This is a genomic window from Burkholderia perseverans (assembly GCF_022870505.1).
Classification (GTDB): Bacteria; Pseudomonadota; Gammaproteobacteria; order Burkholderiales; family Burkholderiaceae; genus Burkholderia; species Burkholderia plantarii.
The window spans coordinates 4151089-4194401 of the sequence record NZ_CP045094.1 but is presented as its reverse complement, the minus strand read 5'-3'; the positions used below and the strand labels follow the sequence as shown (position 1 = coordinate 4194401).

At 65.3% G+C, this 43313-nt stretch carries 39 protein-coding genes, 1 tRNA gene and 1 pseudogene (1 of these 41 running past the window's edge); 30 read left to right on the top strand and 11 right to left on the bottom strand.

The window, feature by feature from the left end:
* Positions 1–318 precede the first annotated feature (318 nt).
* The 4 genes from rpmH to yidC all read left to right on the top strand — a co-directional run bounded on the left by rpmH (position 319) and on the right by yidC (position 2948).
* Positions 319–453, top strand: coding sequence for a 50S ribosomal protein L34 (rpmH, locus tag BpN12_RS33270; protein ID WP_004198824.1), 135 nt, complete (start codon positions 319–321; stop codon positions 451–453).
* 16 nt (positions 454–469) lie between these two features.
* A complete protein-coding gene (rnpA, locus tag BpN12_RS33265) occupies positions 470–943 on the top strand; it encodes a ribonuclease P protein component (RefSeq protein WP_425306340.1) in 474 nt (157 codons plus the stop codon).
* Positions 944–1011: 68 nt separating this feature from the next.
* The gene (yidD, locus tag BpN12_RS33260; RefSeq protein WP_246796305.1) at positions 1012–1278 is read left to right on the top strand and encodes a membrane protein insertion efficiency factor YidD; all 267 of its coding nucleotides are present in this window, start codon (positions 1012–1014) and stop codon (positions 1276–1278) included.
* Between the two features lie 8 nt (positions 1279–1286).
* Complete coding sequence (yidC, locus tag BpN12_RS33255) at positions 1287–2948, top strand: membrane protein insertase YidC (protein ID WP_246796304.1); 1662 nt, start codon at positions 1287–1289, stop codon at positions 2946–2948.
* Between the two features lie 151 nt (positions 2949–3099).
* Here yidC and BpN12_RS33250 read toward each other — a convergent pair whose 3' ends face one another.
* Together BpN12_RS33250 and BpN12_RS33245 are read right to left on the bottom strand one after the other, a co-directional pair.
* The gene (locus tag BpN12_RS33250) at positions 3100–3519 is read right to left on the bottom strand and encodes a transcriptional regulator (protein ID WP_198250717.1); all 420 of its coding nucleotides are present in this window, start codon (positions 3517–3519) and stop codon (positions 3100–3102) included.
* Between the two features lie 414 nt (positions 3520–3933).
* A complete protein-coding gene (locus BpN12_RS33245; protein ID WP_246798068.1) occupies positions 3934–4350 on the bottom strand; it encodes a transcriptional regulator in 417 nt (138 codons plus the stop codon).
* Positions 4351–4689: 339 nt separating this feature from the next.
* Between BpN12_RS33245 and mnmE the strand changes: the two genes are divergently transcribed.
* Positions 4690–6108 (top strand): tRNA uridine-5-carboxymethylaminomethyl(34) synthesis GTPase MnmE, encoded by a 1419-nt coding sequence (gene mnmE / locus BpN12_RS33240; RefSeq protein WP_246796303.1) that lies wholly within the window; start codon positions 4690–4692, stop codon positions 6106–6108.
* Positions 6109–6162: 54 nt separating this feature from the next.
* Here the strand turns inward: mnmE and BpN12_RS33235 are convergent, their stop codons facing one another.
* A complete protein-coding gene (locus BpN12_RS33235; protein WP_246796302.1) occupies positions 6163–6519 on the bottom strand; it encodes a YybH family protein in 357 nt (118 codons plus the stop codon).
* A 212-nt stretch (positions 6520–6731) separates the two neighbouring features.
* On the opposite strand from BpN12_RS33235, the gene BpN12_RS33230 reads away from it, so the two are divergent.
* The 7 genes from BpN12_RS33230 (at position 6732) to BpN12_RS33200 (ending at position 14345) form a co-directional block, all read left to right on the top strand.
* On the top strand, positions 6732–8090 hold the full coding sequence (locus tag BpN12_RS33230) for a TrpB-like pyridoxal phosphate-dependent enzyme (RefSeq protein ID WP_246796301.1): 1359 nt from the start codon (positions 6732–6734) through the stop codon (positions 8088–8090).
* Complete coding sequence (locus BpN12_RS33225) at positions 8087–8386, top strand: acyl carrier protein (protein ID WP_246796300.1); 300 nt, start codon at positions 8087–8089, stop codon at positions 8384–8386. Before BpN12_RS33230 ends, BpN12_RS33225 begins: the two co-directional genes overlap by 4 nt.
* On the top strand, positions 8376–9032 hold the full coding sequence (locus tag BpN12_RS33220; protein ID WP_246796299.1) for an alpha/beta hydrolase: 657 nt from the start codon (positions 8376–8378) through the stop codon (positions 9030–9032). The genes BpN12_RS33225 and BpN12_RS33220 overlap by 11 nt, the downstream gene beginning before the upstream one ends.
* Positions 9033–9053: 21 nt before the next feature.
* The gene (locus BpN12_RS33215) at positions 9054–11774 is read left to right on the top strand and encodes an amino acid adenylation domain-containing protein (protein WP_246796298.1); all 2721 of its coding nucleotides are present in this window, start codon (positions 9054–9056) and stop codon (positions 11772–11774) included.
* A gap of 108 nt (positions 11775–11882) precedes the next feature.
* Positions 11883–12788 (top strand): DMT family transporter, encoded by a 906-nt coding sequence (locus tag BpN12_RS33210; RefSeq protein ID WP_246796297.1) that lies wholly within the window; start codon positions 11883–11885, stop codon positions 12786–12788.
* A complete protein-coding gene (gene dctP / locus BpN12_RS33205) occupies positions 12781–13782 on the top strand; it encodes a TRAP transporter substrate-binding protein DctP (protein ID WP_246796296.1) in 1002 nt (333 codons plus the stop codon). The genes BpN12_RS33210 and dctP overlap by 8 nt, the downstream gene beginning before the upstream one ends.
* 281 nt (positions 13783–14063) lie before the next feature.
* Entirely contained in the window at positions 14064–14345 is a 282-nt protein-coding gene (locus tag BpN12_RS33200; protein ID WP_246796295.1) for a hypothetical protein, read from the top strand.
* On the opposite strand, the gene BpN12_RS33195 is transcribed toward BpN12_RS33200, so the two are convergent.
* Entirely contained in the window at positions 14346–15329 is a 984-nt protein-coding gene (locus BpN12_RS33195) for a LysR family transcriptional regulator (protein ID WP_246796294.1), read from the bottom strand. It abuts the gene before it with no gap.
* A gap of 214 nt (positions 15330–15543) precedes the next feature.
* Here BpN12_RS33195 and BpN12_RS33190 point away from each other — a divergent pair, with 214 nt between their 5' ends.
* Positions 15544–16491 (top strand): cupin domain-containing protein, encoded by a 948-nt coding sequence (locus tag BpN12_RS33190; protein WP_246796293.1) that lies wholly within the window; start codon positions 15544–15546, stop codon positions 16489–16491.
* A gap of 134 nt (positions 16492–16625) precedes the next feature.
* Here BpN12_RS33190 and BpN12_RS33185 read toward each other — a convergent pair whose 3' ends face one another.
* Positions 16626–16796 carry a hypothetical protein gene (locus BpN12_RS33185; protein WP_246796292.1) on the bottom strand — a complete coding sequence of 57 codons (171 nt, stop codon included), beginning with the start codon at positions 16794–16796 and terminating at the stop codon, positions 16626–16628.
* A 418-nt stretch (positions 16797–17214) separates the two neighbouring features.
* Between BpN12_RS33185 and sap1 the strand changes: the two genes are divergently transcribed.
* On the top strand, positions 17215–17565 hold the full coding sequence (gene sap1 / locus BpN12_RS33180; protein ID WP_246796291.1) for a surface attachment protein Sap1: 351 nt from the start codon (positions 17215–17217) through the stop codon (positions 17563–17565).
* A 227-nt stretch (positions 17566–17792) separates the two neighbouring features.
* Entirely contained in the window at positions 17793–18347 is a 555-nt protein-coding gene (locus BpN12_RS33175) for a YaeQ family protein (protein ID WP_246796290.1), read from the top strand.
* A 95-nt stretch (positions 18348–18442) separates the two neighbouring features.
* On the opposite strand, the gene BpN12_RS33170 is transcribed toward BpN12_RS33175, so the two are convergent.
* Positions 18443–18859 carry a VOC family protein gene (locus tag BpN12_RS33170; protein WP_246796289.1) on the bottom strand — a complete coding sequence of 139 codons (417 nt, stop codon included), beginning with the start codon at positions 18857–18859 and terminating at the stop codon, positions 18443–18445.
* Positions 18860–19341: 482 nt separating this feature from the next.
* Between BpN12_RS33170 and ada the strand changes: the two genes are divergently transcribed.
* The 13 genes and pseudogenes from ada to BpN12_RS33105 all read left to right on the top strand — a co-directional run bounded on the left by ada (position 19342) and on the right by BpN12_RS33105 (position 36829).
* On the top strand, positions 19342–20430 hold the full coding sequence (gene ada, locus BpN12_RS33165; RefSeq protein ID WP_246796288.1) for a bifunctional DNA-binding transcriptional regulator/O6-methylguanine-DNA methyltransferase Ada: 1089 nt from the start codon (positions 19342–19344) through the stop codon (positions 20428–20430).
* Entirely contained in the window at positions 20427–21410 is a 984-nt protein-coding gene (locus BpN12_RS33160; RefSeq protein ID WP_246796287.1) for a DNA-3-methyladenine glycosylase family protein, read from the top strand. The genes ada and BpN12_RS33160 overlap by 4 nt, the downstream gene beginning before the upstream one ends.
* A 150-nt stretch (positions 21411–21560) precedes the next feature.
* Positions 21561–23174: a glutamate--cysteine ligase gene (gene gshA / locus BpN12_RS33155; protein WP_246796286.1), complete on the top strand. Its 1614-nt coding sequence runs from the start codon at positions 21561–21563 to the stop codon at positions 23172–23174.
* Positions 23175–23920: 746 nt separating this feature from the next.
* Positions 23921–25315, top strand: a complete 1395-nt coding sequence (locus BpN12_RS33150; protein ID WP_246796285.1) for a KamA family radical SAM protein — start codon at positions 23921–23923, stop codon at positions 25313–25315.
* Entirely contained in the window at positions 25312–26196 is an 885-nt protein-coding gene (locus BpN12_RS33145) for an N-acyl homoserine lactonase family protein (protein WP_246796284.1), read from the top strand. The genes BpN12_RS33150 and BpN12_RS33145 overlap by 4 nt, the downstream gene beginning before the upstream one ends.
* Before the next feature lie 17 nt (positions 26197–26213).
* Positions 26214–28133 (top strand): FAD/NAD(P)-binding protein, encoded by a 1920-nt coding sequence (locus tag BpN12_RS33140; RefSeq protein WP_246796283.1) that lies wholly within the window; start codon positions 26214–26216, stop codon positions 28131–28133.
* Between the two features lie 22 nt (positions 28134–28155).
* Complete coding sequence (gene maiA, locus BpN12_RS33135) at positions 28156–28821, top strand: maleylacetoacetate isomerase (protein ID WP_246796282.1); 666 nt, start codon at positions 28156–28158, stop codon at positions 28819–28821.
* Positions 28822–28919: 98 nt separating this feature from the next.
* Positions 28920–29321, top strand: a complete 402-nt coding sequence (locus tag BpN12_RS33130; RefSeq protein ID WP_042626316.1) for a cupin domain-containing protein — start codon at positions 28920–28922, stop codon at positions 29319–29321.
* Positions 29322–29422: 101 nt separating this feature from the next.
* Positions 29423–29827: a GFA family protein gene (locus BpN12_RS33125; RefSeq protein WP_246796281.1), complete on the top strand. Its 405-nt coding sequence runs from the start codon at positions 29423–29425 to the stop codon at positions 29825–29827.
* Between the two features lie 310 nt (positions 29828–30137).
* Positions 30138–31217 (top strand): MFS transporter, encoded by a 1080-nt coding sequence (locus BpN12_RS33120; protein WP_246796280.1) that lies wholly within the window; start codon positions 30138–30140, stop codon positions 31215–31217.
* A gap of 1337 nt (positions 31218–32554) precedes the next feature.
* Positions 32555–34240, top strand: coding sequence for a helix-turn-helix domain-containing protein (locus BpN12_RS33115; RefSeq protein ID WP_246796279.1), 1686 nt, complete (start codon positions 32555–32557; stop codon positions 34238–34240).
* Between the two features lie 132 nt (positions 34241–34372).
* Positions 34373–34704 (top strand): annotated as a pseudogene (locus BpN12_RS33110) (IS3 family transposase); the annotation flags it as partial.
* Positions 34705–35356: 652 nt separating this feature from the next.
* Positions 35357–36829: a phospholipase D family protein gene (locus BpN12_RS33105; RefSeq protein WP_246796278.1), complete on the top strand. Its 1473-nt coding sequence runs from the start codon at positions 35357–35359 to the stop codon at positions 36827–36829.
* Positions 36830–36842: 13 nt separating this feature from the next.
* Here the strand turns inward: BpN12_RS33105 and BpN12_RS33100 are convergent, their stop codons facing one another.
* The 4 genes from BpN12_RS33100 to BpN12_RS33085 form a co-directional block, all read right to left on the bottom strand.
* Positions 36843–38342, bottom strand: coding sequence for a TRM11 family SAM-dependent methyltransferase (locus tag BpN12_RS33100; protein ID WP_246796277.1), 1500 nt, complete (start codon positions 38340–38342; stop codon positions 36843–36845).
* On the bottom strand, positions 38339–39592 hold the full coding sequence (locus BpN12_RS33095; protein ID WP_246796276.1) for a DNA methyltransferase: 1254 nt from the start codon (positions 39590–39592) through the stop codon (positions 38339–38341). The genes BpN12_RS33100 and BpN12_RS33095 overlap by 4 nt, the downstream gene beginning before the upstream one ends.
* Before the next feature lie 427 nt (positions 39593–40019).
* Entirely contained in the window at positions 40020–40133 is a 114-nt protein-coding gene (locus BpN12_RS33090) for a hypothetical protein (RefSeq protein ID WP_246796275.1), read from the bottom strand.
* A gap of 859 nt (positions 40134–40992) precedes the next feature.
* Positions 40993–41068 (bottom strand) — tRNA-Lys (locus BpN12_RS33085).
* Positions 41069–41257: 189 nt separating this feature from the next.
* Between BpN12_RS33085 and BpN12_RS33080 the strand changes: the two genes are divergently transcribed.
* Both BpN12_RS33080 and BpN12_RS33075 read left to right on the top strand, forming a co-directional pair.
* Positions 41258–41662, top strand: coding sequence for a PaaI family thioesterase (locus BpN12_RS33080; RefSeq protein ID WP_055139572.1), 405 nt, complete (start codon positions 41258–41260; stop codon positions 41660–41662).
* A 10-nt stretch (positions 41663–41672) separates the two neighbouring features.
* The gene (locus BpN12_RS33075; RefSeq protein ID WP_246796274.1) at positions 41673–42554 is read left to right on the top strand and encodes a patatin-like phospholipase family protein; all 882 of its coding nucleotides are present in this window, start codon (positions 41673–41675) and stop codon (positions 42552–42554) included.
* A gap of 166 nt (positions 42555–42720) precedes the next feature.
* Here BpN12_RS33075 and BpN12_RS33070 read toward each other — a convergent pair whose 3' ends face one another.
* Positions 42721–43313, bottom strand: the 3' portion of a protein-coding gene (locus tag BpN12_RS33070) for a D-2-hydroxyacid dehydrogenase family protein (protein ID WP_246796273.1). 424 nt of this gene lie beyond the right edge of the window; the window shows 593 of its 1017 coding nt (coding positions 425–1017); its start codon lies off the right edge, out of view; the stop codon is at positions 42721–42723.

The following is a 43313-nucleotide window of genomic DNA, read 5'->3' as shown; positions in this document are numbered from 1 at the left end:
GTGCCGCAAGGGGTTTGGGCACAGGTCGAGCCGGAGCGGCGTGCGGGATTCTTGGAGATAAGGCGAGATTCTAACGCCAAAAGCCGGCGGCGCGGGAGTTATCCACAGGGGTGCGTCGTTGGGGTGGGTGGGGCCGGCGATTGCCGGGCAGGGCGCGCGAATGAGGCTAAAGTATTGACCGTCCACAGAAAAACGGTTTAAATAGCGGGTTCCGCGAAAACCAATCCTAGATTTTCGGCGATTGCGTTCGCCCGGTGGCCTGAAGGATCGGGCACGCGGTCCCCTGATTCCGTACATTCTCGAACAAGTGAGAGCAACATGAAACGTACCTACCAACCTTCCGTGACGCGCCGTAAGCGCACCCATGGCTTCCGCGTTCGCATGAAGACGGCGGGTGGCCGCAAGGTCATCAACGCGCGCCGTGCGAAGGGCCGCAAGCGCCTCGCCATCTAAGGCCGGGCGAAGCGCCGTGTCCGCCGTCCGCGGCGATGCGGGCGACGCAGTCGCAAGCCCGCGCATCGATCCGTTGCCGGCGGGCGCGACCTTCCCGAAAGCTGCGCGACTTCTGAAAACGGATGAGTTCTCATCCGTTTTTCGTTTGCGCCCCTGGCGGCGCTCCGTACACTTCGTGGTGTACGGCAAGCCAACGGGCGGCGCCGCGCGTCTGGGCCTCGTGGTCGGCAAGAAACAGGCGCCGCGCGCGGTCACGCGCAATCTGGTGAAGCGGCTCGCCCGCGAGGCGTTCCGCCTGCGGCGCGCCGAGTTCGCCGGCTGGGACATCTTGTTGCGCCTGCACGCGAAGCTCGATCGCAAGGCGATGCCGAGCGCGGCATCCGCGCCGCTCGCGGCGCTCTGCGAAGGCGAGATCCGCGAGTTGCTCGACAAGGCCGCGCGCGAGGTCGCCCGGCGCGGTCCCGGCAATGCCGGGCCGGCGTCCGGCTGAGGTTCCCGAGGTTCGGCTGGCGGGCTGGTCCGGCCGGCCACATGGCGGCGCGCGAAGCGTCGACAGTTATGCAAACGGTATTGATCGCGTTGCTGCGTTTCTACAAGGCTGCCGTGAGCCCGCTGCTCGGCAGCCGCTGCCGTTTTTATCCTTCTTGTTCGGAATACGCGCGCGAGGCAATCCAGTATCATGGCGCCGCGCGCGGCACCTACCTTGCCGCCCGGCGCTTGTGCCGGTGCCATCCGTTTTCCGCGGGGGGCGTCGATCTGGTTCCGCCGCCCACCCCCGAACCCCGCGCTCCAACCGAAGCTGAAGCGCCGTCCCATCGACTCTGAGACAACGCATGGATATCAAACGCACCGTCCTATGGGTGATCTTCTTCATGTCAGCGGTCATGCTGTTCGACAACTGGCAGCGTGCCCATGGACGCCAGTCGATGTTCTTCCCGAACGTCACGCAGACCAACGTCGCGGCCTCCAAGGGCGGCGCCGACACCGGCGCTTCGGCGGCGAGCGGCGCGACGGCACCCCTGCCGGCCGCCTCGACCACGGCGCCCGCGGCCACCACGCCGATCGCGCAGGCGCAGCTGGTGCCGTTCTCGACCGACGTCTATGACGGCGAGATCGACACGCGCGGCGGCACGCTGACGAAGCTGACGCTGAAGAAGGAAGGCGACGGCAAGCAGCCAGACCTGTTCGTCACGCTGTTCGACCACACCAAGGATCACACCTACCTGGCGCGCACCGGCGTGACGGGCGGCAACTTCCCGAACCACAACGACGTGTTCACGCAGGTGAGCGGCCCGAGCTCGCTCGCCGCGGGCCAGGACACGCTGAAGCTGTCGTTCGAGTCGCAGGAGAAGGGCGGCGTGAAGGTCGTGAAGACCTACACGTTCACGCGCGGCAGCTACGTGATCGGCGTCGACACCAGGATCGACAACGTCGGCACGGCACCCGTCACGCCCACCGTCTACATGGAAATCGTGCGCGACAGCACGGCGGTGGAAACGCCGCTGTTCTCGCACACGTTCCTCGGGCCGGCCGTCTACACCGACCAGAAGCACTTCCAGAAGATCACGTTCAGCGACATCGACAAGAACAAGGCCGAGTACGTCACCTCGGCGGACAACGGCTGGGTCGCGATGGTGCAGCATTACTTCGCGTCGGCCTGGATTCCGCAGGCGGGCGTCAAGCGCGACATCTACGTCGAGAAGATCGACCCGGCGCTGTACCGCGTCGGCGTGAAGGAGCCGGTCAAGACGATCGAGCCGGGCCAGTCTGCCGACGTGTCGGCGCGCCTGTTCGCCGGCCCGGAAGAGGAACGCGTGCTCGAGGGCATCGCCCCGGGGCTCGACCTCGTGAAGGACTACGGCTGGGTCACGATCATCGCCAAGCCGCTGTTCTGGCTGCTGCAGAAGATCCACAGCTACGTCGGCAACTGGGGCTGGTCGATCGTGCTGCTGACGCTGCTGATCAAGGCCGTGTTCTTCCCGCTGTCGGCGGCCAGCTACAAGTCGATGGCGCGCATGAAGGAAATCACGCCGCGCATGCAGCAGCTGCGCGAGCGCCTCAAGGGCGATCCGCAGAAGATGAACGCGGCGCTGATGGAGCTCTACAAGACCGAGAAGGTGAACCCGTTCGGCGGCTGCCTGCCGGTGGTGATCCAGATCCCGGTGTTCATCTCGCTGTACTGGGTGCTGCTGGCCTCGGTCGAAATGCGCGGCGCGCCGTGGATTCTCTGGATCCACGACCTGTCGCAGCGCGATCCGTTCTTCATCCTGCCGGTGCTGATGGCCGGCTCGATGTTCCTGCAGACGCGCCTGAACCCGACGCCGCCGGACCCGGTCCAGGCCAAGATGATGATGTTCATGCCGATCGCGTTCTCGGTGATGTTCTTCTTCTTCCCGGCTGGCCTCGTGCTGTACTACGTCGTCAACAACGTGCTGTCGATCGCGCAGCAGTACTACATCACGCGGGCGATCGGCGGCAAGAAGAAAGCCAGCTGACGGTTGACGGCGCGGCGGCGTGTGTTGCACGCTGCTTGCCGCTCCGCATGACGAAAAACCGCCCGGTCGACGCCGGGCGGTTTTTTTATGGAATCGGGGGCAGTGAAGTGCGCGGGTTCGCATCGAGTGGAACCGGATGGCGGGGGCGAGATCAGTGTTCGGAGGCGTCGCCGTAGAACTGTTCGATCAGTTCCTGCACGAGATAGCGGTGGTGCGGCGACAGCGCCTCGATTTTCGTCGCGAGTTCGAGCGTCTCGGCCGTGGGCGGATACTTCTCGTCGCGCGGCAGCGGCTTTGGCGTATGGCGCGCCGTGGCAGGCGGCGGCCCGTAGTGCAGCCAGTGCGGATCGACGCGCAGCCAGTCGGCGAGCGTCGCGAGCTTGTCGGGCGTCGGGATGGTGCGGCCGGTCAGCCACTTGTGCGCCGTCTGCGGCGAGACGGGCTGCTCGCCGTGATGCCGGAGATTGAAATGCAACGCGAGTTCCGTCGCGCCCGACACTTTTTCCGGGCTGCGCAACAGGGCGAATTTGAGACGTTCGGAGAACGCCGCTTTTTCCTCGGGCGTAGGCATGCGGACGATTGTGCAAGCGGTGTCCGTCGCCAGTGACAACTAGTCGCGTTATATCTATCTCAAATGAGCGTAGATTCAACCAAAGCATGATGAATCGCATCCCGGCTGTTATCTCATAAATGCCTTGATAGTGAGGGATAAACGCCAAACGATGGCCTCTCATGGCGATTCCGACGCACCTGGAATTTAGCGTGTTCAGGAGAACGCAACGGCGTGGAACCTGCGCAAGAGCTAAAGAAGCTTGATGGCCGCGAGTGGGCTCGACGTCTTCGAAAGTGGGGTGCCGTGCTCGCTTGTGCAACTAACGGTCAAGTGTCGCGAACCCCGTGAAACGACGATCGCTCCGGTCGATCGGCATGCGGCATTTCGCAGCTGTAGCCGGCCGGCGAGATGCGAGCGCCTCCCGCGTCTTGCTCAGGGCACGTCGCCGTAGAACTGCTCGATCAGCTCCTGGACCAGATAGCGATGATGCGACGACAGCGCTTCGATCTTCGTCGCGAGTTCGATGGTTTCGAGCGTGGGCGGATAACGCTCGTCGCGCGGCAACGGCCGCGGCGTGCCATGCGGGCTCGTACTCGGCGGCGGCCCGTAGTGAAGCCAGTGCAGGTCGACGCGCAGCCAGCTGGCAAGTGTCGCGAGTTTGTCCGCGGTCGGAATGGTGCGGCCGGTCAGCCATTTGTGCGTGGTTTGCGGCGAAACCGGGTGTTCGCCGTGATGGCGCAAATTGAAATGCAGCGCGAGTTCCGTCGCGCCAGAGACCTTCTCCGGACTACGGAGCAGCGCGAATTTGAGGCGTTCGGAGAACGCCGCTTTTTCTTCGAATGTCGGCATGCGCAGATTGTGCAATCCGGGCGCCGGTTCGATGACAACCGGGCGCGCCATATCTATCTCATGGGGTGACGCAAGGATTGGCGGGTCGGCCGATTCATTCGCGCTTTTATCTCATAAATCGGCGGGAAACGCCGGAAATAATTGGAATAGCGTGGCGGCTCCACGCCAGATTTGCCTCGAATTTAGCCTGAACTGGCTAAAGCCTGGCGAGCGTGCCGGATGCCGCGCGGCGCGCCGGCCGTGGCCGGTCGCATCAGGGCCGGCACGCTACAATGCGGGCGTTCCGCCTGCGTCGTCGCGACGCCGGCTCGTTTCGTCTTCCTCCCCGCGATTTTCCCGATGCTGACTACCGATTCCGACCCGATCGTTGCCATTGCCACCGCGTCCGGGCGCGGCGGGATCGGGGTGGTGCGAATCTCCTTCGGCCGTGCCGGCGCGAGCGCGGCCGAGGCGCTGATGCAGGCCGTGTGCGGCCAGCTGCTTGCCGCACGCCACGCGAGCTACGTGCCGTTTCTCGACGGCGCGGGCGAGGCGCTCGATCGCGGCATCGCGCTCAATTTCCCGGCGCCGAACTCGTACACCGGCGAACACGTGCTCGAACTGCAGGGCCACGGTGGCCCCATCGTGCTGCAGCTCGTGCTGCAGCGCTGCCTTGACGCGGGCCGCGCCCACGGCGTGCGCCTCGCCGAGCCCGGCGAGTTCACGCGCCGCGCGTTCCTGAACGACAAGCTCGATCTCGCGCAGGCCGAGGCCGTCGCGGACCTGATCGAGGCCAGCACGGAAGCGGCGGTGCGCTCGGCCGGGCGTTCGCTCGACGGTGCGTTCTCGCGCGATATCCACGCCCTCGTCGACGACGTGATCGGGCTGCGCATGCTGGTCGAGGCGACGCTCGATTTCCCCGAGGAAGAGATCGATTTCCTCGAGGCCGCCGATGCGCGCGGCAAGCTCGCGCGGATCCGCGAGCAGCTCGCTCGCGTGCTCGGCGACGCGCGCCAGGGCGCGCTGCTGCGCGAGGGGCTGTCGGTGGTGCTGGCCGGGCAGCCGAACGTCGGGAAATCGTCGCTGCTGAACGCGCTGGCCGGCGCGGAACTCGCGATCGTCACGCCGATCGCCGGGACCACGCGCGACAAGGTTGCGCAAACGATCCAGGTCGAAGGGATTCCGCTGCATATCATCGATACGGCCGGGTTGCGCGAAACCGATGACGAGGTCGAGAAGATCGGCATCGCGCGGACCTGGGACGAGATCGAGCGCGCCGACGTCGTGCTGCATCTGCTCGACGCGCGCGAAGGGCTCGGTGCGGACGATCGCGCGATTGCCGGGCGCTTTCCGGCCGGCGTGCCGGTCGTGCGCGTGTTCAACAAGACCGATCTGATCGACGCGGCACCGTCGGTCGCGCATGTCGGCGGCGAAGCGGGCGAGGGCACCGGCGGCGCGCTCGATCTCAGCGAGGTCCGGCTGTCCGCGAAACGCGGCGACGGGATCGACCTGCTGCGCGCCGAGCTGCTGCGAATCGCCGGCTGGCAGGCCGGCGCCGAGAGCGTCTATCTCGCGCGCGAACGGCATCTGATCGCGCTGCGCGCCGCGCAGGAGCATCTGGCGCAGGCGGCGAGCCACGCGGACCAGAACGCTCAGGCGCTCGACCTGTTCGCGGAAGAGTTGCGACTGGCGCAGGAGCAGCTCAATTCGATTACCGGGGAATTCACGTCCGATGATTTGCTGGGGGTGATTTTCAGCCGGTTTTGCATTGGCAAATAAGCAGCTTCCCGCCAACGCCAAAGATCTCTGGCAAAACCCCGTGTAGAAAGGGTTTTAGCCGCCATGGCAGGCGACCACCCGCAGCGCCAGCCCTTGGGCATCGATCTCGAACAGGTCGCTGACGAGCGTGCCCGTCTCGCGCCGATACAGCACGCAGAAAGACTGCTGCCCGAACAACACCGTCTCGAGCGAGAAATGCATGCCCTGGGTACGCAGGCCGATCGTGAAATTCTCGCGCAGCCTCGCCTTCCCGCGTATCCATCCGTCCGCCACCCCGAAGCGCTGCGCCACCAGCGGCGAATTCAGCGCCGCATCTTCTGCGTAGTGCGAAAGAATCGCCTCGATGTCGCGTCGATTCCATGCGTCACACCAGCTTTCGGCAAATCCGATGGCCCGTTCGCGATCCAGCATCGTCGTCTCCTCGTGATCGTGGGCGGCGGCGCCCGTCACCCTCCCGTCGCGATTCTAGAAGCGCCTCGCCGCGCCGATGAACTACGAGTATTGGCAGCTTACCGACGGAGGGGCCTGATCGTAGAGTCAGGGTGCCGCAACTTCATCCGATACGAATAAATCGGCGGCGTCGACACAACCACCCGTCACGAAGGAGGAGCCCCGTGCCCGCAATGAGCCAGCCTTCCCACCTGCCGACCCATTGGTACAACATCCTCGGCGATCTGCCGTTCGAACTGCCGGCCGACCTGCCGGCCCCCGGCACCGATTCCGCGCGTGCCGCCATGCGCCTGCAGATTCCCCTGTCGCTGGTACGCCAGACCCTGTCGAAAGAGCGTGAGATCGCGATCCCGGATCCGGTGCTCGACCTGTATCGCTCGTGGCGTCCCACGCCGCTGATTCGCGCGCGCCGCCTCGAAGCTCATCTGGGCACCAGCGCGAAGCTCTATTTCAAGTACGAGGGCGGCAATGCGAGCGGCAGCCACAAGCTGAGCACGGCGCTCGCCCAGGCCTATTACTACCAGGCGGCTGGCGTGCGGCGCCTGGCCACCGGCACCGGAGCCGGCCAGTGGGGCACGGCGCTGGCGATCGGCTGCCAGGCATTCGGCATGGAATGCATGGTCTACATGGTGGGCAGCAGCTACCGTCAGAAGCCCTATCGCCGCACCATCATGCAGCTCAACGGTGCCGAGGTGGTGGCCAGCCCGAGCGATCGCACCCAGGCCGGTACGCGGCTGGTCGCGGAAGGCCGGCTCGATACCGGCAATATCGCGTTCGCCGTGACGGAGGCGCTCGAGGATGCCGCCTCGCGCAGCGACACCCAGCTCAGCGTCGGCAGCGGCGAAACCTATTCGATCCTGCATTCCACCGTGATCGGCATCGAGGCGCGCGAGCAGCTCGCCGCGCTCGACGCCGAGGCCGACGTGGTGATCGCCTCGCTCGGCGCCGGCAGCAACTTCGGCGGCACGGCCATGCCGTTCATCGGCGAGCGTTTGCGCGGCGGCCGCGAGGTGCGCTGCGTGAGCGTCGAGCCGGCCGCCTGTCCGAAGCTCACGCGCGGCCAGTACCGCTACGACTACACCGACGGTTCGGGCGTCACGCCGCTGCAGAAGATGTACACGCTCGGCAGCCAGTTCCGTCCGGCCGGCATGCATGCGGGCGGCCTACGCTATCACGCCTGCTCGAAGCTGCTCAGCGCGCTTTATCACCATGGCGCCTTCGAGGCGGTCGCTTATCCGCAGACGCCGGTGTTCGAGAGCGCGGTGCTGTTCTCGCGCCTCGAAGGCCTCCTGCCGGCACCGGAGTCGGCCCACGCGGTTCACGGCGCGATCGTCGAGGCGCTGCGCGCGCGCGAGACCGGCACCTCGCCCACCATCCTGTTCTGCGTCAGCGGACACGGCATGTTCGATCTCGGCGCCTATGCGGAATATCTCGAGGGACGCATGGAGGACGTCGCCGTCAGCGACGAGGAAATCGAACGCTCGCTGTCCTGTCTGCCCGATCTCACCCAAGCCGCCCCGGAGCTGTCATGAACGACCACGATATCCGCAGCCTCGCGATCGAGGCACTGGCCGCCCAGGCTCAACCGCCGTTCCCTCCCGCCGAGGTGACGGACCACACGCCGATCACGGCGGGCGGGCTCGGCCTGACCTCGGTCGGCTTCCTGCATGCCTTCGTCACGCTCGAGGAGCGCCTCGGCCTGCATTTCGACGACACCGCGGTGTTCAACGCGAAATTCGTCACGGTCGGCGATTTCATCGCCTTCCTGCACCAGGCCTCGCCGGCACGATCCACGCACGCCGAGGAACGGGCCGCCGATGAAAACTGACCTGCCCCTGTCCTATCTCGAACGCGAGCCGGCCGGTGGCGACGGCGGCGAGGCACCGCTGGTCGTGCTGATGCACGGCTTCGCCTCCTACGAGGGCCATCTGTATCAGCATGCGGACCTGTTCGGCCCGCACTGGCGCGTGGTCGCGCCGCGTGCGCCGCTGCGCATCGGCCCCGGCGCCTACCGCTGGTTCTTCTTCGAGCGCACGGCGGACGGCCCGATCATCCGCAGCGAGGAGGAGCACGCGAGCCTCGCCACCCTGCTCGCGTTCCTGGAGGCGCTCAAGCGCTCGCGGCGCCCCTCCCGCCTGCATCTGCTCGGCCACAGCCAGGGCGGCACCATGGCGCTCGCGGCCACGCTGTCGCGACGCGGGCTGGTCGACGGCCTGGTCAACGTCAATGGCCGCATCTCGCCGAACGTGATGGCGCACGGCGCCCAGCCGCGGCTCGACGGCCTGCCGGTGCTGAGCCGGCACGGCATCGATAACCCGATCGTGCCGCTGCCGATGGCCCATGCCTCGCGCGACCTGCTCACGCGCTGCGGCGCGCGCGTCGAGCATCGCGACCACCCCGGCATCGGCCATGGCTTCACGCCGGAGATCCTCGCCGAGGCGGCCAGCTGGCTCGATCAACTACCGCGCCGCTGAGACGGCCTGGAGAAACGCCGCATGGACGCCTGCCCGTCTCCGCTTCACCGCATCGTGCGCAACGCGCGCGGCGATCTGTCGACCTGGCCCGCCGATCGCGCCTTGCCGCCCGGCTGGACCGGCATCGGCGGCGGGGCCACGCGCGATGCCTGCCGCGACGCCATCGACGCGCTGCCCGCCGATCGGCACGCTGCCCTCCTCGAAGCCGCGCGGGCCGACACCTTGCACCAGGCCTTCTTGCGCATGGCCGGCGCGCAGCCGGAGGCCATCGCGATCAGCGGCGCGGCGGGCTCGATGCGATACGGCGAGCTTGCGGCGCGCGTGCATGGCATCTCGATCGCGATCCGCGAGGCGCTGGCGCCGGGCGCCGTGCCGATCGTCGCGGTCCTGCTGGAACGCTCGCCGGACGCGATCGCCGCCACGCTCGCGATCCTGTCGGCGGGCGCGGCCTTTCTGCCGCTCGATCCCGGTTATCCCGCCGAGCGCCTGCAGGCGATGCTCGACGATGCGGGCGCCGCGGCGCTCGTCTCGAACGCGGCCCTGATCGCGCGGGTCGGCATTTCGCACGCGACGGTGATCGACCCGCGCACGATCCGTGAAACGGCTTCGGCGCCGCCCGATCCGGCGCCGGCCGCGATCGAGACGGCCTACCTGATCTATACCTCGGGCTCGACCGGGCGCCCGAAAGGCGTGATGGGCACGCACGCGGGGGTGATGAACCGTCTCGGCTGGATGCGCGACACCTTCTCGGTCGGCCCCGGCGACCGCGTGCTGCAGAAAACGCCGAGCAGCTTCGACGTCTCGATCTGGGAGACCTTCCTGCCGCTGATCTGCGGCGCCGAAGCGGTGCTCGCCGGGCCGGACGGCCATCTCGATCCCGAGCACCTGGCCGGGCTGATCGAGGCGCGGCGCGTGACGATCGCGCACTTCCTGCCCTCGATGCTGCAGCGCTTTCTCGACACCGGCCTGATCGACCGGTGCGCATCGCTGCGCCACGTGTTCTGCGGCGGCGAGACGCTGCATCGGCGTACCATCGCGCAGCTGGCCGAGCGTCATGGCGCGCCGCTGCACAACGTCTACGGGCCGACCGAGGCATCGATCGGCGTGACCTGCTGGCATGCCTCGCCGCGCGACGACGGGGCGGTGCCGATCGGCAAGCCGCTGCCCGGGGTCTCGATCCATCTGGTCGACCCGCGCATGCAGCCGGTCGCCGACGGCGAAACCGGCGAGATCCTGATCGGCGGCATCCAGCTCGCGCGAGGCTACTGGCAGCGGCCCGGCCTGAGCGCGGAACGCTTCGTGCCCGATCCGGCCGGCCACGGCGAGCGCCTCTATCGCACCGGCGATCTCGGCCGCTGGCTGCCCGACGGCCAGCTCGCCTTCCTGGGCCGCACCGACCATCAGCTGAAAATACGCGGCTACCGCATCGAGGCCGGCGAAGTCGAGGCGGTGCTGATGGCGCATGCCGACGTGACGCTGGCGGCGGTGGTCGCGCATGCCGGCGATGAGGGCGAACGACTGATTGCCCACGTTGCATCGGCGCGCGACCGCGCCGCGCTGAAGCGCGAGCTGTACGAACACGCGCGCCGCGTCCTGCCGCATTACATGATCCCGGCGGCCATCGTGGTTGCCGACACGCTGCCGATGGAGCCGAACGGCAAGGTCAGCAAGCGCGGCCTGCCGCCGCCCGATGCCGAATTCGACGACGACACCGGCGAGCCGGCCGACGAACTGGAACGGCGCATCGCCGCGATCTGGCGCCGCCAGCTCGGCCTGGCGCACGTGGGCCGGCACACGTCGTTCTTCGCGGCGGGCGGCAATTCGCTGAAGGCGGCGGCGCTGACCGGCGAGCTGAATCGGGACTTCCATGCGGCGCTGCCGCTACGCGTCGTGTTCGAGCGGCCCACCATCGCCGAACTCGCGGCGGTATTGCAGGCTCGCGACACCCAGCCATCCGGGCCGGCCTCGTTGGTCAGGCTGCGCGAGGGCGCGGCCGTTGCCCCGCTGTTCTGCTTTCACGCGGTCGGCGGCACCGCGTTCCGCTACGCCGCGCTCGCCGATCATCTGCCGCAGGCGCTGTCGGTGTTCGGCCTGCAGGCCTCGGGCATCGACGACGGCGAACCGTTCGACGACACCGTCGAGGCCATGGCGCAGCGTTATCTCGCGGCGATCCGCGTGCGGCAGCCGCGTGGCCCCTATCGATTGCTCGGCTGGTCGTTCGGCGGCCTGCTCGCCTACGAGACGGCATGCCGGCTGCGTGCCGAAGGCGAGCCGCTCGCGCTCGTCGCCCTGCTCGACACGCCGGTGCCGGCCGGCCGCGGCGAGGCTCCCGACGATGCGCGCGTGCTGCGCGCGCTTGCCGGCCAGCTGTTCGGGCCGGCGGTGTTCGACGCCGGCTGGCGCGCGCCCGCCGATCTGGCCGACCTGATCGCCCGAGCGCGCACGCTCGGCATCGCGGAGCTGTCCGACGCGCTCGCGCAGCGGCTGTTCGCGGTGGTGAGAAACGGCCTGGCGGCAACCGAAGCCTACTGCCCCGGCCGCTACGACGGCGAGCTGTCGATCGTGCGCGCCACGGTGCCCATGCCCGGCGCCGACCCGGCAAGAACCGGCGATCCGCGCGACTGGCAGGCCTTCGTCGAGCGGCCGCTGCGCGTCGCCGAACTCGCCTGCACCCATCTCGATCTGGGCCAACCCGAGCGTGGCCGGGCGCTCGCCTCACTGGTGGCCCGCTGGCTCGCCTGAATGACGCCCGCGGCACGCTAGAATGGCCCGTCACCCGGCCGCCGCCGCACCCTCGGCCGGGCACGACGCGACGCGATGCCGATAAAAAAATGACCGAGGGCAAACAAGATGGCTCCATCCCGTATCTTCGCGCTGCTGATCCTGGTGGCATTGTGCTGGGGGCTCAACTGGCCGGTGGGCAAGCTCCTGCTGCGCGACCTGCCGCCGCTCTGGGCGGTATGCCTGCGCTCGGCGACGGGCACCGCCGCGCTGCTGCTGCTCTGCCTCGCGCGCGGCCGGCTGGTGATTCCCAAACGGGCCGATCTGCCCGTGGTGCTGTCGGTCGGCGTGCTGCACATGGCGATTTTCTCCGCGCTGGTCAGCGTCGGCCTGCAATTCGTCACGGCCGGCCGCTCGGTGGTGCTGGCCTACACCACGCCGATCTGGGTGCTGCCGGGCGCCTACCTGCTGCTCGGCGAACGCGCCGGCTGGCCTCGCGTGGCCGGCGCGCTGCTCGGCATCGCGGGCCTGCTGGTGCTGTTTGATCCGCGGCACTTCGCCTGGCACGACCCGCGCGCGCTCGGCGGCAATGCGCTGGTGCTGGCCGCCGCGCTGTTCTGGGCCTTCAGCATCCTCTACATCCGCGCCCACAAGTGGGTCACGCCGCCGTTCGAGCTGACCTTCTGGCAGGCGCTGCTCGCGACCGTGCTGCTGGTGCCGGTCGCTTGGGCCGTGGACGGGCCGCCGCCAACCGACATCCCGGCCCGCGCGCTGGGCCTGCTGCTCTACGGCGGCGTGTTCGGCATCGCGATCGCCTACTGGGCGCTGACCACGGTCAATCGCGCGGTGCCTTCCTCGACGACCTCGATCGGCTTGCTGCTGGTGCCGGTATTCGGCCTCGCCTGCTCCTGGCTGCTGCTCGGCGAGCGGCCCGACCTCGGCCTGCTGGGCGCGGCGGCGCTGATCCTGGCCGGCGTCGCGCTCGGCACCCTGCGCCGTTCGCCCGCGCCCCTGCCGGTGCATCGCAATGGTTAGGCGCGCGCTGCGACCGGCCCTGCTCGCCGCCTGCGCGGCGCTCGCCTCGCTCGGTCATGCCGCGCCACCGCTGCGATGGCAGGCCGCCTCCGAATATCCGGCCAGCACCATGCCGGGCATCGGCTTGGCGCGCTTCGCGGCAAACCTGGACGAGCACACCGGCGGCGCGCTGACCGTGAGCGTGCGACACGACGATCCGCTCGACGCGCGCGCCGCGCTGGACGCCGCGCGCGCGGGCCGCATCGAGATCGGCGACGTGCATGCCGGCCCGCTGGGCGCCGCCGAGCCGATCTTCGGCCTCGTCACGCTGCCCTTCATCGCCACCTCGGTGGCGGATACCCGGTGTCTGCAGGCGGTGACGCGCGCCGAATATTCGCGCCGCTTCGAGGCGCTGGGCGTGCATCTGCTCTATTCGGCGCCGTGGCCCGCCACCGGCCTCTGGTCCGCCACGCCGGTGGCGACGCTCGACGACCTGCGGCACCTCAAGGTGCGTACCTACGACGCCACCTCGGCGGCCTTCCTTGCCTCGCTCGGCACCCCCGCCGCGCATCTGCCGATGGCGCGCGCCATGCCGCTGATCGCCGATGGCACCTATACGGGCGTGATGTCCTCGGGAGACGGCGGCGCGGGCCAGCGCCTGTGGCAGTACCTGCGCCATTTCGCGGCGCTCGCCTATTCGGCGCCATTGTCGTTCGCGGTCCTGAACAAGGCGGCCTATGACGGCCTGCCGGCCGAATTGCGCAGTCAGGTCGACGAGGCGGCGCGGGAAACCGAAACGCAGCTATGGACGGTCATGCAGGATCGCGAGGACCGCAACCGGCAGGCCATGCTCGAACACGAGGTGGAGACGAGCGAGGTGAGCGATCCGGCGCTGGCCGCGGCGCTGCAGGCGGCCTCCGCGCGCGCGATCGACGCGTGGCTGGTGCGCGCCGGCCCGGACGGCGCGGCGCTGCTGGCGCGGTATCGGTCGGCGCCCTGCGCGCGAGCGCGCTGAGGCACGCGGGCTGCTCGCTGCCGACGATGCTCGGCGTCGATGGCGGGGGGGCGCCGCAGCGGGTCTTGTGGCCGCCGGCGGTGAACGCCGGATTGGCCTCGACGATCACGCAGCCCTTGCCGGTGCGTGGCGCGACACCGAAGACCGTGGCAGCAGCGGTCCGCCCTGAATGGATCCGGATGAACCACCGGCTTCGCGTTTCCGCAGCCAACTTCGGCACTGGCCGGTTCCGGTTCGCCGCGAGTGCTACGGTAATTCCTCGTCCTGCTCGAGAAATGCCCATGTCTTTACGTGTATCGGCAGCAACGGGATGCCTGGCCCTCGCGTTATGGCTCGCCTCCACCCAGGCCTTCGCCCTGACCCCATTCACGAACGACGCGCCGGCCGCCGCCGGCTTTCTTCGCGTCAACGACCAGCAAGACTACGAACGCGCGCAACGCCATTATCAGGACGAGCGCCGCTACGACCGCCTGCGCTACCAGCACCAGCAGGAGCAACGGATCCACGACGAACGCGTGCGCCAGGAGCGGCAGTACCAGGAACGGCTGCAGCGCGGTTACTGATCAGAGATCCCAGTAGCCCGGGCGCGCGAATACCTCGGCCTGGAAGTCGATGAAGGCGCGCACCTTCGACGACACGGTTTTCTTCGGCGGATAGACGGCCCAGATCGCCGACGCCGCGCGCGTGGCCTGCGCGTCCCAGTCGGGCAGCAGATGCAGCAGGCTGCCGTCGCGCAGCGCGCCGCCGATCGCCCAGCCCGGCAGCAGGGCGATGCCGCATCCGGCGATCGCCAGCTGGCGCAGTGCTTCGGCGTCGTCCACGCGCAGCCGGCCGCTCAGCCGCACCGACACTTCCTTCGCCTTGCCCGGGGCATCGCCGCCACCGCCGCCGGCGTCATCGGTTTCCTGCGCCGCATGCGCGGCCCGCGCCGCGCGCGCGATGAACCACCATCGATCGTCAGGCACCAACGGAAATCGCAGCGTCGCGTGGCCGGCGAGCGCCGCCGGCGTGGCCGGCATGCCGTGCCGCTCGACATAGGCGGGGCTCGCGCAGACCACGCGCCGATGCACGGCGAGCCGCCGCGCGATCAGCTGCGAATCGGGCAGGGCGCCGATCCGGATCGCCAGATCGATGCCGGCGTCGATCAGGTTCAGCGTCGCGTCGGTCATCACCGCGTCGACGTCGATCCCCGGATGGCGTTCGGCGAATTCGGGCAGGTGCGGGATCACGTGCCGCAGCCCGAACGCGCGCGGCATCGTCACGCGCAGCAGCCCGCGCGGCGACGCGTTCAGCGACGACGTCGCCTCGCGCGCCTCGTCGAGCGTGCTGATCACGACCAGCGCATGTTCGCGGAACAGCCGGCCGCCCTCGGTCAGCACGAGCCCGCGCGTGGAGCGATTGAACAGCGCGATGCCGAGATCGCGCTCGAGTTCGGTCACGTAGCGCGAGACGGTCGAGGTCTTGACCGCGATCCTGTCCGCAGCCTTGCTGAAGCTGCCCGATTCGGCGGCGAACAGAAAGGCGCGGATGGCGGAAAAATAGTCCATGGAAATCGGCCGCGCCGGGCCGCGGGCCGCTGTTTCGTCCTGCGCAGTTTAGGGCAAGCCGGCCGGTCCGGTTATCACTTTTGTGCAAAGCTCATTTCCGTTCCGGGCGATTCCGCCGCAGGCGGGGCGGCGCCTATAGTCGGTGCCACGGTCGGTGCCGTGCCGTCGGCGGCCACCGACCCGCATCCTCCCCACATCCGAAGGAGCCGGAACCATGCTCGACAAGACCCTGCCCCCCACGCTGCAACTCGACGACGAACGCGCCATGCTCGACGCCGAGTATTTCGAATACACCTCGTCGGCGAACCCGATCGGCGCGAAGCTGATCTCGCGCGTGCCGTACCGGACGTTCGCCGCGTCGCTCTACGACAGCGGGCCGACGCGCATCGTCCCGCTCGACCTGTCCGCCGAACTCGGCTGCGCGTATCCGGCGACCGGGCCGGGCCTGATGGCGAGCTTCGTGCGCATCGTGGCGGGCGAGCAGGTGCAGGTCGATCCGAACGCGACCTCGCAGGTGTGCTACGTGCTCGACGGCGCGGGCTCGGTCGCGCAGCGCGACAGCGCGTTCCGTTTCGGCCAGGGGGACTTCTTCTCGCTGCCGGGCGGCGCGCCGGCGGTGATCCGCGCCGATTCGACCGCGCGCCTCTACTACGTCAGCGACGCGCCGCTGCTCGCCTATCTCGGCGCCGGCATCGCCCAGCCGCGCTTCGCGCCGACGCTCTATCCGGCCGCCCGCGCCAGGGCGGAACTCGAGAAGGTGGCGACGGCGCCGGGCGCCGCGCTGCGCAACCGCGTGAGCGTGCTGCTCGGCAACCGCCATTTCCCGCAAACGCGCACGGTCACGCATTCGATGTGGGCGATGTTCGGAACGATCGCGCCGAACAGCGTGCAGAAGCCGCACCGGCACCAGTCGATCGCGCTCGACTTCATTCCGGATTGCCGGCCCGGCGTGTACACGCTGGTCGGCACGGAGCTGGACGCGGCGGGCAACATCGTCGACGCCGAGCGCGTGGACTGGACGCCGGGCATGGCGTTCGTCACGCCGCCCGGTTACTGGCACGCGCATTTCAACGAATCGAACGAGGCCGCCTACGTGATCCCGCTGCAGGATGCGGGGCTGCAAACCTACCTGCGCGCGCTCGACATTCGCTTCGCGCGTTGAGGCGCGCGGCGCGCGATGGGCGGTGAGCGATGAGCCAAACACGCGAGGCGTTCGGCGAGATAATCGGCAACGCGCCGATGCGGCGCGATGGAATCGCGTGGCGAGCGCATCGGCGCCGGCCCGAACGGCGAGCTTCAGTGCCCGCGTCGCCAGTGCTTCAGCGGGTGGCGCCAGTCGATGTGCGCCGCATGCGCGTCGCGCGGATGTCGCCGGCGGTGCTCCTGCCACAGCTCGTCGGAGAACAGCGCCGCCACGATGACGAGTGGCAGCACCAGGAAGATGCCCAGGATCACTTGTTCGACCACGATTGCCTCCGCGCGGCTGACTGGCTGCGTATCGATACACAGTTCATTCTAGGTAGTGCGCGCGGCGCGCGTTCGGATTTTATCGATCGCCGGCGCGCGGAGAATGGCGTTCCTACCCTCGATGCCGGCAGGCAGGATTCCGAAGCGATGGTTTCGCGGGCCGTGGATGTGCGCCGCAGCAGGCGGCGGCGCCGGCCGCGAGGCGCGTTGCAGCGGGGCGCACCGGCCGTCGCGGCGCGTTTTCGTCTGCGGGATAGGGTGCTGCCGCCACGTGCCTGCCGCATCCGCACAACGATTGCACTTGGCGAGCGTGCATACGTTTTCTAGCATGTAGGGATGCGGGCCGGCCGATGTCTGTAACCAATTAGCTAAATGAGAGCTAAATGAGCCGGCGCACCGCGCGTCAGGAGGGGACGACATGATCAGGCGTATCGGTTTCGCGATTGCGTTGATGAGCGGTGTGGCCGCGGTCGCCCAGGCGGGCGACGACGTCGTATTGAAGCCGCGCCAGGAGGTGCATCTGGCAAAGGATGCCTGGGGCTGCCTGTCGAAGGACAACCTCGATTCGGTGCTCTCGCACGAGCGTGACGGCCACGCGCAGGCGAAACAGCAATACTTCGACGACTATCGCTGCCTGACCGTGCCGGACGGCGCGCGCTTCCGCGTGGTCAGTGTCGATCGCGACGACGTGCAGTTCGTCAGCGCCGACAACAGCGATCAGCAGGGGCTCTGGACCGACGTGCGCTTCGTTCGCCCGGTTCGTCCATGAGTCGGCGCATCGATGCGTCTGATGTGCTGATGCGTCGATAAAGCAGCCGTATTCCTTCGCTTCGAACGCCCCGGCTCGCCGCCGCCTCGTCGGCCGTGAGCCGGCTTGGCGTGCGTGCCGGCCGCCTCGCCGCGCGGCCCGATTCCCGCATTCCCCGGCGCCTGTCTCGCGCATTCGGTATCATCACGGCCCGACCGAACCCTTCGCCCGCAGCGGCACGATACCGGATGGCGCTCAAATCGACGATCTACAAGGCTGAACTGCAAATCGCAGACATGGACCGGCACTACTACGCCGACCACTCGCTCACCGTCGCACGCCATCCGTCCGAGACGGACGAGCGGATGATGGTGCGGATCGCCGCGTTCGCGCTGTTCGCGCACGAGCGCCTCGAGTTCTGCAAGGGATTGTCGGACACCGACGAGCCGGATCTCTGGCTGAAGGACCTGACCGGCGCGATCGAGGCATGGATCGACGTCGGCCAGCCCGAGGAGCGGCGCATCGCGAAGGCGAGTGGCCGCTCGACCGAGGTGGACGTGATCGCCTACGGCGGCCGGACCTCGGAAATCTGGTGGCAGGGCGTGCGCAGCAAGGTGGAGCGGCTGCGCAACGTGCGCGTGCTGTCGCTCGTGGAGGGTACCGCCGAGGCGCTCGGCGCGCTGGCCGAACGCACGATGCGGCTGCAATGCACGATCCAGGACGGCGCCGCGTGGCTGTCGAGCGCCACGCACGATCCGGTCGCGATCGAATGGACGGTGCTGAAGCCGCGCGCGGAAGGCTGATTTCCGCGTGCCGACGCGCGGCACGCGCTGTGTCGCCGGTGTTGCATTCAAGCGTTGCATTCAGCCCGGCGGCCGTCATGGCGGCGCTTCTTCAGTCAGGCGGGCGCGGCGCGCGGCGGCCCCTTCAATTCGACCATGTTGCCCTCCGGATCGAACAGGTAGAGCGACGGCCCGTAGCCGTCCGCGCCGTAACGCTCGGCGACGTCGCCGGTTTCGACCGCATGCGCGGCGAGGTGGGCGCGCAGCGCGTCGGCATCGAACGGATCGACGCGCAGGCAGAGATGATCGAGGTTGCGGCCGGCGCCGGGAACGCCGTTGTCCGCGCGGTCGATCGGCGCGTCGCGCGCGAGCAGGTCGATCAGCGAGGCCCCCGCGCGCAGTTGCACGAGCCCGAGTTCGGGCTGCGTCTTTTCGACGTGGCAGCCGAGCACGTCGCAATAGAAACGCGTCATCGCCGCCACGTCGACGGTGCGCAGCACGACGTGATCGATGCCGAGAATGCGGGGTGTCATCGGAAGGGTCTCCTGTCGCGCGAGGCGGTTCGATGCGTCGAGTCTAGTCGATCGGACTGGCCGCCGCGCTGGCGTGGCGCCGGGCGAGCCGCGCGCGATCGGTGCAGAATCGGGGATCGGGAAACGATGGACGAAAAAAAGCCCGCTCAAGGGGAGCGGGCTTAATCCATATCAGGAGGAGACATGGAGGAGACAGTTCCAACTATACACACGAGGATGGTGCGACGCAATAATCGGAACGTAAAAAAGCGTTAAAGAGTCATTCTGTCGCACCGTTTTGGCCCGATCACGCGCTGCGGCAAATTCCGATGAATTGGGTGTAGCTTTCGCTTAACGGATGACCGCGATCAGGACGGGATAGCGGCGATCGTGTCCCTCACGGCCGTGCGCGGGCGCCCCGAATCACAGAGCAAGATTCCGGCAGGCGGCGCGCGGCCTGCCGCGTAGAGTCGAGTCATTCCCACTGTTCTTGCGAGACGATCATGCATTCCTCCGAGTATTCGACCGATGCAGCGCGCTGGGCCGCTCTCGTCGCACGCGACACCGAGGCGGACGGTGCGTTTTTCTACGCGGTGAAGACCACCGGCGTGTTCTGCCGTCCGAGCTGTGCATCGCGCATGCCGCGCCGCGAGAACGTCGCGTTCTTCGATGCGCCGGCTGCGGCGCGCGAGGGCGGGTTCCGGCCCTGCAAGCGCTGCCAGCCCGAGCGCGAGCCGCGCGAGATCGAGATCGTGCGGCGCGCCTGCGCGGTACTCGACGCGAGCGATCGGGCGACGCTGGCCGAACTGAGCGCGGCGGTCCACGTGAGCCCGTTCCATCTGCAGCGGCTGTTCAAGCGCGTGGTCGGCGTGACGCCGCGCCAATATCAGGCGGCGCGGCGCGGTGCGGCGCTGCGCGATGCGCTGCAAAGCGGCGCGGCCGTTACGCGCGCGGCGGTCGATGCCGGTTATCAGTCGTCGTCGCGCGTCTACGAGGCGGTGCCGCGCGAACTCGGCATGGCGCCGTCCGATTTTCGCCGCAAGGGCGCGGGGCTGCGCATCGAGTACGCCACCGCGCCGACGCCGCTTGGCCACGTGCTGGTCGGCGCCACCGCGCGCGGCATCTGCCAGATTGCGTTTGGCGACGCGATTGTGTCGCTCGTCGACGCGTTGACGGCGGAATTCGCGAATGCCGAATGCGTGGCGGCACCCGAGCGGCTCGCGCCGTTCCTCGCGCAGATCGATGCCTATCTGCGCGGCGCGAGCGAGCAGGTGGCGCTGCCGCTCGACATCAGCGCGACGGCGTTCCAGCAGCGCGTATGGGAAGCACTGCAGAAGATTCCCTACGGCCAGACGCGCAGCTATGCGCAGATCGCCGAGGCGGTCGGCTCGCCGCGCGCGGTGCGGGCCGTGGCGAATGCCTGCGCGTCCAATCCCGTCGCACTCGCGATCCCGTGCCATCGCGTCGTGCAGAAGGGCGGCGCGCTGTCCGGCTATCGCTGGGGGCCGGCGCGCAAGGCGGCGCTGCTCGCGGCCGAGGCGCGGCATGCGGCCGGCGAGCCGGCCGCGCTGTCGCTCGACGACGCCGCATGACGCGCGCGGCACCGGCCGCCGGCCGCGACGCAAACGCACCGGAGGCGAACCCCGGCGCGGACCCGGACGCCGCCGCGCGCGTCGAGATCGCGCTGCCGTTCAAGTCGCCCTACGACTGGCCGCGCGTGCTGCGCTTTCTGGGCGGGCGGGCGTCGCCGGGCGTCGAGACCGCGGCCGACGGCGCCTATCTGCGCGCGATCGACTATCGCGGCGCGAGCGGCGTGCTGACGGTGCGCCGCCATCCGCGGCGGCGCTGTCTCGTCGCGACGATCGACGGCGAGGCCGCCCGGCATGCCGACGCCGCGCTGGTCGCACGGCTGTCGGCAATGCTCGACGTCGAAACCGATCCGCTCGCGCTCGGCGCGCATCTGTCGCGCGACGCGTGGTTCGCCCCGCTCGTCGCCGCCGCGCCGGGGCTGCGCGTGCCGGGCGCGTGGTCCGCGTTCGAGCTCGTGGTGCGCGCGATCGTGGGCCAGCAGATCAGCGTGAAGGCGGCCACCACGATCATCGGACGATTGGTGCGGGCCGTCGGCGAGCCGCTCGCGACGCCGCCGCATGCGGCCGTCGGCTGGCGCTTTCCCGAGCCGGCCGCGCTGGCCGCCGCCAATCTCGACGGCATCGGCATGCCGGGCAAGCGGATCGCCGCGTTGCAAGGTGTCGCGCGTGCCGTCGCTGCCGGCGAGGTGCCGATCGACGGCACGGCGGCCGACCTCGCGACGCGGCGCGCGGCGCTGCTCGCGCTGCCCGGCATCGGGCCGTGGACGGTCGAATACATCGCGATGCGCGCATGGCGCGACGCCGATGCATGGCCAGCCACCGACCTGGTGCTGATGCAGGCGATCGCGGCGCGCGATCCCGCGCTCACGCGGCCGGCGAGCCAGCGCCTGCGCAGCGACGCATGGCGCCCGTGGCGCGCTTACGCGGCCATGCATCTGTGGAATGAAATCGCCGATCGGCTGGGTGCCGCGCGCGGCGGTTGAGCCGGCCGGAAGCCCCGCGCAGCAAGGCTTTGGCGCAAACCGGAGGCGCCTCAAGCGAGTGTGACGGCGAGATGTTAAAGTGCCCGCTACCGTCAATCCCGGCGGGCGGCGCGTATGGCAGCGAGCCGCCATGCCTGCACCTGTGCATCCATGTCGAACAAGATGACTTCCAGCCACACCGACCTGCTGCAGCAACGTCTCGCCGTCCTGGCCAATGGGCCGACGCGCGAGCGTCTGGTTGACGGTCTGCGCGGCATCGAAAAGGAAAGCCTGCGCGTGTCGCGCGACGGGATGATCGCGATGACGCCGCATCCGCGCGCGCTCGGTTCCGCGCTCACGCATCCTTCGCTGACCACCGACTATTCGGAGTCGCTGATCGAGCTGATCACGCCGGCCGAGCGTGATGCCGCGATCACGCTCGACCGTCTCGACGACCTGCACCGCTTCGTCTATGCCTCGCTCGGCGACGAGATGCTGTGGAACGAATCGATGCCCGGCAAGCTGCCGGCCGACGACCAGATTCCGATCGCCGATTACGGCACCTCGAACATCGGGCGGCTGAAGACGGTGTACCGTCGCGGCCTCGCCTATCGCTACGGCCGCACGATGCAGTGCATCGCGGGGATTCACTACAATTATTCGCTGCACGAGGACGTCTGGCGGCGCCTGCACGAGCATGCGCAATCGGCCGCGTCGCTGGTCGATTACCAGTCCGAACGGTATCTCGCGCTGATCCGCAATTTCCGCCGCACCAGCTGGCTGCTGATGTATCTGTTCGGCGCGTCGCCGGCGCTCGACACGGCGTTCCTGCGCGGGCGCGACAGCACGCTCGAGGCGTTCGACGCCGACACGTCCTACCGGCCCTACGCGACGAGCCTGCGGATGAGCGACCTCGGCTACTCGAACACCACCGCGCAGGCGGCGCTGGTGGCCGACTACAACTCGCTCGATGCCTATCTCGACGCGCTGTCGAAGGCCGTCAGCGAGCCGTATCCGGCCTACGAGGCGATCGGCACGCATCGCGACGGCGAGTGGATCCAGCTCAACACCAACGTGCTGCAGATCGAGAACGAGTTCTACTCGACGATCCGGCCCAAGCGCGTGACGTATTCGGGCGAGCGGCCGCTGCATGCGCTGGCCTCGCGCGGCGTGCAGTACATCGAGGTGCGCTGCCTCGACATCGACCCGTTCGAGCCGACCGGGATCGCGCTCGAGACCGCGCGTTTCATGGATGCCTATCTGCTCGTCTGCGCGCTCGACGACAGCGCGAAGCTCGAATGCGATGCGTACCGCGAGGCGAACGCGAACTTCGGCCGCGTGACGATGGAAGGCCGCAAGCCCGGACTCGAGCTGACGCGCGACGGCGCGCCGGTGACGATGCGGGCCTGGGCCGAGGACGTGTTCGCGAAGATCGAAGCGGCGGCGCGCGTGCTCGACGAGATCCGCGGCGACGACGTGCATGCGCGCGCGGTGGCGGCGCAGCGCGAGAAGCTCGAGGATGCCGACAAGACGCCTTCGGCGCGCGTGCTGCGCGAGATGCGCGAGCGCGGCGAGTCGTTCCTCGGTTTCGCGCGGCGGCATAGCGAGGCGCACGCCGAGTATTTCCGGGCACGACCGCTCGACGCGGCGGCACTGGCCGAGGCGCGTGAGCAGGCCGAGCGCTCGCTCGCCGAGCAGGCCGAGATCGAAAGCAAGGACGCCGGGTCGTTCGATGCGTTCGTCGCGGCGTATCGTGCTTATACGCTGAACCGGTTCAGCGTCTGACGAAGCTTGCCGGGATCGTTGTGAGCACAACGATCCCGATGGGACATCTGGCCGAGGCGCGTCGCCAGTTGAGCGGTTTCCGGCGATCAAGTGCAAAAAAATGACAACAGATGCACGTCCGTGCCCCCGTCGCTGCCTGAACTTCATGCCGTTTCCGGGCAAATCAGGCGGGCCGTCCAGCGTCCCTCCAGGCCCTTCAGCGTTCCGTTACGGAAACCGTTCCCGATCTGACGTTGACACAACCGGTGCGCATTGCGCTGCGTCGTCGGGTTGATATCTGCCAAACCAGCCTTCCGCTTGTTACCTCGTATTGTCAATTGACGATTACATCCATGAAGGTGAGGGTCATGGGTGGCCGGTGGTTATCAATTGCAAAATCAATTGATTATACGGGCGAGTGGTAAATGGCGAAGCAAATATCAAAATAAAGCAGGTATCGACCCGCTGAATTCACGCTAATCTCGGCATTCAATTTCATTTTTTTATCGACTGAAGTGCCTGCTGCTACGCGTAGAACCCTTGCCGGCTATGAATTCTGCGTCCAGGTCATGAATCGGGACAACGAAAATATTGCAGGCAAATTATGGAGCGGACTTCTGAAAACCCTCACGTAATCTAACGACTGTTTCGAACTGAAAGCCTCAATGACAATGCGGTCCGTTGCGTTGCACTTCCACGGTAATCAGCGACGTCCGAACGAGATTGGAAACTCATTCGGTGCGGCCACATGCTTCGGAGGAATTCAGATGAACCTGGACCAATTGTCTAAATTCAAGCCGTACACGCGACATACGATTGTCGATTCGCCCCAATGGGCAAAGCTCTCGCCGGACCTGCAGGAGGCGGTCAAGGTCGTTTCCCGCGTGATGCCGTTCCGCGTCAATCCCTATGTATTGAACGAGCTGATCGACTGGGACAACATCCCCGACGATCCGATATACCGGCTGACGTTCCCGCACCGCGACATGCTGCGCGAGCACGAGTATGAGACCTTGCGCGACTTGATCTCGGCCGGTGCTCCCGACACGGAGATCGAGCGTGTCGTCCACACGATCCGGATGCGGATGAATCCGCATCCGGCGGGCCAGATGACGCACAACGTGCCCTATCTCGACGGCCGGCCGCTGTCGGGCCTGCAGCACAAATATCGCGAGACCGTGCTGTTTTTCCCGGCGGCCGGGCAGACCTGCCACGCCTATTGCACGTTCTGTTTCCGGTGGCCGCAGTTCGTGGGGATGGACGAGCTGAAGTTCGACGCGCGTGCCACCGACGACCTCGTGGCCTATTTGCGGCAGCATCCGGACGTGACCGACGTGCTGATCACCGGCGGCGATCCGCTCGTGATGAGCGCGAAGTCGCTGGCCGAATATCTCGAGCCGCTGCTGGCGCCGGACCTCGCGCATATCCAGAACATTCGCATCGGCACGAAATCGGTCGCCTACTGGCCGCTGCGCTTCGTCAGCGACAAGGACTCGGACGATCTGCTGCGCGTGTTCGAAAAGGTCGTGAAGGCCGGGCGCAACCTCGCGATCATGGGCCACTACAACCATCCGCGCGAGTTGCAGCACCCGATCGCGCAGCGTGCCGTGCGCCGCATCATCGCGACCGGCGCGACCGTGCGGATCCAGGCGCCGCTGATCCGCCACATCAACGAGGACCCGGCGGGCTGGGCCCAGCTGTGGACCACCGGCGTGCGGCTGGGTGCAATTCCGTACTACATGTTCGTCGAACGCGACACGGGACCGAGCGACTACTTCAAGCTGCCGCTGGCGCGCGCCTACGAGATCTTCCAGGCGGCCTACCAGCTCACCGGCGGGCTGGCGCGCACGGTGCGCGGGCCGTCGATGAGCACGATGCCGGGCAAGGTCATGATCGACGGGATCGTCGATATCGCTGGAGAAAAGGTGTTCGCGCTGCAATTCCTGCAGGCGCGCCGCGCGGATTGGGTACGTCGCCCGTTCTATGCGAAGTTCGACCCGCGGGCGAGCTGGCTCGACGATCTCGTGCCCGCGTTCGGCGAGGAGCGCTTCTTCTTCGAGCAGGAGCCGGTCGCGCGCTCGCACGTGATTCCCGTCATGCAGGCCGGCGCCGCGCCGCACGGCAACGGCACGCTGCCCGACGAGCTGGAGGTGATGCAATGAGCGACCGCAACGGCGAGGCGGCCGCTCCCGAATGGGAAGTGTTCGCGCTGCGTTATGCCAGGCACGAGGGGCGAACCAGCGACGAGAACTACCTGGGCGAGGATCCGCACGACGGCGTGGAAATGCCGCTCGACTTCTATACCTGGCTGCTCAGGTGCGGCGGGCGCACGATCCTGGTCGACACGGGGTTCACCGCCGAGATGGCGGTGCGCAGGAAGCGCCGCTATCTGCACTCGCCGCTCGACCTGCTGGGCACGCTCGGCGTCGAGGCGCGCAGCGTCGAGGACATCGTCATCACCCACATGCATTACGACCACGCCGGCAACATCGCGGCGTTTCCGAACGCCACGCTGCATCTGCAGGAGGCGGAGATGGCCTACTGCACCGGCCGCTGCATGTGCCATGCGGTGTTGAGAAAGCCGTTCGAGGCGAGCGACGTGGCGCAGACCATCGAGCGCCTGTACGCGGGGCGCGTGAGCTTCGTGGACGGGGACAAGGAAATCGCGCCGGGCGTCAGCGTACACCTGCTGGGCGGCCATACCGCCGGGTTGCAGGTGGTCCGGGTCCGGACCGGCCGCGGGTGGGTCGTGCTGGCGAGCGACGCGGCGCACTACTGGGACAACCTGCGCTCACGCCGGCCGTTTCCCATCGTCTACGACGTGGCCCGCATGCTCGATGCGCACCATCGCATCGAGCACCTCGCCGATGGCCCGGACCACATCATCCCCGGACACGATCCGGCGGTGCTTGCCCGCTTTCCGGCCTGGCCGGGCGAAACCGACATCGCCGAACTGCATCGGCCGCCGGTCCCGCCACGCGCGGCGCCGCGCATCGCCGACCCCGAGGTGCAGGGATCGGATTCCGTGTCCGTCGTGAACTGACGGAGAGGAGCTCAGACATGAAGCAGATTCAGATTGCCATCGTCGGCATGGGGCCGCGCGGCCTGACCCTTCTCGAACGGCTGCTGGAGCATGCCGGCCGGCTGTCGGAGCGCGTGTCGCTGCAGATCGAGGTCTTCGATTGCGGAGAGGGCGGCCAGGGCGTGCATCGCTCGGACCAGCCCGATCATCTGTTGATCAACACGGTGGCGTCGCAAGTCACCATGTTCGCGCCGACGAGCGTGGCCGGCGGCGACGACGACCTGTCGCTCGTGCAGTGGGCGCAGGCGAGCGGCTACCGGCGCGTGGCCGACCGCTTCGTGCGCAATCCGCCCGACGATGCCGGCGTGGCGATCACGCAGGCCGACCATCTGCCGCGCAGCTTGCTCGGCGAGTACCTGTCGTGGGTGTATCAGCGCGTGGTGGCCGGCCTGCCGGACAACATCCAGGTGACGCACCGGCGCGTGCAGGTCGTCGATCTGGTCGAGCGTGACGGCCGCTTCGATGTGGTCGCCGAGAGCGGCGACACGCGCAGCGTCGACTACGTGTTCCTTACCACCGGCCATGGCCGACGCAAACCCACTGCGGAAGACCAGGCGTTCAGCGTGTTCGTCGAACGCCATCTCGGACACAACCCGCGCCTCGGCTATTTTGCGTCGCCCTATCCGGTCGAGACGCTCGACGCCATCTGGCCCGCCGCCACGGTCGCGGTGCAGGGCTTCGGGCTGACCGCGCACGACGTGATCTCGTCGCTCACGCTGGGGCGCGGCGGGCGTTATGTCGAGGAAGACGGCCGGCTGCGCTACCTGCGCTCCGGGCTCGAGCCTCACATCATGCTGTTTTCCCGCAATTGCCTGCCGTTCGCCGCGCGCGGCGTGAACCAGAAAGGCATCGCCGGGCGCCATCGCGCGCGCTTCTTCACGAAGGACGCGGTCGAAGCCAAACGACGGGCGGCGCTGCTGGCGACGGGCGATTCGCGGATCGACTTCCGCCGCGAGGTCATGCCGCTGGCGATCAAGGAGATGGCCTACGCCTATCGCACGGCGCTCGAAGGCCGCGAGATCGACGTCGACGGTTTCGAGCCGACGCCGGATGAGCTGCGTGCGATCGACGCGATTCTCTGGCCGCTCAAGGGGCAGCGCTTCGACTCGTTCAGCGCGTTCCGCGAGTTCTTCGACAAGCTGCTGCGGGACGATCTGGACGAGGCGTTCAAGGGCAACCTCTCCAGCCCGGTCAAGGCGGCGACCGACGTGTTGCGCGACACGCGCGAAGCGCTGCGGGTGGCGGTGGAATACGGCGGCCTGACGCCGGATTCGCATCGATACTTCGTCGAGGACTTCAACGCGACCACCAACCGCGTCTCGTTCGGTCCGCCGAAACAGCGCAACGTGGAATTCCTGGCGTTGCAGGAGGCCGGCCTGATCGACATCGCGGGTGGTCCCGGTGCGCGCGTCGTCGCCGACGATGCGCACGCGAGCTTCCGGATCGAGGCCGCCTATGCCAATCACACCGAGCATACCTATGCCGATGCGCTGGTGATCGCGCGGCTCGACGCCTATTCACCGTTGACCGACGCGTCCCGGCTGACCGACAACCTGGTGAAGCGCGGCCTGGTGCGCCCTTATCTGAACGGCGACTACCACCCCGGCGGCATCGAGATCGATGCGGCGCTGCATCCGGTGGGCGCGTCGGGCGAGGTGCGCCGCAACCTGTGGGCGATCGGCTTTCTGGTCGAGGGGCCGCACTTCTACACGCATGCGCTGCCGCGCCCGCAAATCACGTCGCGACAGACACTCGATGCCGAGCGCTGCGTGCTCGAGCTGCTGGACGCCATCGCGGCCCTTACCCGCGACGACGATCCGCGCGGCCCGGCCGGCGAGAGCGACCGCGCGCCCTCGGCGGCGGACGGCCCGGCCACCACCTTGCCGGCGATTGCCTGAGTCTTCCAGCAGGAGAACCGCAATGTTTACGCTACATGGCTTCCAGCAATCGTCGGCGTCGTTTCGGGTGCGGATTGCGCTCAATCTGAAGGGCGTCCAGTACCAGACGCGATCGCACGATCTTTCGCGCGGAGAACATCGCGCCCGGGGTTATCTGGCGATCAATCCGCAGGGGCTGCTGCCGTCGCTCGAAATGCCCGATACGGTTTTGACCCAGTCGCTGGCAATCATCGAATACCTCGACGCCCGTTATCCGGACCCGCCGCTGCTGCCCGAGGATCGGCTCGGTCAGGCCAGGGTGCGGGCCTTATCGCAGCTGATTGCGGCGGATACGCATCCGGTGACGTCGATGCGCGTGGCGAATTATCTGAAACAGACGCTGCGGCACGACGATGCCGACATCCGGGAGTGGCGGTATCACTGGTTCCGGGAAAGCTTCGGGGCGTTTGAGGCGCTGCTGGAAAAAAGCCCGGAAACCGGCCGATTCTGTTATCGCGACCAGCCGACGCTGGCCGATATCGCGCTGGTTCCCCAGGTCTTCACGGCACGTCGGCTGGGCCTGCCGTTCGACGCGTGGCCGACCCTCACCGGAATCACCGACGCCTGCATGGATCTACCGGCTTTTTCACAAGCTTACGGCGAGGTCTATACACCGTTTTCACGCGTGAGCACATCCACGGTCGGCTGAACGTCATGCCTGAAGCATCAAACAGATTCTTGTCGCGATAGTGGCGAGTAGTTGTCGAGAGTGGGTACTTCTTTTTTGAACCAGCACGGAGAAACAGCATGGAAGAGCTTAAATCGAGAGAAGAAGAAGCTGCGCTGACCGCGGCGGTGGGGTCCTCCTATGTACAGGGGGGCATCAAGCGCACGGTGCTGCAAAAAACCAGCTTCCCGAAGGATTACACCGTCAGCGTCAACGTCATCAACCTGCCGGCCGGCACCAGCGCGTCGCCGCACATTCACCCGGGCCTCGAGATCACCTACGTTCTCGAGGGTGAATTCGATCTCGTCACCAAGGGCAAGCCGGATCAACGGTTCACGCCCGGCATGTCCTATCTGGTTACCGACCAGGACGAGCATTTCGCGCGCGTGCTGGGCGACAAGCCGATGAAGCTGCTGTGCGTATTCATTCAGCGGGACGGCGAGCCGGTCGCCAAGGTGGTGGGCAGCGCGGAAGTCCGGTAATTCGGCGCATGCGGTAACGATGGCCGAATGACCGCGCCAATCAGGAAAATAATTCGACGCCTGATTGGCGCGGTCGTCATCAATGAAGGGAAGGAGGCGTCATGCCGGATCGTCAAGGCGGATGTTTGTGTGGCGCGGTGCGTTATGTGTTGAAAAGCGAGCCGCGCGTCATTACGATTTGCCACTGTACGCATTGTCAGAAACTGAGTGGCAGTCCGTTCTCGTTCAACCTGGCCATCAGGGAAACGGATTTTGAACAAAACGGTGAAACCAAACTCTTCATGGACACCGGAAGTAGCGGAAAACCGGTACACCGCCATTTTTGCGGTAACTGCGGGTCCCCGATCTTTGCGAAAATTGCCGCGGCGCCCGGCAAGGTGATTGTGAAAGCCGGAACGCTGGACAATCCGGACGGGCTGCAGCCACGGGTCGAAATACATACCGAACATTCGCTGGAATGGCTTGCTCCGGTGGCCGGCGCGACGCGCTTTGCGCAGGAACCTTGAATGCGCTGCCGGCGTGGAAACGGCCCGCCCGGTACGTTCGGCCCGCTCGGCGGGATCGTTGACAGCCGGCCCTGTCTCGTAGGTCGAAACGCATCCCGATGCGCGTCGAACGGAGATCGCGATCAATCAGTACTCGCGGACGCCGTCCACGCACCTTGTCACTCAGACGCGGCGACGAAAAGGTAATGGAGGCTCACCAGTGAAACAGACGACAAATCGATCCACCGGCAATGCGGGTGGCGCCGCGGCGGTAGCGTTTCCCTACTGGGCATTGTGGGCAGCCTGCTTCCTGGGATATACCGCGATCGGCATGACCATCCAGGTCATTCCGACCTACGCTCGCGAGCACATGGCGGCGAACGCCATCGAGGCCGGGCTGGCGGTGACGATCGGGTCGCTCGCCAGCATGGTCATCCGGCCCGTCGCCGGCCGCCTTGCCGATCAGCGCGGCGGCAGGCCCGTGGTCATGATGGGCTCGATTCTCGGCTCGATCGGCGGGCTGGCGCATCTGGTCGCCACCAACATCCCGACGCTGGTCGTCGCGCGCGTGATCCTCGGCCTGGGCGAAGGCGCGCTGTACACGGCGGCGATCGGCTGGGTGCTCTCCAACGCGGACCCGGCGCGGCGCGGCAAGATTGCCGGCCACTTCGGCCTGTCGATGTGGACCGGTCTGGCCGGCGGCCCGATCCTCGGCGCCGCGATACTGGCCCTGCGTGGATATACGGCGGTGTGGGTGGTGGCCTGCGTGCTGCCCGTGGTGGCGTGGCTGCTCCTGCTGCGCAGCCCGCGTACCCCCGCGCCGCCGCCGAGCCAGGACGGCCGCCGCGCGATCTTCCCGCGCGCGGCGTGGGCGCCCGGGGCTTCGATGGCGTTTGCCAGCTTCGGTTACGGCGTGATCGCCGCGTTCCTGGTGCCGCGCTTTCTCGCGCTGCATCTGCCGGGCCAGGAATTCGCGCTGGCGGTGTTCGGCATCACGTTCATGCTCGCGCGCTTTCTCGGCAGTCCCGTGGTGGACCGGCTCGGCGCGCCCACCGTGCTGATCCTCGCGGTCATCGTCGAAGCGGTTGGCCTGTTCGGATTGTTCGCCGTCACCGACGTCTGGTCGGCCTTCATCTGCACCGGGCTGGCCGGCGCCGGCGCGTCGATGCTCTATCCCTGCCTCGCCAGTCTCGTGACGGAGACGGCTTCCTCGCACGAGCGAACCGCGGCGTTGGGACTGATGACGTCGGCATGGGATCTCGGGCTGGCGCTGGGCGGGCCGGTGGGCGGCGTGGTGGCCGGCGCGACCAGCGCGCCTCCGTTCGCCATCGCGGCGGTCGCCGCGCTGGTGGCGATCGTGCCGCTCGTGGCGCGTTCGAAGCGGGTTCTGGCGCCGTCGCGACGCGGCTAGCGAGGGCGGCGCAGGGGCTGGACGCGCCGGCTTGATCGCGTTGCCGGCGCCGGACGGGAGTCTGTCTCGTCTGGCCCGGATCGGGCTCCAGCTCGGCGTGTGCGTTGCCGGCACGGCGCGCCAGAGGCTTTCCTGCGCGCGGCCGTCGTTCGGCCCGTTTCAAGCGGGCGAAGCTTCGACCACCCGGCGACGAGCGAGCGCCACGAAGCGCGGCTTCGCCTCGACTCGTTTGATGACCTGCAAGTCCATGCCTTCGTCACGCGCGGCCATCGAGGATGACCGCGCCGGGCCGGCCCCGGCGCTCCTGCGCCACACGCGGCACCGAACGCAGCAAACCATTGACCATCGATCGCCTCGACGCTATCGGCGTTGAGCCGGCGTTGCGTCTGCTGCTCGGCCATTTCCCGCGACGGGAAGCATCGCGCCATCCGGCGCGACACATTAAACATTTCGCGCAAGTGATATCCGCGCGGCGGCGCGTCTTTGCCCGTCGAGATGAAATGCGAGTGGCGAAATGTCATTTTTCGTCAGAAGCGTAGGTAATCTGTGGCGTGTGATCCGCTATTGCGGCGAGTTTATGAATTTGGCGGAAAGTTCCTGAAAATAATTGAAATTACTCTTTGGAATCAGTTAGTTGAGAATAAATAAATCTGTATCTAATTCATTTTGTTTGTGCATCAAAATCGGAATAGTCGTTAGACTATATCCACAAGTCGTTCGCAATCTCTCGCAGTGGTTATCTGACGAATTCAGTAAGTGTTGAGTGAAATGAGCGATCCGACAAGCCTGAGGCCACGGCGATACGCGGAGCCGATAGCTATCCCTCGGTGATATCAAAATGAAGAAGCTGAACGACTTCGTGCCGGCCAATCACCGCCCGCGCCCGGTCGTATCCGGCTGAACGATGTGCTCGAGCGCACGGAAGGGCGACTGCCCGAGCGGCGCCCCGGAGAAGCGGATTCGCGCGTTGCGAGTGCCGGCTCACGGATAACCGACATGGTCGAGTAGGAAGGCCGGCGGTGCGGCCGAAGCCGACGCCGCGGCTGACATGCTCGCGCACGCCGCAAACCGACGACTGCACGGGCGGCCCGGCACGACGCCGGCCCGTGGCCGGGCGCGACTTGAGCCGTGGCTCCGCTGCCCATCGGGGCCGCCCGAATGACAGAAGTCCATCGTGAAATGGACGAACCACGCCGACGCGGTGCTCTTTGAAAAGACACCCACGCGTCGACCCGACGTATTTCAACAGCCCTGCCAGACCCGTCCGCAAGTTCACAGCGAAATACCCCCCGCAAGACAGGCATGCGTTGCGCCTTAAAAGCAAAAAAGAGGAGACGATGAAAGGACGACCGAAAACACGGATCGCATTGACGGAGCGTGAATCGAGCGAACTGAGAGAGCTCGCGCAAAGCCGGGTGGCGGCACCGGCCGTTGCGATCAGGGCGAAAATCGTGCTGGCGTGTGTCGAGACGGGAGACAACACACGCGTGGCGGACATGCACGGCGTCAGCGAACGGACCGTAAGAAAGTGGCTGGCGCGTTTCAACAGCGACCGCATTCCAGGCCTGTACGATGCACCGAGATCGGGGGCCCCACGCAGGATCGACGATCAGGTCGTTGGACTCGTGAAGGTACTGAGCGGTGGAAGCGTCGCCGTGCAGCCGAGCGTGGCGCAGATTGCGCTCGCTTCCGGTATTTCCAGGTCGACGGTCACGCGGATCCGAAATTCGATCGTCGGCGAGAAGGCGGCGCCACCGGCGCCGCGGCCGCTCGATACGCCGCCGCGCAAACGCTCGGCCAAGGTGATCGGCATGTATATCGATTCGCACGTCAAGGTCGTTGTGCTTGCAATCGATGAGTCGAGGCATTCTGACTCGCAGGCCGAAATAATCGGGAATCCTGAGATTGATTCATCGAGCGAGGTTCGGCCTCTCGAGCAGGCGTTTCATGCCTTGCTCACCGAGATCAGAAGGGTCAATCCGCCTTCCGTCGCCGTGGAGGCGGACCGGTCGGTGGCCGACTTTGTCGACGTGATGTGCCGCAGTGCACACGCTTCCGAATTGCATGTGTTCGTGCTCGGAAACGTCGGCGAACTGGCTGCGCTGATATCGGCACGCCAGCGAGAGAATGCAGGACGCCACGTGCATGCGCTTCGAGACGACCCGCAGCTCGGCCGCCGCATGGCGGACGCCGTGTATGGGCACACGTCGTTCAGCCGTTCGCTGTCCGCGAGACCGATGCCGTGCAGTCTCGTCCAGGCTTTGGCCGCTTACGCCGGCGGTGACGCGGATTCGGGCCGGCGCGGCTTCTTTTGCTGGATTCAGACCCACGACGATCCGATGCCGCACCGCGCTCCGTGGCTGGCTGCGCCGGCAGCCGGAAACGATGTGCGGAACATGACGGAGCACTGGAACAGCGGGCGATCGGTGGACGACCTGACGCTCGCGTTCGAAATGGCGCCCATCGGCCTGCTGGTGACGAGACGCCGGATTGTCGAGACCTACAACCTCGCGTTCAGCAACATGTTTGGCTATGACCGGGATGCGCTCAAGGGGCGCTCGCTCGAATCGCTCTATCCGTCACCGGAAGAATTCTGGCGGCATGGCCAACGCATGATCGTGGCGCTGCGCAACACCGACTTCTACTCCGACGAGCGGATCATGCGGCGCATCGATAACACGCTGTTCTGGTGCCATGTCGCCGGACGCGCGCTCAATCGCGACGACCCGTTCGCCACGGCCGTGTGGACTTGCGAGGACATTTCGACGAGCCGGCGCATTTCGGTCGACCTGACGGCCCGGGAACGGGAAATCGCGCATTTCATCGTGCGGGCGAAAAGCACCAAGTACATCGCCAAGCATCTCCATATCAGCCCGCGGACCGTGGAGGCCCATCGCGCGAGATTGATGCGGAAATATGGCGTGCAGAGCGGTGCCGAATTGATGTCGCATTTGATGGGCACGCTCTCGACGGAGGCCGGTGGTGGTCCGGTTGAGGAGTTGCCGAGGCGATTTGCGCGGTGAGGTGAGGCTGACGGGGCGGCCGTGCTCCATCAACGGCGATGCCCGCAAAGCAAAAAGCCCGGTCAGCTTTCGCTAACCGGGCTTCAAAATGCTTGGTGGGGCGTGAGTGACTCGAACACTCGACCTACGGATCTGTTGATGGCTGTTGTGCGTCGCCAACCGAAGCAATCCGTGTTGGTCCATTCTGACCAAGGGAGCCAGTACGGCAGTGATGAATGGCGTCGCTTCTGTCAGGCACACCAGCTCAAGCCCTCGATGAGTCGACGCGGCAATTGCTGGGACACTCAGTCAACGCCGTGGCGGAATCCTTTTTTAGCAGCCTGAAGAAGGAATGGATACGCAAACGCATCTATAAAACTCGCGATATGGCGTGTGCCGACGTCTTCGACTACATTGAGGTCTTCTATAATGGAACCCGCCGCCATAGTCATCTCGGCGGCCGGAGTCCCGAGGCCTTGAACAAGCCGCGGCGTGAGGGGCAGGGGTGTCTAGTGTCCTCTGGGCAGTCCAAGAATTTGACGAGCATACCGTGTCGCGCGAAGGCCACGGCTGATAACAGCTGGCTCTGACCTAAGTTGGACTCTATGCGTTGGCCTTACAATGATGGATCGCCAATGAACATTAATGCTTCCCATGCCGAGCCGGAAAGAGATGCAGCTCGACTAGAACGGCAAACTGTACGTGCGGCGCAGGCGCTGGCGAGCGTCGAGGCGGGCTACTACGTGACCGACGACGAGCTTGACGAAAATGCGGAAGCGAGCCAAGCCCAGCGTGTGCCGTTCCGACGTAAGTTGGCCTGGTGTCGTTGCCGTCGCGATTGTCAATAGCTACCAGCACCCGGCGCATGCCATGCGAGAGGGTATTTGTGCCCCTTGGCCTCGTGTCCAAAAGGCCGAAAGGCCGTGATCCGCGCATGACAAGTCGCTACGTTATCGATGGTCGCGACGATATCAGTCCCGATCTGCTCTTACGGCTTGAGCGTGCGAGCATGAACGCTGCTCCGTTCTGAGTGAGCTCGCAAATATTTGTCTGCATCGGCGTAGCCGTCTTTCGCCTCACTGGTGGTGTAACATCTTGTCATACCACGATTAGCAACGGCGAAGCCATAGCAAAAAAATGAGATACCACGACACGGGCAGCAAAGATGCCGGGCAGGCACTGGCGATTTGGTTTGAACAAGTCTTGGCGGAGGACATAACAGAGCTTCGGATACAGTCCGGCTATTTCACATTCGACGCAGTTCGTGCGATCTCCGCCTTCCTCAAAGGTGCGATTGAGAAGGACTTGCGAGTTCACCTTGTGCTGGGGTCGAACGAAGGAGATACCTTACACTCGGACGTTTCGAGGCTTGCGCTTAAATTGGGCCTTCCGAGATCGAACGCCCGGCTTGCAGTTGTCAACTTTGGAAACGCGCTTTTTCACCCTAAGGTCTATCACGTGACCCGAGCCGACGGCCATGAGGCTTCGTTCGTTGGCTCAGCAAATTTCACTGCGTCGGGGCTTACGGGTAGCAATGTCGAGGCAGCACTTTCGATAGATACACGTGAAGGAGATTCGCACGAACTTTTGATCCAGGTACGGACTGCAATTGATAAATGGTTTGACGCTGCGCCAGAAGATGGCGTGGCAATCATTCATTCTCAAGCAGACATCGACAGCCTGCTGGAGCTCGGACTATTAGCTCAAGCGAGACCCCCTCGCAGCCAAGGTTTGAATGGGGGCGATAGCTTAGGCACGAGCCGACGAGCAAAACGACAGAAGCTCGTCAAACTTCCGCCGTGGCCAGATGCTGAAGAAGAAGCGGAGGTCGATCAGGCAGACGTAGCGGATCCTACGGCGGTCGAAGAGGGAACTGACGCTACGCCCGATCAAGGCAGCAACGGTGAAGCGGCCGGTACTGCCGCCCAGCCTCTAAGCACTGTCGGTCCCGACGGAGCAAGCACAACGGCCGACGAGTTGGGCCTTCTGCCAGTTGAGCGGCGCACAGGATTTCCTGAGTATCTCTTCTTCGAACCTGGTGCTACGCAGCCTACGAGAGGCTGGGCTGCGATGTCGGGACAGCAATTGCCGGAACCGTCCGTCGGTCTCATTCTGCGCCTTACTAAGGACAGCGCCCGTCATTTTAGTGGGGGTGACGGGACTGCAAACATTAGCATCCCTGTTGCAGTTATTCGAACGTTCCGATTCGGGGTGTTTGAAAAATCAGGACGCCCCCGTGCCGAATTCGGGCTGTTCCTCCGCTACTATTCCGACACGCTTGTCGTTGAGCGAGAGGCCAATACGAACGTTATGGCGTACGGTTTTATGGTTGGCGAAACGGGACACGGGGACTTGAGAATGGTGCTTCCCGCAGCAGTGAAAAAAATCGCTAATGAGCTCAACAAGCAAGGACAGCGTGTGCCAAACGAAGGCGATCTCTTCCTGCTGGAGTGGCCGAGTTCGGAAACCGATTCTTTCGGCTTGACGTTCCTCGACCCACAATCATCCATCGCTGTGCAAACACGAGCATTGTTTCAACAGGCTATAGATAGCAGCACCCTCGATGGAGGGGCGTGTGGGCTACCTCCCGGGCTTTCACCCGCTTGGTAAGCCTTCATTGCCTTCATGCCTCAAGGATGACCAGTGCTTCCGTCGTACTGGCATTTTTGGCATGGAGGCCATATCGCTTGTACGTCTGCAGCTCGACCGTTTCGACATGATTCCAGCCTCGTGAGACCGCTAGGCTCGCCAGATGCGCTGGTGTATCGATATCGAATCGCTTCCCGCTTAGAACTGTATGATTGCCGCCCACGATCAATCCATACATGCCTCCCCGCTTCATGACCTTCCGCACGGAAGCAAAGGAATCAGCCATTCCGGCAAAGTATCGGTATAGCAGCCTAGGAACAGCTTGCCGCCGGAACCCGTCTTTTTCGCTTAACGCTTCCTGAAGCTCTATACACAAGTTGGCTTCGTTGTGCGGAAGGTCGCTATCGTTACGGAGGAGTGTTTCGAGGAGTTCCTGCTTACTTTGACCACGAATCTCTCGACTTCCGACCAGTTGGCTTTCAAGAGATAGGATATCTGCGGGAGCAAGCATGTCCAACCAAACCAAACTCAAGCGTTGCGTATCAATATATGGCAGCGCGGTCGCGTACGGTGGGCTTGTCAATGCTGCGTCAAATCCTCCTGATGGAATGCTCTCCATTTCCGAGAGAGACAACCTGCAGTCGTGTAAATGAGCATGCGCGCTGGTGCTCAATAGCCCCAAGATATTTTGCGAGTCTGCTAGTTTCTTCGCGAAATTTGCGACGGCGGTTTCGAAGGCCGAAAGATATGCGATGTCTGGCATCGGGGAGCTCCGCCGGCGGATTCTCAAGTCGCTCGGTTCCTGCTGTGAGTAATCTCGCAGCAAGTTCGAAGCGATTACGAGAAGAATTTCTCGGGTGTTCTCGGGGGCCAATGAGATGGCATGCCTTAAGTGCTCAATCGTTCGTAGGACGTCTTCAGGAAACCAATTTTCTAGGTACGCTCGGCGTAAGCTCTCTTCCTGTTCGATTTTTTGGGATTTACGCACTACGTTTGCTACTTCTTGCGCGGCTACGAGAAGCGATTCAGCGGGCGTAGCCAAAGCCCTCAGCTTTGCGTTTGCAAGGAAAACGGCCAAAGGATTGATGTCGGTACCGAGTCCATTGATCCCTAGGTGTGCCGCTTCGACCAGCGATGTTCCGCTACCGCAAAATGGGTCGAGGACATTGTGACCGGCAGTGACTCCAAAGATGTTGAGCAACGCTTTTGCAACTTGGGGATTGAATTTTCCCTTGTACTCGTGAAGACCATGCACTGAGTAGCGTGTTGACTGGCGGTTCTGGCCGTTGCCGTTCACTCGCTCTAGAAGGGCTTGTTGAGTTGGCTTAAGGGTTCCGTTGGCACCTCGCGATTGAGACGCGACGTAAACCAGCCGACTCGCCTGTGCGGGCGTGTTCGGCTCTTCAACGAGAATCCCTATCTCGGTAGACTGGAGGCTGCGTGGTGCCAGCAGCTTATTTACCTCTCGAACTGCTAGCTGTTGCTCGTAAGGGTAGTACTTGTATTGATGCCAGTTGAGTAGGAGCGTGCTCATTTCTTTTTGAGTACCAAGACTGATTCAGTCTTGATGTTTGCGTGAGAGAGATTGAACGACTTCCGATTGGCATTGATTGGGCGCTCTAGTTTCATAACAGGAGCGAAGCCTAGTCTTTGACCAAGGTCGTAAATCATCGAGCCGTTATCTACTACTCGACCATGGATCTTAGAGCGACCAACCACGACGCAAGCAAAGCCACCGGGAACGAGTACGCTGTCCAGTAACGAAAGTGTGGTTCGCATCTGCTCTTCGAAAAGCTCAGCCGTGTGGTGATTTTTTTTGAAGAAATGGGCGCGAGCACCAATCTCGTGTTGCTTTACGGCGATCGGATCGAATCCGAGCCACCACATTCTGTACTTGTGATACAGCCAGTACTCGTACGCATTCGGATAGGGAGGCGACGTAACGACAAGTCCTACCGGTCGGGAAATCTGTTTTGACTGGACTTCCAGGATGTTTGCTTCGATTACTTGGCTGTCTGCTAGTGACCAGTCTCGGCTCGCGAGCGCTTCGTTAAGCTTTTTGGCCGCTGCGCAGAATGCGGCGAACACATCGTCGCGATTAACACCTTTGTCGACCGCGGCGTAGCGTGTATCGCTATCTTGATTTGAAACGCGGACCAAGATGCTGGAGAGTGTCAAACGCAACTGATCGAGCCACATGGTGTACTGCGGCTTTGCGATAGTTGAGGCGATGGCTGTGACTGCAACTTGAATGTCTTTCTGGAACCAATGATCGACGTTTGGGATATCAGGCGTCTCCGCGTCCTTCACGGAGCGTGCAGCGTCGATTACCGACACGACAGCATCGACGAATCCCGGCGCAAGTGGAGAAGTCTTCACCCTAGAAATCAGACATGCGATCGGGTTCAAGTCCACGCCGACAGAGGGGAAACCTGCTCGTTGCGCTTCCACCAAAGTGGTGCCCGAGCCGCAAAACGGGTCCATTACGGCAGTGCCCTGAGGGATCTTCAGGTGCTCAAGGAAGGTCGCTGGAATAGCGCCGATAAATTTTGCCGGATACGGATGTATCGATTCGATTTTCGGTGCGGATTTTCGGTGCGCGAAGGTCCAATCGACCTGCCGCAATTGTGCGTCTTCAGAGTCCGCGCGGGGCGTTGAGCAGTTTAACGGGCGCGGGCTTGGAGCAGGTGCGATGCGTCCGGCCGTTTCGTTCCCGAACAGGTCTCTCGCCGTGTCTTCGATTACTGCGGGCGTGTTTTCCATAAGTGGCTCGAACTTCATCATCTAGATCCCTTCGTCAGGGGTTTTTCGTTGCTGCGCATTGCCTTCTTGATCCGTGCTCGCGACCAAGTCGTGTTCTTCGCAATATGCGAGGACGAGGTACTCAATCATGTTCGCCATGCTGCGTCGCTCACGACGCGCCGCCGTCTGCAAAGCGGACTTGAACCGTGGGGAAACGCGAAGGTTCAGCGTCTCTGTCTTGTGTTCGGCTCCGCTCATGGTGGGGATTGGGTTCTATCGAGGCTCTATAAATGTATAGCTTATGAGTATACTCCGCGCACGCATTGTGCCGATAGATGCGTTACAAAGTATCGGCTTATGCTGCGCAACGCTCTCCGCATCTCGGATGACGGCTCGGCATTTCAGATCGGAGTCGCGGCTTCTTGGGCAGGGGAAGTTGGCGCGAACTCACAGCTGCGCCGCTCTAAACTCAGCTTGGGCCGTGAGCCGACAGGAGACTGTTCCTCTCGTCATCCAAGCTTAGGTGCGTGTATCTCTTCAGCATCTGCGTGCTCCGGTGACCTGTGATGGCAGCGACTTCCATGAGGTGTAAGCTCATCTCGGAAAGTCTGGATGCGGCCTCGTGTCGGAGGTTGGGCCACCGGAGGGGGGGCGGATATCTGGGATGTCGTGGCTTGCCGCTTTGATGGTCCGCTTCCAGGCGCAAATCACTGCGTTCACGGTTGTCCGGAAGACCTGCCCGCTCAACGGCGCGAAATCTGCGTTTGCCGGCCCAGATTGCGAGCGAGCCAGTCTTGCGTTCTGGTCTTCGCTGATCACGGCCAGTGCTCTGAAGATGTTGATTGCCCGACGAGATAGTGGAAGTGCGGCTGGGACGCCTTTGTTGTCAGCCCCGCGGGCCTCGGGCGGAAAATGAATCATGCGATGCTCGATGTCGATCTATTCCCACCGGATGCTGAATAGCGTGCCTTGGCGGAGGCTGGTCTCGACGGCTAGTTCGAAGGCGGGCGTCGCCCATGGGTTACCGCTGGCCGAAAGCAGAGAATGCAATTTCTCGAATTCGCCGGGTCGTGGGCGCCGATCCCTTGCTTGGCCCAGAGGGCTTCCGAATGCTCCTCAGGGGATTCGTTAGTGCCTCCATGCCCCATTCTTTCCGGGCAATCTCGAAAAAATGGCTGATGACTTGTAGTTCGAGTCGTCTGGTGTTCTCCGCCCTACCGGCCGACCGACGTTCATCCCTGTACTTTGCGAAATCTGCGCCGCGCAAGTTGGCGATAGTCCGGTGAGGCAGGTGATTGACGATCCAGCGTTGAATACGCCGGTTTTCCTGGTAGGGATATTCCGACAAAAGCCAGTTTTTGACGCCTGCACACGCAGGCTATAGGCGAAAAAAAAGCACCACGATTTCTCGTAAGTGCTTGATTTCCTACAGCTAAATTCAGTGGTGGGGCGTGAGTGACTCGAACACTCGACCTACGGATTAAGAGTCCGCTGCTCTACCAACTGAGCTAACGCCCCCAACAGAAGAAAGATTATGCACGAGGCTTTGGGGCTTGTCCAGCCCTTTCTCACTTTTTTCTCCAAAAAGTCGAGACTTACCTCTAGCGCCCGGCGCGGGCCGCGAACTGCCGGCCGCGCCATGCTCCCGGTATCATGACGCCCACATCCACCGCGCGACGGTCGCGCGGTGCTGCCAAGGTGGTCACGATGGACGAAGACGCAATCCGGGAACTGCTCGATCGGCTGCTCGCGCCGTGGGTGAAATCGCTCGGGCTTGCGCCCGTCACCGTGTCGGACGAGGGCGTGACGCTGCGCCTGCCGTTCTCCGGCGAGCTGCGGCACTCGGGCGGCGTGATCTGCGGCCAAGCCTTCATGGCCGCGGCCGACACGGCCATGCTGGCCGCCATCGCGGCGAAGCTCGGCGAATTCCGGCCGATGACGACGGTGTCGCTGAACACGAACTTCATGCGCGCGGTGCGATGCGGCGACCTGCTCGTCACGGCGCGCGTGCTGCGCACGGGCCGCAACCTCGTGTTCGGGGAAATCGAGGTGACGGACGAGGACGGCAAGCTGGCCGTCCACGCCACCTCCACCTACGCATTGGTCAACTAGGGAGCCCGCGATGTTCGATCAGGTGGTATTCGCCGGCGGCGGCAACCGCTGCTGGTGGCAGGCGGGTTTCTGGGACGTTGCGCAGCCGGCGCTCGGCATCCGGCCGCGCGTGATCACTGGCATCTCGGCCGGCGCGGCCACGGCCTGCATGCTCTATACGCGCGATTCCCGGTGGGTGATGCGCTATTACCTCGAAGCGCTGCGCAACAACCCGAAGAACGTCTACTGGGGCAACCTGCTGCGCGGCAAACCGGTGTTTCCACACTACCGGATCTATCGGCAGGCGCTCGTCGACATCTACGGCGAGCCGTTCACGCGCCTGGCCGACGCGCCGGAAATCCGCATCGGCGTGTCGCACGTGCCGCGCTGGCTCGGCGCGCGCAGCGCCGTGGCCGCAGGCCTCGTCGCCTACAACATCGAGAAATACGTCCGCAAGACGCTGCATCCGACGCTGGGTCAGTCGCTCGGCTTCCGGCCCGAATTCGTCCGGGCGCAGGCCTGCGCCGATGTCGACGAGCTGGCCGACCTGATCCTGCAGTCGTCCTGCACGCCGCCATTCACGCCGGTGCTGCGCCGCGCGGGGCGGCCCGTGCTCGACGGTGGGATGGTCGACAACGTGCCGGTGGGCGCGCTCGATCCGACGCCGGGCAAGGTGCTGGTGATGGTCACGCGGCGCTATCCGCGTCCGCAGATGTTCTCGGTCGCGCAGGGCGGCCAGACGCGGCTCTACGTGCAGCCGTCGGTGAAGGTGCCGATCTCGAGCTGGGACTACACGAGCCCGGGCCAGATGCAGCACGCCTACGATCTGGGACGCCGCGACGGCGAACAGTTCGTCGCCGCGATGTCGGCCCAGGCGCCGGACGCGGCCGCCGTTACGGCCGCCGCATCGTAGACGCGATGCCATGAGCGCTTGCGTGCCGGCGCCGCGTCGTTATCCGGACGGCATGGATCGTCCGGTCGCGAGCGGCGGTGGCGTCGAACACGTCTCACGCAGGTAGCCGCCGCAACCGACCGCCGGCGGCCCCGCCCGATACGGCCGCCTGGGGTCGATCCCGCGCCTAACGCCGGTTGCGCCCGCCGACCAGCGCTTCCGGATTCGCGACGCTCGTCGTGTCGCCGCTGTCGAACGCGAGGATGTTGCGGAACGCGGCGCCGAAATACAGCTCATAGCTCTCACGTTCGACATACCCGATGTGCGGCGTGCAGATCACGTTCTCCATGCGCAGCAGGCTGTAGCCCTGCAGGATCGGCTCGCTCTCGAACACGTCGATGGCGACCATGCCGGGCCGGTTGTTGGCCAGCGCGTTGACGAGCGCGCTCTCTTCCAGCAGTTCGGCGCGGCTCGTGTTCACGAGCAGCGAGGTCGGCTTCATCCGCATCAGGTCGTCCTGCTTGACGATGCCGCGCGTGTCGTCGTTCAGGCGCAGCTGCAGCGTCAGGATGTCGGCCTGCTCGAAGAACGCCTCGCGGCTCTCGGCGGCCAGATAGCCGTCGGCGCGCGCGCGTTCGAGCGACGGCTCGCGGCCCCAGATCATCACGTTCATGCCGAACGCCTTGCCGTAGCCGGCCAGCAGCTGGCCGATCTTGCCGTAGCCCCAGATGCCGAGCGTCTGGCCGCGCAGCACCTGGCCGAGGCCGAAGTTCGGCGGCA

Bases quoted from the DNA above. Each gene is read 5' to 3' on its own strand.
- BpN12_RS33095 (WP_246796276.1), bottom strand. From the start codon at position 39,592: ATGATGAAGTTCGAGCCACTTATGGAAAACACGCCCGCAGTAATCGAA.
- BpN12_RS33120 (WP_246796280.1), top strand. From the start codon at position 30,138: ATGACCATCCAGGTCATTCCGACCTACGCTCGCGAGCACATGGCGGCG.
- BpN12_RS33170 (WP_246796289.1), bottom strand. From the start codon at position 18,859: ATGACACCCCGCATTCTCGGCATCGATCACGTCGTGCTGCGCACCGTC.
- BpN12_RS33130 (WP_042626316.1), top strand. From the start codon at position 28,920: ATGGAAGAGCTTAAATCGAGAGAAGAAGAAGCTGCGCTGACCGCGGCG.
- BpN12_RS33160 (WP_246796287.1), top strand. From the start codon at position 20,427: ATGACGCGCGCGGCACCGGCCGCCGGCCGCGACGCAAACGCACCGGAG.
- BpN12_RS33230 (WP_246796301.1), top strand. From the start codon at position 6,732: ATGAGCCAGCCTTCCCACCTGCCGACCCATTGGTACAACATCCTCGGC.
- maiA (WP_246796282.1), top strand. From the start codon at position 28,156: ATGTTTACGCTACATGGCTTCCAGCAATCGTCGGCGTCGTTTCGGGTG.
- yidD (WP_246796305.1), top strand. From the start codon at position 1,012: ATGCAAACGGTATTGATCGCGTTGCTGCGTTTCTACAAGGCTGCCGTG.
- yidC (WP_246796304.1), top strand. From the start codon at position 1,287: ATGGATATCAAACGCACCGTCCTATGGGTGATCTTCTTCATGTCAGCG.
- gshA (WP_246796286.1), top strand. From the start codon at position 21,561: ATGTCGAACAAGATGACTTCCAGCCACACCGACCTGCTGCAGCAACGT.
- BpN12_RS33140 (WP_246796283.1), top strand. From the start codon at position 26,214: ATGAAGCAGATTCAGATTGCCATCGTCGGCATGGGGCCGCGCGGCCTG.
- BpN12_RS33210 (WP_246796297.1), top strand. From the start codon at position 11,883: ATGGCTCCATCCCGTATCTTCGCGCTGCTGATCCTGGTGGCATTGTGC.
- BpN12_RS33200 (WP_246796295.1), top strand. From the start codon at position 14,064: ATGTCTTTACGTGTATCGGCAGCAACGGGATGCCTGGCCCTCGCGTTA.
- dctP (WP_246796296.1), top strand. From the start codon at position 12,781: ATGGTTAGGCGCGCGCTGCGACCGGCCCTGCTCGCCGCCTGCGCGGCG.
- rpmH (WP_004198824.1), top strand. From the start codon at position 319: ATGAAACGTACCTACCAACCTTCCGTGACGCGCCGTAAGCGCACCCAT.
- BpN12_RS33195 (WP_246796294.1), bottom strand. From the start codon at position 15,329: ATGGACTATTTTTCCGCCATCCGCGCCTTTCTGTTCGCCGCCGAATCG.
- BpN12_RS33100 (WP_246796277.1), bottom strand. From the start codon at position 38,342: ATGAGCACGCTCCTACTCAACTGGCATCAATACAAGTACTACCCTTAC.
- BpN12_RS33235 (WP_246796302.1), bottom strand. From the start codon at position 6,519: ATGCTGGATCGCGAACGGGCCATCGGATTTGCCGAAAGCTGGTGTGAC.
- ada (WP_246796288.1), top strand. From the start codon at position 19,342: ATGCATTCCTCCGAGTATTCGACCGATGCAGCGCGCTGGGCCGCTCTC.
- BpN12_RS33075 (WP_246796274.1), top strand. From the start codon at position 41,673: ATGTTCGATCAGGTGGTATTCGCCGGCGGCGGCAACCGCTGCTGGTGG.
- sap1 (WP_246796291.1), top strand. From the start codon at position 17,215: ATGATCAGGCGTATCGGTTTCGCGATTGCGTTGATGAGCGGTGTGGCC.
- BpN12_RS33125 (WP_246796281.1), top strand. From the start codon at position 29,423: ATGCCGGATCGTCAAGGCGGATGTTTGTGTGGCGCGGTGCGTTATGTG.
- BpN12_RS33090 (WP_246796275.1), bottom strand. From the start codon at position 40,133: ATGGAAGTCGCTGCCATCACAGGTCACCGGAGCACGCAGATGCTGAAG.
- BpN12_RS33115 (WP_246796279.1), top strand. From the start codon at position 32,555: ATGAAAGGACGACCGAAAACACGGATCGCATTGACGGAGCGTGAATCG.
- BpN12_RS33250 (WP_198250717.1), bottom strand. From the start codon at position 3,519: ATGCCTACGCCCGAGGAAAAAGCGGCGTTCTCCGAACGTCTCAAATTC.
- BpN12_RS33080 (WP_055139572.1), top strand. From the start codon at position 41,258: ATGGACGAAGACGCAATCCGGGAACTGCTCGATCGGCTGCTCGCGCCG.
- BpN12_RS33105 (WP_246796278.1), top strand. From the start codon at position 35,357: ATGAGATACCACGACACGGGCAGCAAAGATGCCGGGCAGGCACTGGCG.
- BpN12_RS33145 (WP_246796284.1), top strand. From the start codon at position 25,312: ATGAGCGACCGCAACGGCGAGGCGGCCGCTCCCGAATGGGAAGTGTTC.
- mnmE (WP_246796303.1), top strand. From the start codon at position 4,690: ATGCTGACTACCGATTCCGACCCGATCGTTGCCATTGCCACCGCGTCC.
- BpN12_RS33220 (WP_246796299.1), top strand. From the start codon at position 8,376: ATGAAAACTGACCTGCCCCTGTCCTATCTCGAACGCGAGCCGGCCGGT.
- BpN12_RS33215 (WP_246796298.1), top strand. From the start codon at position 9,054: ATGGACGCCTGCCCGTCTCCGCTTCACCGCATCGTGCGCAACGCGCGC.
- BpN12_RS33175 (WP_246796290.1), top strand. From the start codon at position 17,793: ATGGCGCTCAAATCGACGATCTACAAGGCTGAACTGCAAATCGCAGAC.
- BpN12_RS33225 (WP_246796300.1), top strand. From the start codon at position 8,087: ATGAACGACCACGATATCCGCAGCCTCGCGATCGAGGCACTGGCCGCC.
- BpN12_RS33190 (WP_246796293.1), top strand. From the start codon at position 15,544: ATGCTCGACAAGACCCTGCCCCCCACGCTGCAACTCGACGACGAACGC.
- BpN12_RS33150 (WP_246796285.1), top strand. From the start codon at position 23,921: ATGAACCTGGACCAATTGTCTAAATTCAAGCCGTACACGCGACATACG.
- BpN12_RS33245 (WP_246798068.1), bottom strand. From the start codon at position 4,350: ATGCCGACATTCGAAGAAAAAGCGGCGTTCTCCGAACGCCTCAAATTC.